The sequence below is a fragment of the Rhizobium lentis genome, from assembly GCF_014200175.1.
GTDB lineage: Bacteria > Pseudomonadota > Alphaproteobacteria > Rhizobiales > Rhizobiaceae > Rhizobium > Rhizobium mulingense.
Map to the genome: position 1 here is coordinate 1 of NZ_JACHBD010000014.1, position 57178 is coordinate 57178.

Annotated in this window: 55 protein-coding genes (1 of these 55 cut by a window edge); 38 read left to right on the forward strand and 17 right to left on the reverse strand. The window is 58.7% G+C overall.

What is annotated here, in order from left to right:
* The first annotated feature begins 103 nt into the window (after positions 1-103).
* Positions 104-1534, forward strand: coding sequence for an aldehyde dehydrogenase family protein (locus GGI60_RS26630; RefSeq protein WP_040139971.1), 1431 nt, complete (start codon positions 104-106; stop codon positions 1532-1534).
* A 147-nt stretch (positions 1535-1681) separates the two neighbouring features.
* Here GGI60_RS26630 and GGI60_RS26635 read toward each other — a convergent pair whose 3' ends face one another.
* The 13 genes from GGI60_RS26635 to GGI60_RS26695 all read right to left on the reverse strand — a co-directional run bounded on the left by GGI60_RS26635 (position 1682) and on the right by GGI60_RS26695 (position 14996).
* Positions 1682-2959 (reverse strand): DUF3422 domain-containing protein, encoded by a 1278-nt coding sequence (locus GGI60_RS26635; protein WP_183934864.1) that lies wholly within the window; start codon positions 2957-2959, stop codon positions 1682-1684.
* 379 nt (positions 2960-3338) lie between these two features.
* Positions 3339-3956, reverse strand: a complete 618-nt coding sequence (locus GGI60_RS26640) for an NAD(P)-dependent oxidoreductase (protein ID WP_183934865.1) — start codon at positions 3954-3956, stop codon at positions 3339-3341.
* Positions 3957-4055: 99 nt separating this feature from the next.
* The gene (gene otnC, locus GGI60_RS26645; protein WP_183934910.1) at positions 4056-4703 is read right to left on the reverse strand and encodes a 3-oxo-tetronate 4-phosphate decarboxylase; all 648 of its coding nucleotides are present in this window, start codon (positions 4701-4703) and stop codon (positions 4056-4058) included.
* Entirely contained in the window at positions 4700-5974 is a 1275-nt protein-coding gene (otnK, locus tag GGI60_RS26650) for a 3-oxo-tetronate kinase (protein ID WP_183934866.1), read from the reverse strand. Before otnK ends, otnC begins: the two co-directional genes overlap by 4 nt.
* A gap of 3 nt (positions 5975-5977) precedes the next feature.
* Positions 5978-7456, reverse strand: a complete 1479-nt coding sequence (locus GGI60_RS26655; protein WP_183934867.1) for an aldehyde dehydrogenase — start codon at positions 7454-7456, stop codon at positions 5978-5980.
* A gap of 14 nt (positions 7457-7470) precedes the next feature.
* Positions 7471-8181, reverse strand: a complete 711-nt coding sequence (locus GGI60_RS26660) for a haloacid dehalogenase type II (RefSeq protein WP_183934868.1) — start codon at positions 8179-8181, stop codon at positions 7471-7473.
* Positions 8178-8507, reverse strand: coding sequence for a putative quinol monooxygenase (locus GGI60_RS26665; protein WP_028753516.1), 330 nt, complete (start codon positions 8505-8507; stop codon positions 8178-8180). The genes GGI60_RS26660 and GGI60_RS26665 overlap by 4 nt, the downstream gene beginning before the upstream one ends.
* On the reverse strand, positions 8504-9619 hold the full coding sequence (locus tag GGI60_RS26670; RefSeq protein WP_183934869.1) for an isocitrate/isopropylmalate dehydrogenase family protein: 1116 nt from the start codon (positions 9617-9619) through the stop codon (positions 8504-8506). The genes GGI60_RS26665 and GGI60_RS26670 overlap by 4 nt, the downstream gene beginning before the upstream one ends.
* 12 nt (positions 9620-9631) lie before the next feature.
* Positions 9632-10342 (reverse strand): GntR family transcriptional regulator, encoded by a 711-nt coding sequence (locus GGI60_RS26675; RefSeq protein WP_004129802.1) that lies wholly within the window; start codon positions 10340-10342, stop codon positions 9632-9634.
* Between the two features lie 28 nt (positions 10343-10370).
* Positions 10371-11231, reverse strand: coding sequence for an NAD-dependent epimerase/dehydratase family protein (locus GGI60_RS26680; protein WP_004129798.1), 861 nt, complete (start codon positions 11229-11231; stop codon positions 10371-10373).
* 29 nt (positions 11232-11260) lie between these two features.
* Positions 11261-12238: an ABC transporter permease gene (locus GGI60_RS26685; protein ID WP_004129795.1), complete on the reverse strand. Its 978-nt coding sequence runs from the start codon at positions 12236-12238 to the stop codon at positions 11261-11263.
* The gene (locus GGI60_RS26690; RefSeq protein ID WP_183934870.1) at positions 12228-13811 is read right to left on the reverse strand and encodes a sugar ABC transporter ATP-binding protein; all 1584 of its coding nucleotides are present in this window, start codon (positions 13809-13811) and stop codon (positions 12228-12230) included. Before GGI60_RS26690 ends, GGI60_RS26685 begins: the two co-directional genes overlap by 11 nt.
* Positions 13812-13865: 54 nt before the next feature.
* Positions 13866-14996, reverse strand: a complete 1131-nt coding sequence (locus GGI60_RS26695; protein WP_004129791.1) for a substrate-binding domain-containing protein — start codon at positions 14994-14996, stop codon at positions 13866-13868.
* A gap of 437 nt (positions 14997-15433) precedes the next feature.
* On the opposite strand from GGI60_RS26695, the gene tkt reads away from it, so the two are divergent.
* From tkt to GGI60_RS26720, 5 genes are read left to right on the forward strand one after another with little or no spacing between them, the layout of a single operon-like run.
* Complete coding sequence (gene tkt / locus GGI60_RS26700) at positions 15434-17455, forward strand: transketolase (protein WP_246720492.1); 2022 nt, start codon at positions 15434-15436, stop codon at positions 17453-17455.
* A complete protein-coding gene (locus GGI60_RS26705) occupies positions 17452-18474 on the forward strand; it encodes a class 1 fructose-bisphosphatase (RefSeq protein WP_183934871.1) in 1023 nt (340 codons plus the stop codon). Before tkt ends, GGI60_RS26705 begins: the two co-directional genes overlap by 4 nt.
* Positions 18475-18480: 6 nt before the next feature.
* Complete coding sequence (fba, locus tag GGI60_RS26710) at positions 18481-19530, forward strand: class II fructose-bisphosphate aldolase (protein ID WP_183934872.1); 1050 nt, start codon at positions 18481-18483, stop codon at positions 19528-19530.
* 43 nt (positions 19531-19573) lie between these two features.
* Positions 19574-20344: a triose-phosphate isomerase gene (locus GGI60_RS26715; RefSeq protein ID WP_183934873.1), complete on the forward strand. Its 771-nt coding sequence runs from the start codon at positions 19574-19576 to the stop codon at positions 20342-20344.
* A 12-nt stretch (positions 20345-20356) separates the two neighbouring features.
* Positions 20357-20812 (forward strand): RpiB/LacA/LacB family sugar-phosphate isomerase, encoded by a 456-nt coding sequence (locus GGI60_RS26720; protein ID WP_183934874.1) that lies wholly within the window; start codon positions 20357-20359, stop codon positions 20810-20812.
* A gap of 217 nt (positions 20813-21029) precedes the next feature.
* Here GGI60_RS26720 and GGI60_RS26725 read toward each other — a convergent pair whose 3' ends face one another.
* Positions 21030-21731 (reverse strand): FadR/GntR family transcriptional regulator, encoded by a 702-nt coding sequence (locus GGI60_RS26725; RefSeq protein ID WP_004129783.1) that lies wholly within the window; start codon positions 21729-21731, stop codon positions 21030-21032.
* 100 nt (positions 21732-21831) lie between these two features.
* Positions 21832-22626 (reverse strand): SDR family NAD(P)-dependent oxidoreductase, encoded by a 795-nt coding sequence (locus GGI60_RS26730; RefSeq protein WP_004129782.1) that lies wholly within the window; start codon positions 22624-22626, stop codon positions 21832-21834.
* A 151-nt stretch (positions 22627-22777) separates the two neighbouring features.
* On the opposite strand from GGI60_RS26730, the gene GGI60_RS26735 reads away from it, so the two are divergent.
* The 13 genes from GGI60_RS26735 (at position 22778) to GGI60_RS26795 (ending at position 37061) form a co-directional block, all read left to right on the forward strand.
* The gene (locus GGI60_RS26735) at positions 22778-24130 is read left to right on the forward strand and encodes a four-carbon acid sugar kinase family protein (RefSeq protein ID WP_183934875.1); all 1353 of its coding nucleotides are present in this window, start codon (positions 22778-22780) and stop codon (positions 24128-24130) included.
* Between the two features lie 10 nt (positions 24131-24140).
* Positions 24141-25028 carry a 3-keto-5-aminohexanoate cleavage protein gene (locus tag GGI60_RS26740; protein WP_028753509.1) on the forward strand — a complete coding sequence of 296 codons (888 nt, stop codon included), beginning with the start codon at positions 24141-24143 and terminating at the stop codon, positions 25026-25028.
* Between the two features lie 69 nt (positions 25029-25097).
* Positions 25098-26630, forward strand: coding sequence for a sugar ABC transporter ATP-binding protein (locus GGI60_RS26745; protein WP_040140011.1), 1533 nt, complete (start codon positions 25098-25100; stop codon positions 26628-26630).
* 38 nt (positions 26631-26668) lie between these two features.
* Entirely contained in the window at positions 26669-27631 is a 963-nt protein-coding gene (locus GGI60_RS26750) for an ABC transporter permease (protein WP_183934876.1), read from the forward strand.
* Positions 27632-27726: 95 nt separating this feature from the next.
* Positions 27727-28725 carry a substrate-binding domain-containing protein gene (locus GGI60_RS26755; RefSeq protein WP_004129775.1) on the forward strand — a complete coding sequence of 333 codons (999 nt, stop codon included), beginning with the start codon at positions 27727-27729 and terminating at the stop codon, positions 28723-28725.
* Between the two features lie 64 nt (positions 28726-28789).
* The gene (locus GGI60_RS26760; RefSeq protein WP_013984674.1) at positions 28790-29824 is read left to right on the forward strand and encodes an aldo/keto reductase; all 1035 of its coding nucleotides are present in this window, start codon (positions 28790-28792) and stop codon (positions 29822-29824) included.
* 5 nt (positions 29825-29829) lie between these two features.
* Entirely contained in the window at positions 29830-31113 is a 1284-nt protein-coding gene (gene oiaX, locus GGI60_RS26765; RefSeq protein WP_183934877.1) for a 3-oxo-isoapionate-4-phosphate decarboxylase OiaX, read from the forward strand.
* Positions 31114-31116: 3 nt separating this feature from the next.
* Complete coding sequence (locus GGI60_RS26770; protein WP_064843712.1) at positions 31117-32097, forward strand: aldo/keto reductase; 981 nt, start codon at positions 31117-31119, stop codon at positions 32095-32097.
* Between the two features lie 123 nt (positions 32098-32220).
* Positions 32221-33177 (forward strand): L-threonylcarbamoyladenylate synthase, encoded by a 957-nt coding sequence (locus tag GGI60_RS26775; RefSeq protein ID WP_040140020.1) that lies wholly within the window; start codon positions 32221-32223, stop codon positions 33175-33177.
* Positions 33178-33433: 256 nt separating this feature from the next.
* Positions 33434-34477 carry an aldo/keto reductase gene (locus GGI60_RS26780; RefSeq protein ID WP_040140022.1) on the forward strand — a complete coding sequence of 348 codons (1044 nt, stop codon included), beginning with the start codon at positions 33434-33436 and terminating at the stop codon, positions 34475-34477.
* Positions 34478-34638: 161 nt separating this feature from the next.
* On the forward strand, positions 34639-34977 hold the full coding sequence (locus tag GGI60_RS26785) for a hypothetical protein (RefSeq protein WP_245308068.1): 339 nt from the start codon (positions 34639-34641) through the stop codon (positions 34975-34977).
* Positions 34949-35815, forward strand: a complete 867-nt coding sequence (locus GGI60_RS26790; protein WP_040140026.1) for an N-acyl homoserine lactonase family protein — start codon at positions 34949-34951, stop codon at positions 35813-35815. Before GGI60_RS26785 ends, GGI60_RS26790 begins: the two co-directional genes overlap by 29 nt.
* 472 nt (positions 35816-36287) lie before the next feature.
* The gene (locus GGI60_RS26795) at positions 36288-37061 is read left to right on the forward strand and encodes a DeoR/GlpR family DNA-binding transcription regulator (protein ID WP_040140030.1); all 774 of its coding nucleotides are present in this window, start codon (positions 36288-36290) and stop codon (positions 37059-37061) included.
* Between the two features lie 114 nt (positions 37062-37175).
* Here the strand turns inward: GGI60_RS26795 and GGI60_RS26800 are convergent, their stop codons facing one another.
* On the reverse strand, positions 37176-37877 hold the full coding sequence (locus tag GGI60_RS26800; RefSeq protein ID WP_183934878.1) for a RibD family protein: 702 nt from the start codon (positions 37875-37877) through the stop codon (positions 37176-37178).
* Between the two features lie 29 nt (positions 37878-37906).
* On the reverse strand, positions 37907-38758 hold the full coding sequence (locus GGI60_RS26805; RefSeq protein ID WP_183934879.1) for an SDR family NAD(P)-dependent oxidoreductase: 852 nt from the start codon (positions 38756-38758) through the stop codon (positions 37907-37909).
* Between the two features lie 447 nt (positions 38759-39205).
* Here GGI60_RS26805 and GGI60_RS26810 point away from each other — a divergent pair, with 447 nt between their 5' ends.
* From GGI60_RS26810 to GGI60_RS26900, 19 genes are all read left to right on the forward strand, one after another.
* Positions 39206-39988, forward strand: a complete 783-nt coding sequence (locus GGI60_RS26810; protein WP_028753504.1) for an SDR family NAD(P)-dependent oxidoreductase — start codon at positions 39206-39208, stop codon at positions 39986-39988.
* 11 nt (positions 39989-39999) lie between these two features.
* Entirely contained in the window at positions 40000-40743 is a 744-nt protein-coding gene (locus tag GGI60_RS26815) for an SDR family oxidoreductase (RefSeq protein WP_064843717.1), read from the forward strand.
* A 349-nt stretch (positions 40744-41092) separates the two neighbouring features.
* Entirely contained in the window at positions 41093-41998 is a 906-nt protein-coding gene (locus tag GGI60_RS26820; protein WP_004129742.1) for a LysR family transcriptional regulator, read from the forward strand.
* A 315-nt stretch (positions 41999-42313) separates the two neighbouring features.
* Entirely contained in the window at positions 42314-43816 is a 1503-nt protein-coding gene (locus GGI60_RS26825) for an aminoacyl-histidine dipeptidase (protein WP_183934880.1), read from the forward strand.
* A gap of 9 nt (positions 43817-43825) precedes the next feature.
* Positions 43826-44293, forward strand: coding sequence for a cupin domain-containing protein (locus GGI60_RS26830; protein ID WP_183934881.1), 468 nt, complete (start codon positions 43826-43828; stop codon positions 44291-44293).
* Complete coding sequence (locus tag GGI60_RS26835) at positions 44293-44697, forward strand: cupin domain-containing protein (protein WP_004129732.1); 405 nt, start codon at positions 44293-44295, stop codon at positions 44695-44697. Before GGI60_RS26830 ends, GGI60_RS26835 begins: the two co-directional genes overlap by 1 nt.
* Before the next feature lie 212 nt (positions 44698-44909).
* Positions 44910-45860 carry a sugar ABC transporter substrate-binding protein gene (locus GGI60_RS26840; RefSeq protein ID WP_234705230.1) on the forward strand — a complete coding sequence of 317 codons (951 nt, stop codon included), beginning with the start codon at positions 44910-44912 and terminating at the stop codon, positions 45858-45860.
* Between the two features lie 59 nt (positions 45861-45919).
* Positions 45920-47455, forward strand: coding sequence for a sugar ABC transporter ATP-binding protein (locus GGI60_RS26845; RefSeq protein WP_040140042.1), 1536 nt, complete (start codon positions 45920-45922; stop codon positions 47453-47455).
* Positions 47448-48422: an ABC transporter permease gene (locus tag GGI60_RS26850; RefSeq protein WP_040140044.1), complete on the forward strand. Its 975-nt coding sequence runs from the start codon at positions 47448-47450 to the stop codon at positions 48420-48422. The genes GGI60_RS26845 and GGI60_RS26850 overlap by 8 nt, the downstream gene beginning before the upstream one ends.
* A 10-nt stretch (positions 48423-48432) precedes the next feature.
* A complete protein-coding gene (gene araD / locus GGI60_RS26855; protein ID WP_040140207.1) occupies positions 48433-49137 on the forward strand; it encodes an L-ribulose-5-phosphate 4-epimerase AraD in 705 nt (234 codons plus the stop codon).
* A gap of 7 nt (positions 49138-49144) precedes the next feature.
* Positions 49145-50761, forward strand: a complete 1617-nt coding sequence (locus tag GGI60_RS26860; RefSeq protein ID WP_040140046.1) for a ribulokinase — start codon at positions 49145-49147, stop codon at positions 50759-50761.
* Between the two features lie 65 nt (positions 50762-50826).
* On the forward strand, positions 50827-51720 hold the full coding sequence (locus GGI60_RS26865) for a LysR substrate-binding domain-containing protein (protein ID WP_312863471.1): 894 nt from the start codon (positions 50827-50829) through the stop codon (positions 51718-51720).
* Between the two features lie 423 nt (positions 51721-52143).
* Complete coding sequence (locus GGI60_RS26870; protein ID WP_040140051.1) at positions 52144-52827, forward strand: GntR family transcriptional regulator; 684 nt, start codon at positions 52144-52146, stop codon at positions 52825-52827.
* Positions 52828-52915: 88 nt separating this feature from the next.
* The gene (locus tag GGI60_RS26875; RefSeq protein ID WP_064843728.1) at positions 52916-53803 is read left to right on the forward strand and encodes an NAD(P)-dependent oxidoreductase; all 888 of its coding nucleotides are present in this window, start codon (positions 52916-52918) and stop codon (positions 53801-53803) included.
* A 91-nt stretch (positions 53804-53894) separates the two neighbouring features.
* On the forward strand, positions 53895-54323 hold the full coding sequence (locus tag GGI60_RS26880; RefSeq protein WP_176439447.1) for a carboxymuconolactone decarboxylase family protein: 429 nt from the start codon (positions 53895-53897) through the stop codon (positions 54321-54323).
* Between the two features lie 79 nt (positions 54324-54402).
* Positions 54403-54786 (forward strand): hypothetical protein, encoded by a 384-nt coding sequence (locus tag GGI60_RS26885; protein WP_064843732.1) that lies wholly within the window; start codon positions 54403-54405, stop codon positions 54784-54786.
* Positions 54783-55679 carry an alpha/beta fold hydrolase gene (locus tag GGI60_RS26890; RefSeq protein ID WP_064843734.1) on the forward strand — a complete coding sequence of 299 codons (897 nt, stop codon included), beginning with the start codon at positions 54783-54785 and terminating at the stop codon, positions 55677-55679. Before GGI60_RS26885 ends, GGI60_RS26890 begins: the two co-directional genes overlap by 4 nt.
* Before the next feature lie 25 nt (positions 55680-55704).
* The gene (locus GGI60_RS26895) at positions 55705-56871 is read left to right on the forward strand and encodes an ABC transporter substrate-binding protein (RefSeq protein ID WP_183934882.1); all 1167 of its coding nucleotides are present in this window, start codon (positions 55705-55707) and stop codon (positions 56869-56871) included.
* Between the two features lie 90 nt (positions 56872-56961).
* Positions 56962-57178: the 5' end (the start) of a sugar ABC transporter ATP-binding protein gene (locus GGI60_RS26900; RefSeq protein ID WP_183934883.1), read on the forward strand. 1337 nt of this gene lie beyond the right edge of the window; the window shows 217 of its 1554 coding nt (coding positions 1-217); the start codon lies at positions 56962-56964; its stop codon lies off the right edge, out of view.

Consider the following 57178-nt stretch of genomic DNA (forward strand, 5'->3'; position numbering starts at 1 on the left):
TAAACCCTGTAATCGTCATATGTCGAAGCCTCGTTCGGCAACAACATCAACAATCACGCGCTGATCCGGAAGGTGGGGTCAAAACACCGCTTACGCGAAGCCTATGAATTTTGACAGTGATTATACAATGACGATCGGCGGCGTGGCCGTTTCCGCCAACAAGACCGCAGCTGTGCTCAACCCTGCGACCGAGGAAATCATCGCCCAGGTACCCTCTGCAGGTCGCGAAGAACTCGACGCGGCAGTCGTAGCGGCCCGCGCGGCATTTCCCGGATGGAGCAACAGGCCGCCAGCCGAACGCCAAGCGCTTGTGGCGGAGATTGGCGAGAAGTTGGAACAGCACAAGGAGGAGCTTATGCGCCTTCTAACTCGCGAACAAGGCAAACCTCGTTCGGGAGCCGAATGGGAATTAACTGGCGCAATTATCTGGTGCCGCGAGATTGCTAAGCAAGAATTGCCTGTTCACCTCGTCGAGGATTCGGCGGAGCGCACCGTCGAAACGCGGCACGTTCCAATCGGGGTGGTTGGCGCGATCACACCATGGAACTACCCAATTCTTTTGGCCATTTGGAAGGTACTACCCGCAATTCTTGCAGGTAATACCATCATCGTAAAACCATCACCATACACACCACTCGCCACGCTCAAGATCGGTGAGATGATGCGTGATGTCTTGCCTCCAGGAGTTCTCAACGTCGTATCCGGCGGAAATGAACTCGGGCAATTAATGACTAATCATCCTGACATCGGCAAAATCTCCTTCACAGGCTCCACTCAAACCGGCAAGCGCATCATGGAAAGCGCAGCCGGAACGTTGAAACGCATCACCTTGGAACTGGGCGGCAACGATGCAGCGATTGTTTTGCCGGATGTCGATCCTAAGGTGGTTGCCAAGGAAATATTCTGGGCGGCTTTTCAAAATAGCGCACAGCTTTGCGTTGCGGCGAAAAGACTATTTGTTCACGCCGACATTTATGACGCGTTGAGTCACGAACTGGTTGAGTATGCCAAGACGGTGAAGCTTGGAGATGGATCAGAGCAGGGCGTGGATCTCGGGCCGATTCAAAACAAGATGCAATTCGAGAAGGTAAAAGATCTTCTTGCCGATGCTCGCGATAAGGGACTCAAGTTTCTGCTCGGAGGCGATGTACCGGAAGGCAAGGGTTATTTCGTGCCCGTTGCAATAGTCGACAATCCCCCCGATGATGCGCGGGTGGTCGTAGAGGAGGCATTTGGCCCCGTATTGCCATTGCTCAAGTTCTCGGACCTGGACGATGTGGTTGTGCGTGCTAACGACACAATCTACGGGCTCGGAGGGTCGGTTTGGTCGGCTGACCCCTCCGCTGCTCGCAAGATTGCCGAGCGGTTAGAATGTGGAACCATCTGGATCAACGAGATCCATGCCTTTTCACCCCACGCTACTTTCTCAGGGCACAAGCAGTCCGGTATTGGTGTGGAAAATGCGATCCAAGGGCTCTTGGAATTCACCAACGCACAGACGATCGTTACAAAAAAGCTAGCGGCGGCTGCGTGAGGTTCGTCCACGCAGTGCATCTGTGTTAAACGCTTGGAATCAGCAAGATAGGATTTGATTTACACCGTTACGTGGGCCTACCGCCTGCGTGACGGCCAATTCCGTAGGGCGAATGATATGGCGGTCAACATTGCGACTAGGCCGAACTTAGCTCTCTGCTTTCAGCGCATGCTTGACGCGCAGAATGGTGATCACAACAGATCCCACAACGACCGGAACAGCGACAAGCATGATCATTGGATCGAAATGGAACCCAGCGTGATCTGCCGTTTCATACACGAACTTCAGCAAGCTCAACAAATAGTAGCTGATTGCAATGATCGAAAAGCCTTCGACCGCGCGCTGGATCTTGACCTGCGTCGCGGCGCGATCAGCCATGGCCTGGATCTGTGTCGCGTTCTGGAATTCGATCTCGACCTGAATTCGGGTTTGCAACAAGTCGAGCAAGTGCATCGCGGCCCTCGATAGTTGCTCAAGCCTCAAGGCGGTCGCTTCGCAGGTACGCACCGCTGGCTTGAACCGCCGCTCCACGAAGGTACCGAAGCGTTGAAAGCCGACGACGTGCGTTTCCCGTAAAAGCGCGATCCTCTCCTCAACGATCTTGGCGTAGGCTGCGGTTGCGCCGAACCTGTTTCTGGTCTCGGCGGTGGCCGAGATGACATGGGATGAGAGAGCGGTAATCTCCTCGAGCAATTGCTTGTGCTGATGTGCGGGCGTACGAAGATTGCGATTGGTCAGTTGAACCAACTCCGTGTCATATCCGCCGAGAAGCGGGGCGAGACGACGCGCTTCCGGCAATCCGAGAAGCGCCATGGATCTGTAGGTTTCGATCTCGAAGATGCGGCGTACCATGCGCCCCAGGCGGTGTGCGTTCAGGTCCTTGTTGAACAGGATAATTCTACTTGAATTGTCCCCTCGAACACGAAAATCGGAGCAAACCTGCGCCGCGCCCCCACCGATCAAAGAGGCGGCGGTATCACCGAAGCCGAAGGTTTCCAGCACCGGTCCCAGCTTGTCAGGAGGGTTCCCGAGGACAAGGATGCTGACGTGACAAACGAGCAGCGGTGAGTTCAATCCTGCGAGCTCGGCAAAGTCACTTTCAAGGAGGTCAGATTCCGGCCAGCTCCCTGGCTCCCTGTCAAGTTTCCGGACGCGCGTAACCGTCACGAATTCAGTGTGCCTTTCGACCCTAACCGAAATCGTGCCGTCAGCTTCGAGACTGTCGTGGAACTCCTTGATCACACCGTCTATGGGCATGAAAGCAACGTGCTCAACAATTGCCGGACCGTTGAAATAGATCGACGGTCGAGCGTGAAGCTCGGAGTTGAAGTCTGCCGTCTGCTGTTTGAAAGCAGTTGGACGAGAGATCTGTACACAAGGAGACGTCGTTGCCGACGCTGCTTCTTCCGCACCCTTCGAAATCACGTCTATGTTCCCCATTTTCAGAAGTGCAAACACCGGCGAACCTTATGAAGCGAATGCAAGCAACTTGGAAGCCCGCCCGGATATGATAAATTTGCTGATCCGCGCTCGACCTTCTTTTGAAAGGTCACAGCAGCTTAAGAAGCTAGGAGACCCCCGCTGGTATATCGCGCCAGCTGTACTTCGGGCGATATCCTAGAACTTCTCGGGCCATTTGGCTTGAGACAAGACTGCCATGTTCACCAAGTTGTCCTTGGACCGGTACATTGGGATAATAAGCAGCGATAAGGGCACGTGTGGGCCGCGCCTACACGGTATCGTCTGCTGCGATCACGAAGTGATGAAAACCATTAAGGCTTGCGTTGAGCGCAAGCGCAATGGCCTAGGCACAGTCCGGGCTTTCAACATAGGACCACAGGTTCCATTTCTGAACGCCGGGATAATCTTCGCAAGCTCTCATTTCATCATATTGGTGGGGCTCTTTTACCCAAGAAAACCGCAGGCCGATCATCTTGAGCGCGGGATCCCAGCGGCAGAACTCGGCTGCGACGGATTCGTCTACAAGTTTGGAAAGCGCGTAACTACTCTCAGGCTTCGAGGTCAGCTTGTCATCGACTGGAAAATAGGCAGGTGGATCGTCAAACGGGACGCCCAGCAAGGTCTCACTGCTCGCAAAAACAATGTTCTTTATGCCTGCGATCCTTGCCGCTTGGAAAACATTGTAGCTGATGGCGGTATTGGTGTGAAATATGTGCGTGCTCGCAGCGACTTTCGCGCCTACGATCGCAGCAAGATGGACGATGCCATCAATCCCGGATTCGATATCGGCGACCGCACCAAGGACCTGGCCATAGTCCCGCATATCGACGCGAGCGAACGGGCATCTCATGTCGGATGACGGCACCTCGTCGATTCCGATGACCTCGTGCCCCTCTTCGAGAAGGCGTTCAATCGCCGCGCGCCCGATTCGTCCGCTGCTTCCAGTGACCAGAAGTTTCATAGCATTTCTCCTTTCACGGGCCGCTCAATGGCACGAACGAGAGTGCAGGTTACGGCATCCAGACCCGCTGGGTTCCTCCTGGTTCGTAACGCACTCTTGTCACCTCGCGAGATTGATCAAGGTGGCCCTTTCCTCGGCGGTGAGCGGCCGGACCTCGTGGTTCTGCAAGAGCAAGAAGAGCTTCGCCGTTTCCTCCAACTCCTCTGTCGCGTACTGGGCGTCCTTTAGGGACTTGCCCGCGACGACAGGTCCATGGTTTGCCATCAACACCGCATGATGGTTCGCGGCGGCGGCTCCCACCGCCGCCGCCAGCGCTTCGTCGCCGGGAGGAAAATACGGCACGAGCGGCAGGAAACCAATACGCATGACATAGTAGGCGGTCAGGGGCGGCAGAACGTCGCGCTCGTTGACCTGCTTCAACAAGCTGACGGCAACCGAATAGGTTGAATGCAGGTGGACGACGGCTCGGCGATTGTCCTTACCGCAATACATGCACTTGTGGAGGAACGCCTCCTTGGTGGGCTTGTCACCTCCGACATGCACGCCTTCCGCCGAAAAGCAGGACAGCCGTGCTGGATCGAGCACGCCCAGCGAAGCGTTGGTGGGCGTCATCAAAATTCGACCGTCCGACAGACGGACGCTGATGTTGCCGGTCGATCCTGCGGTCAGCCCGCGGTCGAAGAGCGAGCGACCGACCTCGACTATCTCGTCGCGGACCTTCGTCTCTTCAGATATGGAGCCTATCATCGTAGCCGGTTCCAAGCGTTCATGAAGAAGTCCCGTTCGCCGAAGTTGCCGGACTTCAACGCGAGCGACAGAGATCGCCCCTGGCTCTTTGCGTGTACCCACGGCACTCCGGGGGCGATTTCGTTGCCAATCGAGAGCTGGTCGACGCCGAGCGACTTCACCACCGCTCCCGACGTCTCGCCGCCGGCGACGATGAGATCGCTCACACCCTTCTCGACGAGCCTTCGCGCGATTGAGGAGAGGGCGGCCTCGACCATCTCGCCGGACTGCGCGGCGCCCAACTTGCGTTGGTTTTCCTTCACCTCGTCGGGCAGAGCCGTCGCATAGATGAGAACAGGCTTTTGGCCCAGACGGGACGAGGCCCACTCGACGGCCTCGCCGACGACATCGCCGCCGTCCGCCAGCTTCGAGAGGTCGACGCGGAAACCCTCGTGGTCTGCGAGCATCGCCTTTACCTGTCCGTTGGTTGCGACCGAGCAGCTACCGGAGACGACAGCTCTGTAGCCTTCTTCCAAGTCAGTCGTAACGGCAGCGTCGCGGCTGTTCCCGCCGGCAAGAAGAACACGAGCCAGCCCATATGCCAGGCCCGACGCACCGGTGAACAGCACGAGATCCTTGAATGCCTGGGCAATCTCGACAAGGTCCTCGTCAGCCAGGGCGTCGATGACGACAATACGCGTGCCGTCGCCGTGAATGGGGGCGGCCCATTCGGCGATGGCGGACGCCCCTTGCTTCACCGTCTCGTAATAGCATCCGGTGATTTCGGCCCGCGACTGCGCCCCGAGCACCCGCAGCAGGTTCGCGTCTGTCATCGGCGTCAACGGATGATTGCGCATGCCGGACTCGTCCAGCGGCACGTCGCCGACGAACAGGTTGCCCTTGTAAACCGTCCGGCCGTTGGCAGGGAAGGCGGGGCAGGCGATCGTTATGGATTGGCCAAGCTCCGCAAGCATCGCGTCGGCGACCGGGCCGATGTTGCCCTTCGCCGTGGAATCGAACGTCGAGCAGTACTTGAAGTAGTACTTCTGCGCGCCACGGCCACGCAGCCATCGCAGTGCGGCCAAGGACTCCTCGACCGCCATTTGCGGAGGTGCCGTTCGAGTCTTGAGGGCGACAACGATTACGTCGGCGTCAATGTCTCTGTCGTCTTCAGGAACGCCGATCAGCACCGTCGTTTTGAGGCCGGCGCGCGCGAAGATGTTCGCGACGTCAGTCGCTCCCGTGAAATCGTCGGCCACGCAGCCGACCAGCAACTTTCCGGCGGCCACCATGGATCACCTCATGATGAAGGGGTTGGCGACGTCTTCAGCGGTCGAGATCATCACGCTCTTCGTCTGCATGTAGTTCTGGATCGAGGCGATGCCATTCTCGCGACCGATGCCGGAGTGCTTGTAGCCTCCAAGCGGCGACATATAGCTGATGACGCGGTAGGTATTGACCCAGATGGTGCCAGCCTGGATGGCGGCCGAAACCTTCAGGATACGACGCATGTCCTGGGTCCAGAAGCCCGCGGCCAGCCCGTAATTGGTGTCATTGGCAATATGCACGGCTTCCTCATCGCTGTCGAAGGGGATGACCGCCAGAACCGGGCCGAAGACCTCCTCCTGCGCGATGCGCATGTCGTTTCGGACCCCGGAGAAAATCGTAGGTTCGACGAACCAGCCCCTGGAGAGCTCGGCATTGTCCGGCCGCCCCCCACCGAGAACGCATTCGGCGCCTTCGCCTTTTGCGATGTTGATATAGCCGAGGATCTTCTCGAGTTGCGGCGGCGTCGTCACGGGGCCAACCTGCGTCGACGTCAAGAGCGGATCGCCCATTCTCGCCGTTTTTGCGAGGTTGACGATCTTCTCGAGAAACTGGTCGTGGATCTTTCGCTGCACGAGCAATCGTGAGCCCGCAATACATGTCTGTCCGGTGGCAGCGAAGATGCCGGAGATCACCCCGTTGACGGCATTGTCGATCTCCGCATCGTCGAAGACGATGTGCGGGCTCTTGCCGCCGAGTTCAAGCGTAACCTTCTTGAAGTTGCGCGCTGCAAGCTCGCCGATCTTGCGCCCGGTGCCTTCACTTCCCGTGAAAGCGATCTTGGCGACGTACCTGTGGGTCGTCAGCGTCTCGCCGACATCTGCGCCGAACCCTGTGACGACGTTGAAGACGCCCGCGGGAAAGCCAGCCTGCTCGACGAGCTTTGCGAACTCAAGGGTCGAAGCAGACGTGAACTCCGAGGGCTTTGCCACGAATGTGTTCCCTGCGGCGAGTGCCGGTGCCAGCTTGTAGGCGAGCAGCAGGAGAGGGGAGTTCCACGGCGTAATCCCGACGCAGACGCCGAGCGGCTCATTACGAGTGAAGTTGAGGGTGTCCGCCTTATCGATCGGGATGACCGCTCCTTCGATCTTGTCCGCCAGCCCGCCGAAGTAGTAGTACCACTGCGGGATGTATTTGAGCTGAAACAGCATCTCGTTGATGAGCTTGCCGTTGTCCGTAACCTCGATCGTCGCGAGATGCTCCGCATTCTCGGCGATCAGGTCGCCAAGACGCCGAAGAAGGTGTCCGCGGGCGCTCGCGGTGAGCTTCGGCCACGGACCGCTCGTGAAGGCGCGGTGCGCAGCCTCGACTGCTCGTTCCGCATCTTCCCTGCCGCCCTTCGGAATAGCGGCCCAGGTCTGCCCGTTGAAAGGGTTCTTCGTCTCGAACGTATCTCCGTTGGCAGCGTCTTCCCACTTGCCGTCGATGAACATCTTGTATGTCTGCATTGTCTTTCTCTCTTCTAGCATCCGAGTTGTCGGGCGAGGTCTTCGAGATCGTCGGCGACGTAATCCCAGCGCTGCTCGGCTGTGAGGTCGGTCGTCTGACCCTCGCCGTATTCGGTGGGTCGTGCGATGAATGCGGTTTTAAGGCCAAGGCTTCGCGCGGCGGCAAGATCGTAGTTGTGGGCAGCGCACATCATGACGGCCCCGGGCTCCAGATAAAGGAGTTTGCAGACCCCGAGGTAGGTCTCCGGATCGGGCTTGTAGTGCTGGAAAAGCTCGCAGGAGAACACGTTGTCCCACGGCAAGTCGGCATGCTTTGCCATGTTGACGAGAATCGCGACATTGGCGTTGGACAGCGGGCCGATGACAAACTTCGACTTCAGCCGGTGTAGCCCGCGCGATGCGTCGGGCCAGCCGTCCAGGCGATGCCAGACCTTGTTGACGTGCATCATCCGGTCGTGGTCTAGTTCGGCCAGCCCCATCTCTGCGAACACTGCCTTCAAGGCATCTAAGTGAAGTTCGTCCAGGTTCGTCCACGGCAACTCGCCGCTGCGCACCCGCGCTTTCTGGGGATTGTAATGGTCTCGCCAGCGGTCGACGAGACCGGCCCAGTCGATCTGCAGGCCCTCCGCCGCGCCCCAGGCGGTGAGATCGCGGATGATTGAACCCCGCCAGTCGACGACAGTGCCGAACGTGTCGAAGACAATCGCCTTGACGCTGCTGGTCATCTCGCGCCCTCCTTCTTGTGGGACGAAATGCGCTCGAACGTTTCCACTCGCTTTTCGGCCACCCAATCTCGAACCATCGCATCAAAGCTCGTGAAGTGCGGCGTCTTCAGGTGGAAGTCGAAATCGGCTCTTGAGCCATAGACTTCATAGAGGTAGATTCGCTCGGGCCGCTCAGGATCGCGGCAGACATCGAACACTTCGCAGTTCGGTTCGTCGCGCAGCGACGTCGCCGCATTCTCGATTATCGCCGCATCGAAATTATCGGCGAACTGGTTTCGAACGACGAACTCTACGACCACGACAAAGCCTGTGGATGCCGAACTCATGCGACCTCCTTGCGGACGGCACCCAGAGCGCCGATCACGCTGCGCGTCATCTCCGCGCAATTGGCGCTTCCGCCATACTCCATTGGGACCGCGATCTTGGTCGACAAGCTGTGCTCGACCGCGGCCTCGATCAGCCCGGCGGCGTCAGCAAGCCGCTGATCCGCGTGCTTCACCGCCAGCCAGTCGAGCATCATCGCTCCCGACAGGAACATTGCGCCCGGATTGGCGACGCCCTTGCCCGCGATATCGGGAGCGGTCCCGTGTGCCGGCTGGAAGAGGCCGTGCGTATCGCCGATGTCCGCCGAAGGGGCCATACCCATGCCGCCGATCAGACCGGCCGCAAGGTCGGAAAGGATGTCGCCAAACATGTTCTCGGTCACCAGCACGTCAAGCGTCCAAGGCTTCTTCACCATGTTGAGCGCCAGCGCGTCGACATAGGCATAGTCCTTCTGCAACTCGGGGTGCTTGGCGGCGATCTCATCGAAAACCTTCCGGAAGAAAGCCATCGAACTGAAGACATTCGCCTTGTCGACGCAGGTCACCGTGCCGGCCTTGCCGCGACGTTTGCGCTGGGCGGCCAGCTGGAAAGCGAATTCGGTAACGCGCTCGGTGCCGGCCCGCGTGATCTGCATCGTGTCGTAGGCCTCTTGGTCGTTTAGCACTTCGCCACGGCCACGCGCATAAAACAGTCCTTCTGTCTGCTCGCGGACCAACACGAAGTCGATTCCTTCGGCGCGAGGATCGGACAGCACTTTCGGAAGGCCGGGAAACCACCGGATCGGACGGACACCTGCAAACAGGCCGAACTCCATGCGCAGGTCGAGCTGCGGAATGATTTCCGTCCCGTCCGGGAAGCGGATGTCGGGCCAGCCCATCGCGCCGAAGAGGATTGCGTCGGATGTCCGGCAGGCCTCGAGCGCGGCGGCGGGCAGGGCCTCGCCGGTCTCCGCGTAGTGCTGGGCACCGGCCTGATGCGTCTCGAACACGAGCGGTGGCGCGCCCGCCTGGCTGACGGCGGCGTCGATCAATTCCAGGCAGGCAGGCATGACTTCCCTGCCGATCCCGTCGCCGGGAAGGACTGCGATCTTGAGAGTGTTGTACAACGATGACATTTGAAACCTGTCCTAGAGGTGGTTGAGGCCGAGGCGCTCGAGAAGGTCGAGCAGTTCCTTGCCTGCCCGCTCGCGGTGCGCCTTGTGAATGTTTCTTGCTTTTTCGCGGTCGCCTTCGCGGATTGCTTGCACGAGTTCTGCATGTTCGCGGGTTGAGTTAACCGGCTTGGGACGCATCTTCAGCGTCACCATCCTGACGCGATGTGCGCGGTCGATGAAATTGAGGACGACCGACTTGAGCATCTGGTTGCCGCCAAGGTCGAGCAGTTGCTCATGAAATCTTGCGTCCGCCTGCGCCCAGCGCTCCAAATTATCTTGTGAAAGCGCATGGTCCATGTCGGCCGTCGCCTTTTCGAGACCCCGGAGTTGATCCTCGGAAAGCTGGCGGCTGGCGGCAAGCTCTGCAGCCGTACTTTCCAGCGACGTCAGGATTTCGTAAATTTCCTTCATGTCAGAAATAGAAATCGGCAGAACCCGCATTCCGTGCCTCGGGATCACCGAGACAAGTCCGTCCTGCTGGAGGCGCATGAGCGCCTCCCTTACGGGCGTCCGGCTCATCCCCAACTGGGACGCGACTTCCTGTTCGGTCGCCTGGTAACCGGGCGCCCACTTGTTATCCAGGATGAGCTGGCGCAACCGAAGGTGCGCTGTCGCGGTCATTGTTTTCGCGAAGGCGTCCTCTTTGATCTCTGAGACCGGTGCTGTCTGTTTCCTGGTCGGCATTTTCTTTCCCTTCAAGCTGGCTGATTTCTCAGGAGCCTACGTATTTTCGCCAGCTATGTTCAGGCTGGTATCCGAGAACGCTCTTTGCTTTGTCGATCGACAGCAAGGTTTCGTTGTTCCCGATCTGCTTCTTGAACGGGACCCCCGGATACCACCTCCTGACGAGTTCCTCGTTGGAGGTGGTCATGACCCCATCGTCGTTTGCGATGATGAACACCTCGGCACCTTTGCCGCTCCACTCGAGCGAGCGACGGATCGCCTGTGCCCCGTCGCGGGCGTCGATATAGGTCCAAAGGTTGAAGCGTCTGCTGCCCGGGTTCTGCTCGAAGGCCGGGAAGTCCGCATACTCGCTCTCGTCCATAACGTTGGAGAAGCGTAGGCAAACGATCTTGAGCTCGCTGTCCCAGCGGCAATACTGCTTTGCCATCTCCTCGCCGAGATGCTTCGAGAGGGAATAGGAGGTTTCCGGGCGCGACTGATAATTCTCGTCCGCCGGCAGATAGTCAGGCTTGATCTCGTAAGGAATGCCGAGCAGGGTCTCGCTCGACGCCCACACGATGTTCTTGATGCCGAGCAAGCGGCATGACTCGAAAACATTGAACGTCGAAATGGTGTTGACCCGGAAAACATCCGCAGGAGCAACGCGCCCCGGCATCGGCACAGCGGCCAGATGGACGACGGCTTCAGTGTTGCGATTGTGGTCCCAATCAAAGCCACTGATCGCCTCGATCGTGGCGCGCATATCCTCGAAATCGACCCTGACGAAGGGGCAGAGGTTTTCTGGCGGAGCGATCGTATCCGCGTTGATGACGTCGTGGCCGCTCTCAACCAGATGCTTGATCGTGGCTCTACCCAGTTTGCCGCTGCCGCCTGTGACTAAAACTCTCATATCGTAATACCTCCGTAGAACCTTCCAGGTTAGCGGCTTCGGCCGACCGCCACAGCCAGGATGATGAGCATTCCGCGCGCGATGAGCTGCTGGCTGTAGTCGAGGCCGCCAAGAATAAGACCGTTGTTGATGACACCGATGAGCAGGGCACCGACGATGGAACCGATCACGGTGCCGCGTCCGCCGAATAGGCTGGTACCGCCGAGAACCACGGCTGCAATGACAGACAGCTCATCGCCTTCGCCAAGCTGGAAGCGTCCAGACTGCAGGCGTCCAGCATAGAGCATGCCAGCGATCGCAGCGGCCATCCCCGTCAGTAGCAGCACCTGGAACTTGATTTTCCGGACATCGACGCCGCTGTAGCGAGCTGCGACCGAGTTTCCGCCTGCCGACATGACCTTGCGGCCGAACGGTGTCTTTCGAAGCGCGATATGGGCGATCGTGCCCAGAACGGCGACCCAGACAACGAGGACAGGAACAGGGCCGATGTTACCGGAACCAAAGACGAAAATGAACGTATCGTTGATAATTGGAACAGGCGAAGTGCCGCTTACCCACATTCCGACCCCTCGCGCGATCCCCATCATGCCGAGTGTCACCAAGAACGACGGGATGTTGAGATAGGCAGTCAGGCCGCCGTTTACGGCGCCTACCAGCAGCCCGAGGGTCAAGCCCGCGAGAATGCCGGGGAATAGACCGTACTTGCTCAGCACCAGGCCAGCGACCACCGACGACAGTCCGGCTATGGCTCCGACCGAGAGGTCGATCTCGCCCGCCGAGAGTACGAACGACATTGCCATGGAAACGATGGCGACGATCGCAGTCTGCCGCAGGATGTTGAGCAGGTTGTTTGAAGATAGGAATCCGCGATCCTGCAGCAGGATCGCGAAGACGATGAAGATGACGACGAAGCCGATGTAGACGACGTAGTCGCGCCAGTTGCTGTGCCACGGCCGCATGTGGGTTGCATCCGTCTCTGTGTTCAATGTCTTGGCTTCAGTGGACATTTTGGGTTGCCTTCTGAATCGCGACCTGCAGACCGAGTTCGGTGCGGATCAACGGAGATTGAGTTTCGTCGCCGGCAATCGTGGCCCAGCTTTCGATTTCGTCGCGCTCGATTTCGCGCGCGAGACGTCCGTTGTTCATGACCAGGATGCGGTCGCTTGTTGCCAGAAGCTCGGCTGGTTCCGACGAGATGACGATGACGGACTTTCCGGAGGAGGCGACGCTCCGAATGAGTTCTACGATCTCGGCCTTTGAACCGATGTCTACGCCTGCTGTTGGTTCGTCGAGAATGACAACCGAAGGATCAATCGCTAGCCATTTGGCAATAACGATCTTCTGCTGGTTGCCGCCGGAAAGGTTCCTGACCTTGTTGTCAGCGGACGGCGTCTTGATCCTCAGTTGCTTGATGAGATCGGAGGTCAGTGTTCCCTCGCGTCGACGGTCGATGAAGGGACCGCGGACGAGCTGACCGATCTGCGGCAGTCCAAGATTGTCGCCGACGCTGTGCTCGACAACCAGACCTTCCTCGTGGCGGCTCTCCGGAACAAGCACAATGCCAGCCTTGATCGCATCCGAAGGTGACTTGAACTCAACGGCAGTGTCGCCGAGTTCTACGGTTCCCGCAGTTTTCTTATCAACGCCGAAAAGAAGGCGGGCAAGCTCGCTCCGGCCAGCGCCCATGAGGCCTGCTATTCCCACAATCTCGCCCCTGTGAACGTCGAAGCTGACATCGCTGGGTTTTCCCGAAGGGCCCGAAAGGCCACGTACGCTCAGCGCGGGTTTGCCGCTGCGATCAATGGCGCGCGCCTGGTATTGGAAACCGGTGACACGCTTGCCGACCATGTGCTGCACGATCATGTCGAGCGTGAATTCGGATGTCTTCCCGGAGGTCACGTTCTGACCGTCACGCAGAATTGTAATCTCGTCGGCGATCGTCATGATCTCGGTCATGCGATGGGAAACGTAGATCACGGCTGTTCCCGCCGCAGTGAGCTTCTTCAACATGCCGAACAGAGTGTCGGCTTCCTGTGCGCTCAGCGACGAGGTTGGTTCGTCAAGGATAAGGATCCTGGCGTCCTGGTGGATGGCCTTGGCGATCTCGGTCAGCTGGGCCTGGCCGGGGCTGAGTTCAAAAACAGGCGTCCTCGGATCAACCCTGAGGTTGAGTTGGCCGATGATCTCGGCTGCCTGTGCGATTTCCCTGCGCTCGTCGACCAAGATCGACAGGCGGCGGGGCTCCCGGTTGAGGAAAATGTTCTGGGCGACCGTGAGGGTGGGGATCAGGCTGAGGTCCTGGAAGATCATCTCAATGCCGAGCCTGCGGGAATTCTCCGGGGAGCTTGACGACATGTGTTCGCCAAAAACCTCGATGGATCCCTCCGTGGGTGTGACCACGCCCTGCAGGATCTTCAACAGCGTAGACTTGCCGGCGCCATTTTCGCCGACCAGCGCATGGATTGTCCCGGGTTGGATCGTCAGGCTGACACCGCGCAATGCGTGCACGCCGCCAAACGATTTCCTGACGTCGCGCATCCTGACGGCGGCGAGGGTTTCGGTGACTGCTTGAGTGTTCATGGTCGTTGTCCGCCGCTGGGGACGGGGAGCGGCCGGAGCCGCTCCCGCGCACCGTTAGTTCATTGCGTCGGTGAGAATCTTCGGTGCCTGGTCGCCGTTCGACTGCGGCCACGCCTCGATCAGGTTATCGCGGGTCACCGCAAGGGCCGGGAGCACCACGTAGGGAGGTGCGTCCTTTCCGAGTAGGGCGTATCCGGCAAGGATGCCCTCGGCATAACCAGCGCCGTACGGACGCTGGGATCCGGTTCCCTTGACGTAACCCTTCTTAGCCATGTCGATCGAGATGTTGACGCCAAGGTCGCAAGTGGTGATGACGAGGCTCTTGGACGCGCCCGCTGCGCGCGCCGCTGACAGGACGCCTTCTGTTGGAACGTCCCACACGGCCCAGATGCCATTGAGGTTGGGGTGGGCCGTCAGCATTGCGGAGGCGACGCGCTCGGATTCGCTTGAGAAATCAGGGCCTCCGACACCGGTCTCCTGGACGATCTTGATATCCGGATAATCCTTGATCGCTTCCTTGAAGCCGACCACGCGTTCTTTGGTGGCAAAAAGGTCGGACGCATGCGGGATGAGACCGATTTCGCCCTTGCCGTCGAGCGCCTTGGCCATGAGCAGTGCGGCGACCTTTCCCATCCCGCGGTTGTCGGAAGAGACGAGGCTCACATAGTCTTTGCCAGCCTTCATCCCGGCGCCGGTCTGGTCAAGGAAGATGATCTTAATGCCAGCGGCAGCAGCTTTCTTGTATGCTGCGGCCGTGGCTGACTGCTCGGCGGGAACGGTGATCATGACGTCAGGTTTGAGCGCCATGACGCTTTCGATGTCTGAAACTTGCTGCTCCGCGCGATATCCAGCATCAGTCGTCGCAACGATTTCGACGCCGAGCTCTTCCAGGGCCTTCTTTTGCCCGGCCATCTGGGCCTTGGCCCAGTCAGACGCCGTGTAGTGCATCACAATGGCCGCTTTGGCATGCTTCGCCTTGATCTTTTCGATCTCTTCGGCGGATAGCTTCAGGTCGCTCGCGAGGGTCGCTTTTTCGCCGTTGGGCCCGCTTGCCGGGTGACTTTCAATATCCTTGATCTGTTTATCGACATCGATCGCGAAGGCGCTCGGCGCATAGGCAGCGCTGCCGCCGAGGGCAGTGGCAAGGGCGATCATCTGTAGGGACTTGCGCATCGTCATAGGCATTTCGGTTCCTCCCTTTAAGGCCTATTGAGTTCCTCGAATTCAATAACGTATACGTTAATGCATTTGTAAAAGCTGTCAACTGAAGAAATGTCGGGAAACATCGGCGAGCCGAATTGAGCATCCCGCCTTTGGGATGGTTTCAACCACCGTGAGTGCCCAACGCGGTAGTCATCACGGTGGTCGTCTTGTCCGTTTGCCACCAAACGGGTCGAGGCAGACCGCCCCCGTGAAAGCGACCCGGGACGATCCTTCCGGCTCCCGATCGACGCGGTAGCCAAATAAAAGCTATTGCGCAAATACAGAGGTATAAGGTATGAGGTATGATGTCGATGGGCAGACTTTTCGCAGTCGCAGCGGAATGTGATATTGTTATGTTTATCGTGTGTATTGCGTTATTTTGTGTTCTGATATTGTGATGTCCAGAAAAATGCGCCACATTGGTCGCGGTTTATGGGGAGGAAGAATTGACAGCAGCAGTTTCGATCCGCGATCTCGCGAACGCTATCCGTGTCCTGTCCATCGACGCGGTTGAGGCCGCAAAGTCCGGGCACCCCGGAATGCCCATGGGCATGGCTGATGCGGCGGCGGTGCTGTTCGGCCGGCACCTCAAGTTCGATTCAAGCGAACCTGGCTGGCCGGACCGCGATCGTTTCGTCCTGTCGAACGGCCATGGCTCGATGCTGCTCTACAGCCTTCTGCACCTCACCGGGTACGAAGACATGACGATTGAGCAGGTTCGCAACTTCCGCCAATGGGGCTCCAAAACGCCAGGTCATCCCGAATATGGGCACACCGCTGGCGTCGAGACGACCACCGGGCCGCTCGGACAGGGGATCGCGTCGGCTGTCGGAATGGCTATTGCGGAGCGGCGCCTATCAACCGAATTTGGCGCAGCGCTTGTCGATCACCGGACGTACGTTTTCTGTGGAGATGGGTGTCTCATGGAAGGTGTTGGTCAGGAAGCTGCTTCGCTGGCCGGCCACCTGCAGCTCGGCAAGTTGATCGTCCTTTACGACGACAACTCCATCACCATCGACGGCTCGACCGCAATCGCGTTTTCAGAAAATGTGCTCGCGAGGTTCGACGCGTACGGATGGCACACGCAGCGCGTTGACGGTCATGATCCGGATGCGATCGACGCGGCGATCTCGCAGGCGAAGGCGGAAGCATCCAGACCATCCCTCATAGCCCTGAAAACCATCATTGGATACGGCTCTCCGTCAAGGGCAGGAACAAGCTCCGTACATGGTGCACCGCTCGGCGCCAGCGAAGCCGCCGCGACGAAGGCAGTCTATGGCTGGACGGCGGACACTTTCGAGATTCCTGCTCCAATCCTCAAAACTTGGCGCGAAGTCGGCGCGAAGGGCGCCAAGGCGCGCAAGGACTGGCAAGCGCGGCTCGAAGCAGCGGGCGCAGATGCCAGAAGTGAGTTTGAACGCCGCACCGCCGGCTCATTGCCAGCGCGATATGAGGAAGCGGTCAACGCCGCCAAGGCAAAGCTGCTCGAAAAGCCGCAATCAGTGGCAACGCGTAAGGCAAGCCAGATCGCACTGGAAGCGCTGACGGAGCTGCTTCCGGAAATGATCGGCGGGTCCGCTGACCTCACCCACTCAAACTTGACCCGGGTTCCGGCCGTCGACAGCGATTTCACCGCCGCTGCAAGCGGGCGGTATGTCAGCTATGGCGTTAGAGAGTTTGCCATGGCCGCCGCGATGAACGGTATGGCGGCTCACGGCGGCGTCATACCCTATGGTGGCACGTTCCTCGTCTTCTCGGATTATTGCCGCAATGCCATTCGTGTGGCGGCTCTGATGGGCGTCCGCTCTATCTTCGTGATGACGCATGACTCGATCGGTCTCGGCGAAGACGGTCCGACGCACCAGCCCGTCGAGCATCTTGCCAGCCTCAGGGCAATGCCGAACTTGCATGTATTCCGGCCCGCCGACACCATCGAGACGTTGGAATGCTGGGATCTTGCAATAACCAGCAAGAACACACCGTCGGTTTTGGCGCTCTCGCGGCAGAATGTCCCGCAACTGCACGCCCAGCGTGACGGCATCAATCGCTGCGCACGGGGAGCCTATGTGCTGCGGGAAGCGAGCAGCGAACGTGCCGTCACAATCATCGCCACCGGAACGGAAGTCGCGCTTGCGATCCAGGCTGCCGACGAGCTTGAGGCGAGAAACATTCCCGCCGCTGTCGTCTCGATGCCGAGCTGGGATTTCTTCGAACAGCAGCCCAAGGACTACCGCAGCTCGGTCCTCGGCAACGCGCCGCGCATTGCCGTGGAAGCGCTCTCGAAGTTCGGCTGGACTAGGTATGTCGACAGCGAAGACGACGTGATCGGGATGTCCGGCTTCGGAGCGTCTGCGCCGGCCGAGACGCTGTACGAGCAATTTGGGATCACGCGTGACGCAATCGTCACGCGCGCCCTAGCAAGGATAAGGGGCAAGCAATGAGCGCGCCGGCGACACCCGGAAATGACGAAGCGGGCGTCCAGTATGGTTCTGTCGATGAGTACCTCTCGAGCTGGGCTGGTGAAGATTTGTCCCGTCAGGGGGTGGCGGCTCTAATCAACGGTGTGTTGGATGCCGCCTGTCTTTTATCCGCACGCATCGCAGCCGGTTCCCTGGAGGGCGATCTGGCCCACCTTGTGGGATCGAATACCGACGGTGATGCGCAAAAGGCAATCGACATCGCGTCGCACGAGTTGTTCATCGAAATACTCGCACGCGCAGGCGCTGCCAGGGTCCTGTCCGAGGAGGCCGACGCGCCAGTTATGCTCAATGGCCAGCATTTTGCGGTCGCAATCGATCCGATCGACGGTTCAGGCAATGTCGGGCTGGGCACGCCCGTCGGCACGATCTTCTCGATCATGCCTTTCTGCGAAGCTGAAGATCCCTTTTTAACCCCTGGAAAGCGCCAGGCCGCGGCCGGTTATGTCTCATTCGGCAACACCGTCGATTTGGGCTTTTCGGTCGGTGAGGGTGTGCTGCTGGCGACGATGCATCCCCAAACCGGCGAGTTCCTGATCGTCAAAAGGCAGGTTCAGATACCTTGCGACACGTCCGAGCTTGCATATAACGCTTCCAACCACCGTCACCTTCACCCTGCCATGAGCCTGTATCTTCAGGATTGTCTGACCGGCAAGGAGGGAACGCGCGGCCGCGATTTCAACATGCGTTGGCTCGGATCGGCAGTCGGAGAGCTCCACCGGATCCTGATCAGGGGCGGTGTGTTCTTCTACGCCGGCGACAAGCGACCCGGCTTTGAAAATGGGCGCCTTCGACTGGTGTATGAAGCGAATCCGATCGCGTTCCTGATGGAGCAGGCCGGGGGGCGGGCCACCGACGGCACGACCGCCATCCTGGACAAGATCCCGACCTCTCACCATTGCCGCACGCCGCTGGTTTTCGGTTCGGCGACGGAGGTCGACGTGATCGCAAGCTATCTCAATTCCAATCCAACCAGCGAGTAACACGTCATGGCCAGGATTACTCTCCGCCAGCTGCTGGATGATGCCGCCGAACACGGCTACGGCGTCCCGGCGTTCAACATTAACAACATGGAACAGGCGCTTGCCATCATGGAAGCGGCCGACGAGACGGATTCGCCTGTCATCCTCCAGGCGAGCCGTGGGGCGCGAGCCTATGTCAACGACATCATGCTCAAGCACATGATGGAGGCGGTGACGGAAATCTATCCGCATATCCCCGTTTGCGTCCATCTTGACCACGGAAACGAACCGAGCACCTGCGTCACCGCGATCCAGCATGGTTTTACGTCCGTAATGATGGACGGATCGATCCTTGCTGACGGGAAAACCGCGGCGGATTGGGACTACAACGTTAAGGTCACGAGAAGCGTCAGCGACACGGCCCATTGGGCAGGGGTTTCGGTGGAAGGGGAGCTTGGCGTTCTGGGCTCGCTTGAGACCGGTGCGGGCGAGGCGGAAGACGGTCACGGCGTCGAAGGCAAGCTCGATCCGCATCAGCTTCTGACCGATCCGGAGGAGGCGGCGAAATTTGTCGCGGAGACCAAGGTGGATGCGCTTGCCGTCGCAATGGGCACCAGCCATGGCGCCTACAAGTTCTCACGCCGGCCGGACGGTGACGTGCTGGCAATGGATGTTATCGAGGCGATCCACCGGAAACTTCCGAATACCCATCTCGTCATGCACGGTTCGTCAAGCGTGCCGGAGGAGTTGCAGGAAATTTTCAATCGCTTCGGCGGGCGGATGAAGCCCACCTGGGGCGTGCCGCTCGAGGAAATCCTGCGCGGCATTCGGCATGGTGTGCGAAAGGTCAACATCGACACGGATTGCCGCATGGCAATGACCGGGCAGGTGCGCCGAGTGCTGTCCGAAGATCCGACAGAATTCGACCCTCGCAAATATTTGAAGCCTGCAATGACGGCGCTTTCAAAGCTGTGCCGCGAGAGATTCGAAGCTTTCGGAACGGCAGGGCGCGCAAGCTCCATTCACGTTGTGCCGCTCGCGGAAATGGCGAAGCGGTATCGAGCCGGCTCGCTCTAGGTCGGCCAACATCCATTTGAACGCAAACGTGGTGAAGCGGGACATGACCGAGAAGAAAACCCTCTGGATTGGCACCAGCTGGAAGATGAACAAGACGCTTGCCGATGCCGCGCAGTTTGCGCACGGTCTCAGGGCCGCAGACATCACGTCCCATCCGCGCATCCAGCGCTTTGTCATCCCTCCTTTCACTGTTGTCCGGGAAGTGAAGACCACGTTGGCGGGCACGTCGGTGAAGGTAGGCGCGCAGAACATGCACTGGGACGAGGAGGGCGCCTGGACGGGCGAGATTTCACCCTTGATGCTCAAGGACTGCAACCTCGACATCGTTGAGCTTGGTCACTCCGAGAGGCGTGAACATTTCGGTGAGACGGACGTGACGGTAGGACTGAAAGTCGAGGCGGCGGTTCGCCACGGCTTGATCCCGCTCATCTGCATAGGGGAGACACTTTCCGAACGCGAGGCCGGGCGAGCCCGCGACGTCCTCGAGCGCCAGGTTCGCGGCGCGTTGGGAAGCCTTTCTACCGACCAGAAGCACAAACCGATACTGCTTGCCTACGAGCCTGTTTGGGCCATTGGCGTCGATGGAATCCCCGCGACAGCGGACTACGCCGACGCCCGCCAGGCCGAGATCATCGCGTTCGCGGAAGCCGTGCTCGGCCGGCGCATTCCCTGCCTCTACGGCGGTTCGGTCAACGCGGACAACTGCGAAGAGCTCATATCCTGCCCCCATGTCGATGGGCTGTTCATCGGCCGCTCGGCCTGGAAGATCGAGGGCTACCTCGACATCCTCGAAAAGTGCGCCGCCAAAATCTGAGGAGTGATGAAGATGAAAATTGCAGTAGCAGGCGACAGCGCGGGCGAAGGCCTCGCCAAGGTCCTCGCCGATTATCTCAAGGACCGTTTCGAGGTGTTCGAGGTCTCCCGGACGGACGCCGGTCTCGACGATTTCTATGCGAACCTCTCCGACAGGGTCGCCAACGGGGTGCTCGACGGCACCTATGACAAGGCCATCCTGGTGTGCGGCACCGGGATCGGCGTCTGCATTTCGGCAAACAAGGTGCCGGGTATTAGGGCAGCCCTCACACACGATACTTATTCCGCCGAGCGGGCGGCCTTATCGAACAACGCCCAGATCATTACCATGGGCGCCCGTGTCATTGGATCGGAACTTGCGAAGACGATCGTCGACTCGTTCCTCGCCCAGAAGTTCGACGAGAACGGTCGCTCGGCGAGTAATGTTGCCGCCATCGACGAAGTCGACACGAAATACCACGCTCGCTAGCGCAGAAGACGTGCAAACAACTGCGCGCGGTCGACGCGCCAGGCGCAATCAGCCTGGCGCATTATCGTTTTCTGGCAATTTTCAGAACCCGGCGAATAGGCCGGGCGGCATACGGTATCCGGGCTTCGCGTCCGCCTTCAGATGCCGCCGGTGATGATCGCAGTGCGACCTGCGGGAAATGCAAGATGCGCCACGCCTTGACGTGATGCCCTGGCTGTCATTTCAGCAGGGATGTGCGGAAGTGTTCCATGTTTTCCTCGACGCTCTCGCGGCTGAGGTCACCGGTCTTTCTGTCCCGGATCATCTGAAACATGTGTTCGTGGAGATCGACTGCGCGCCATTTGCCACTGACCTCTAGCGATTTTTGCACCCAAGGCGCGACCATCGTCAGCACGAAGTCGGCGATCACGACGATCAACGGGTTTCCGGCAGCTTTGTATATTGCTCGGTGGAAATCGAGATCGGCCTTGAGGAGATCTTCGATCGCGGAGTTCGCATCCTCCGACAGCCTTTTTAGTCGGTCGATGCACTCTCTCATCGTGGCGAGGTCTTCGTCCGTGCGCCGCAGCGACGCGAGTTCTGAACAGTTGCGGTCGAAAATGTATCGCAGTTCCATCAGCATCTCAGGCGTCGAGCTCTGAAGATAGAGCTGAAACATCGCGAGCGGCATCGCCGGAAGGCCTTCGTCCTTACGGATGTAATTTCCAAAGCCATGACGCGTCTCGACAAGACCCGAGACCGCGAGCGTTTTGATCGCCTCTCTGATTGGAGTGCGACTGATCCCGAGAAGCTGGGCCAGCTCTTTTTCATTGGGAAGTTTGTCACCAGGCCCGAGGTTGCCTTTGGCAATTTCGCCCGTAATGTAGTCGAGCGCTATGTCCAGCCGGCTTGGGATTTTCTTTGGGTCAACAGACAGCATTCCTGGTCACGCTCCAATCAGAAATCGAAAAGGTACGAGGTCATACCGCGTTTTACCGCTTGCGACAAATGCCGAACGTCGAACTGGCCACTTCTCCAGGTTATTCGCTGATTTGTCCCAGCCGCTTCGAGGCTTTTGGATCGAATGGGAACATGAGGCCAGCGGCCAGGAAGCCGCCGTCGACGTTCAGGGTGTGCCCCGTGATATAGGCAGCATCGTCGCTCGCCAGGAACACCGCGGCATCAGCGATTTCCGATGGTTCGCCATAACGGCGTTGCGGAACTAGCCGATGATAGGCGTCACGCGTTTCGACCGTGTGCATGACTTTCGAGACCTCGGTCAATATCGGGCCCGGTGCGATGTTATTCACGTTGATTCCCGATTCCGCGAGTTCGACCGCCATAACCTTCGTGAGGAGTTCGACGCCGGCCTTTGAGGCTCCATAGGCCGAACGTCCTACACCGCCCTTCTGACCGGACAGCGAAGCGATATTGATGATCCGCCCATAGCCTTTGGCGGCCATGATCCGAGCAAAGGCTTGCGCCACGAGGAATGTTCCGGTCAGATTGATCCGGACGACGCGTTCGAATTCCTCCCTTGAGCTTTCGAGAAACAGAGTGGTTGCGCCCACGCCCGCGTTGTTCACGAGTATGTCGACCGTGCCGAACCGGCCAATCGTTTCCTTAACGATCGTCTCAACGTCTTCGTTGACGGAAATATCGGCGCGGACGGCCAAAGCCCGCTCCCCAAGCCGCTCGGCGGCTTCGTTCGCCACTTCCAGATCGCGGTCGACGATAACGACATTCGCGCCTTCGCGAACATAGGCTTCAGCGATTGCCAGTCCGATGCCCCGGCCAGCGCCCGTCACAACGGCAGTGCGTCCAGAAAGTCTCATCTCGTCGTCCTCCAATTTTCTCGATACGAGGTATAAGGTATAAGGTATGACCTTGACAGAGTTATGAGCGGCTTCTATGAGTATTGTCAAGAGTGAAGCCCGGCTGATGTATGGAGGAAGATATCCTCGGCCGGGATATTGGGAGGATCCGATGACATCAGCTGGCAAGCTCAAGGCCGTGTTTTACGGCGACGACTTCACGGGTTCTTCCGAAAACCTGGCGCAGTTCCATCGCAGTGGTGTGAAGGGAAAACTCTATCTCGCACGCCCTTCAGCACAGACGGCGTCAACAGATGCTCTGTCTTATGATGTGCTTGGCTTCGCCGGTACCGCAAGGGCGTTGTCCGGCGTCGAGCTCGACGAGGAGCTTGACAGCGCGTTTTCGATCATGCGCACCCTCAACAGTCCGCTTATCCAATACAAGATCTGTTCGACGTTCGACTCGTCGCCCACCGTTGGAAGCTATGGTGCTGTTCTGGCGCGCGCTGCGGCTCACTTCGGCAAGAGGGACGTTCCAGTCCTCGCCGCGACCCCGGACTTCGGGCGCTACACCTGTTTCGGAAATCATTTCGCGCGCTTTGCCGACAGGATTGAGCGGCTCGACCGGCACCCGAGCATGTCGCGCCACCCCAGGACGCCGATTCACGAGGCGGATCTGCGCATGCATCTGGCTGGGCAGACAGATAAGGAATTCGTCAACGTCACGCTTCCCGCAATCCGGAACCGTTCGGCAATGGAGGAGCGTGTCTTCAAGGCCTTCCAAGAGGGGGCAGGGGTCATTTTCGATGGGCTCGAAAATGCGGATCTTGCGGCTGTCGCCGATCTGCTCTGGGCGCGGTATCCGACACGTCCGATGTTCGCGCTAGCAGCTCAAGGCTTGGCGCAACAACTCGGCGCTCTTTGGGCCCGCTTGGGCCTGCTATCGTCGGCGGAGCCCGTCAAGACGGAGATTGCCGGCGTCGAAAATCTACTCGTCTTATCAGGTAGTTGCGCCCTGCAAACCGGGCGCCAGATTGCGGTGGCCGAAGCTTCCGGGTGGAACCTTGTCCACTTGGATGTCTCGACAGTCCGGTCCGATGATGATGCTGAGGCAGTTGCGCGGGAGGCTGCTTTGAAGGCGATCGAGAGCCTTGTGCGCGGTCGATCTACAATCATCTACACGGCTCGCGGGGAAACCGGCCGTCTGGCCGGCGGCGATGTTCCCGCGGAACGCTTGGGCGCCATCTACTGTGACGTTGCGCGTGCCGTGCGCCGCGCGGTTTCCTTGCCGCGGATCGTGTTTTCGGGCGGTGACAGTTCGAGCTATGCGGTGCGGACAATCGGCGCCGAAGCGCTCGAGATCGCCGTTTTTGACGAAGTTCAAAATTGCCATGTCTGCCGCCTGGATGCGCCGGGCGACGCCGAAGTCGATGGCCTCGAAGTCATGCTGAAGGGCGGGCAGATTGGTGCCGATGACTTCTTCCTGCGGGCAAAGGCGGGCACCTCGGGTTATCTGGTGGCGTAAGGAGCAAAAGATGCAAAAGAAAATCATCCTCGAAGCCAGGGTCAACGAGTACGCGCCGCGCACATCCAACCCTAATATCCCATACACCGCCGACGAGATCGTTGAGGCCGCCGTTGCAGCCCGCAAGGCGGGAGCGGCGATTCTCCACTATCATGCCAGGACAGCCGACGGCGGTGCGACAAACACCGTTGAGGCAAACGCCGAAATCATCCGCGAAGTCAGGCAGGCGACCGATCTACTCATCCTTCCCACGCTCGGCTTTATCTCGAATGATGCCGACGCCATGAAGCGCATCGACACGGTCGCAACCCTGGCATTGGACCCTGCTACGAAGCCCGATATTGCGCCCATCGATACCGGCTCGGCCAATCTCGAGCTTTGGGATGCCGAGACGCGCAGGTTCGAAAATCCAGAACGTTTGTATCTCAACACGACCGAAAGTCTCGCGCACTACGCGCGTACCTTGGCCGAAAAGGGCGTAAAGCCGAAGCTGGTTTCCTGGTCTGTTGGGTTCACGCGCCGCGCGATCGCTCTGATGGACGCGGGCCTTGTGAGGGGGCCGGCCTACTTTCTCCTCCACCTGACGGGAGGGCGATACATTACCGGGCATCCGCCGACCGAGGCGGGTCTCATGGCGCATCTTGCATTTCTGCCCGACGACCGGCCGATCGAATGGACGGTCAATTGCCTTGGCGGCAATCTGTTGAACATTGCTCCTGCGATCTGCCGTCTGGGCGGCCACATGGCTATTGGAATAGGCGACTATCCCTATCGCGAGTTCGGCACACCCACGAACGCGGAAGTCATATCGCGCGCTGTTGAGATTGCCCAAAAGGTCGGACGAGAGCCGGCTACACCTCAGGAGGCACGCGCGATCCTCGAACTGGACGCCGCGTAGAACCAATACGGCATGCGATCCGCACACACGCGGCATAGATTTCGATTTTACGAGGTATGACGTCATATCATGGTCAACGCAACTGAGAAGATAACAGTTCAGGGAACCGCGCAGTCGTCTTCGGCACGCGTGCTTCTGCGGGCCGAGGGCGTGGAAAAGTCGTTCAACGGCGTCCCAGCGCTCGTTGATGGCCGACTAACTCTAAAGGCCGGGACCGTCCATGCCTTGTGCGGCGGTAACGGCGCCGGCAAGTCGACATTCCTCAACATCACGATGGGACTGCTCCGCCGCGATGGAGGGATAGTGGAGATCGATGGCGAGCAGGTCGACTTCAAAAGCGCCGCTGACGCCTTGCGTCACGGCATCGCGATCATCACGCAGGAGCTTTCCCCCGTCCCCGAGATGACCGTCGCCGAGAACCTCTACCTTGGCCGCGAGCCGAAGCGACTTGGCGTGCTCGTCGATTTTAGCCAGATGCGCAGGGACGCCCAGGCATTCCTCGATGAACTCGGCTTTGAAGTCGACGCTGCCAAGAAGATGGGGGAGCTGAGCCTCGCCCAGATTCAGCTCGTCGAAATTGCGAAGGCTCTCAGCTATCGGGCACATATCGTCATCATGGACGAGCCGACATCTGCTATCGGCGAACACGAAGTCCATGTCTTGTTCAACGCGCTCCGCAAGATCACCGCGCGCGGTTCCGCAATTATCTACGTGTCTCACAAACTCACCGAAATCTTCGAGATCGCGGATGAGTACACAGTCTTCCGCGACGGCCGTTTCATCGAGACTGGAAACATCAAAGACATCGACCGCCGTCATCTTGTGACACAGATCGTCGGCCGTGAAGTCAAGCTGGTCGAGAAGGGCAAGCCTCTCGAAGACGCGCCAATCCTGCTTTCGGTCTCGAACTTGGCGCGCGGGCCTCATTTCCGAGACATCTCGCTAGACGTGGCGTCCGGCGAAGTGGTCGGAATCTACGGGCTGCTTGGGTCCGGACGAACCGAGTTCCTCGAGACAATATTCGGGCTGCACTCACCAACGGGAGGCGAAGTTGTCTTCAACGGCGGTAAGGTCAAGCCAGGCAGTCCTAAGGACGCAATTCAACGTGGAATGGCGATGGTGACCGAGGATCGCAAGGACAGTGGTCTCGTGCTCTCGGCATCGATCGCCCACAACATCACGCTTTCATCGCTGGCCTTGATGGCCATCAGCGGTTTCATCCGCGGGGACAAAGAGCGCAGCGCAGTTCAAGACATGATCGTCTCACAGAGGATCAAGTCGGCGTCGCCAGATGTTGCCGTCGAAACTCTGTCAGGGGGCAACCAACAAAAAGTCGTGCTGGCCCGGTGCCTTCTGACAAATCCAAAGCTTCTCATTTGCGACGAACCGACGCGTGGCATCGACGAAGGTTCCAAGCAGGAGATCTACGCGTTCCTGCGAGACTTCGCGGCAAAGGGCAACGGCGTCCTCGTGGTCTCCTCGGAGGCACCGGAGATCATGCAGCTCAGCGACAGGATCGCGATTTTCAAACAGGGGCAGCTCCTCAGCATCATCGACGGTGCCGAAGCAACGCAACAGACGCTTATGGACATGGCGAGCTGATGAGCGGTCATAGCCCCATTCACGGGAGGACTTGAGTAATGAATACCATCGCTGCGGCGAAGCCCGGAAACTTCCGCGCCGGGGAAATGATCAGGCAGTTCAGCATCGTTCTCGTGTTTTTCCTGATCGTCGCGTTCTTCGCGTTCGCGAACCAGTACTTCATGACATGGTTGAATTGGCTGAATCTCGTTCGCCAGTCGTCGATCAACGGCATTCTGGCGATCGGAGTGACCTTCGTCATCCTTACTAAGGGCATCGACCTCTCGGTCGGCTCCGTAATGGCGCTCGCGGGCATGATCGCCGCCAGCCTCGTAACGGAGACCAACGAGAAGTTCGTGCTTTTCGGTATCTTTGCGGGCCTCGCGGCGGGAGCCGGCCTTGGCTTGGTGAACGGCGTGCTTGTTGCCGCGGTCAAGGTCCCGCCGTTCGTAGTGACGCTTGGCATGTTGAGCGTGGCCCGCGGTCTCACCTTGATCTTTTCGGAAGGACGCCCCATCCCGAATCTGTCGGATCCCTTCAAGTGGATCGGCTCCGGGCAGATCATGTATATCCCGGTACCGATCGTCATCCTGTTCGTCGTCTTCCTGATTGGATGGACCGTTTTAAACTATACGACTTTCGGCCGTTATGTGTACGCAGTTGGCGGCAACGAGAAGGCGGCTCGCACGAGCGGCATTTCCACCAAGGTGATCGTCGGTGCGACCTATGTGATCTCGGGCCTCCTGGCTGGTCTTGCGGGGCTTGTCCTGACGGCTCGCACCACCGCTGCGCTGCCGCAAGCGGGCATCGGTTATGAGCTTGACGCGATCGCCGCCGTCGTGATCGGCGGGACGAGCCTTGCGGGCGGCCGCGGATCGCTGCTCGGCACACTGATCGGCGCGCTCATCATCGGCACGATCAACAACGGCATGGACCTCATGGGCGTGTCTTCATACTACCAGCAGGTCCTCAAGGGCACGATCATCGTGGTCGCGGTCATCGCCGACCAAATCCGCAAATAAGACCAATACCGAAATTGCCGCCGGGGAAGGCCGGCGACAATGTCCGGCCCAGCGTGTCGCGTCCGGACGTATCTTAAACCAGAGGAGAATATGAAATGCAGATGTCTAGGAGGAACCTGCTCAATGCGGGTGTGGGTATGGCAATCGCCGTAGCGACGTTGGCTGGCGGGAACTTCGCCTTCGCGCAGGACAAAATTCGGATCGCGGCTCTCTCGTTCGGTGAGTCCGGCGAGTACATGAAGGCTTGGTCGACGGAAATCCAGAACCATCCCGCCGTCAAATCGGGCGAGGTCGAGATCACCGTTTTCGACGGCAAGTATGATCCACTGACACAGGCGAACCAGATCGACACAGCGATCACCCAACAATTCAACGCGATCATCATGTCACCGTTCGACCTCGAGGCCTCGGCGCCGCCGATCGAAAAGGCCGCCGAAGCGAAAATCCCGCTTATCGTGTCGGCGCTCAAGACCAAGTCCACGAAATACACCGCGTCCATCATCGTTAACGATACCGAAGGCGGCCGGATCATCGCTGAGGAACTCGCCAAGCGCCTTCCGAACGGCGGCAACGTCGTCCTCATGGAGGGTCCGATCGGCCAGTCGGCCCAGATCGAGCGCCGCGCAGGCATCGACGCTGGTCTCGCCAAGTTCCCGAACCTCAAGCTCATCGAAGACAAGACAGGCAACTGGAGCCGCGCCGAGGGTCAGGCGCTCATGGAGAACTGGTTGCTCGCACACCCGGGTGAGATCAACGGCGTCCTTGCGGAAAACGACGAGATGGCGCTTGGCGCGATCGAAGCCATGAAGAGCGCCGGCATCGATCTCAAGACCGTTCCCGTTCTTGCGATCGACGGCATTCCGGACGCAAAGCGCGCCGTGAAGAAGGGCGAGATGGCGGTCAGCCTCTACAAGTACGCCCGCGCCGAAGGCCAGGGCGCGGTCGACCTCGCACTGCGGGCGATCAAGGGCGAGAGCTACAAGCCGCAGTCCGAAATCTGGGGCTCGCTGATGGAATGGAAGGGCGGCACCGAGAAGGACTACGTCGTGCCGTGGCTCGTGCTCGATTCCACCAATGTCGAGAAGTACATGTAATCGGACAACGGCGGACGGCCCGTACGGCCGTCCGCCTTACACCAGGGAAATAGGATCGACCATCATGTTGAAGAGAAAAGTTGGAAAGACCGATGTGACGCTGACCTCGCTAGGGCTGGGTACCTCGCCGCTCGGTGGGTGCAATGTCGATGTGAGCTTCCAGACTTTCGAGGCGGTCGTCCTCAAGGCATACGACTTGGGTGTCCGCTATTTCGACACCGCGCCCCTTTACGGCCTTGGAAAGTCCGAGCATTCCCTCGGCCATGTCCTTCGCAACAACGATCTCATCGGCAAGGTCGTGGTCAGCACCAAGGCGGGGCGGATACTCAAGCCGGAAAGCCGCGCAAAGCGCGCCGAGAGCCTTTACGGCATCGACTGGGTGAAGGCGCTGCCATTCGTCGATGACTACGACTATTCCTATGACGGCATCATGCGCGCTTTCGAAGATAGCCAGCAGCGCCTGGGTATGGACCACATTGACATCCTCTATCTCCACGACGTGAGCGGCGAATGGCACCGCGAGGCGTATAGCACCCACCTTTCGGCGCTGAGATCGAGCGGTTACAAGGCGTGTGACGAGCTGCGCAGCACAGGCTCCGTGAAGGCCATCGGCCTCGGCGTCAATGAAACCGCGTCGGTCCTGCAGGTGGCAGAGGAATTTGATCTCGACTGCTCCATGGTCGCCGGGCGCTACACCCTGCTCAACCACGGCGCTCTCGACCATTTCTATCCAGAAATGCAGCGTCGCGGCATCGGTATCATTGCGGCTGGCATCTACAACTCCGGCATCCTCGCCGAGGGTAGCAAGTCGATGACAACCACCCGCACCTACGATTGCCAGCCTGCGCCTGAAGCGATCGTCCGCAAGGTCGAGGCGCTCGAAGCCGTCTGCGAGCGCCATGGCGTCTCGCTTGCGACTGCAGCGACACAATTTGTCTACGCACATCCTGCAGTGACCGCGGTGGTACAGGGAGCGCTGGCGCCCGAACACGTCGCCGCAAACGTCGCCGCGATCTCGACGCCGGTTCCGGCTGCGTTCTGGGCCGACCTGAAGTCGTCGGGCCTCATCCCTGAAGCCGCGCCAGTTCCGGAGGCATGATAGCGATGGATCTGGCTCAGCGCAGGCCCTCGGACATTCTGGTCACCTATCGGATTGAGACCGCCGGGAGCGCTGAGGCCTTGGCGGTCAAGATCGGAAGCGATCAGTCGACGGGTACATTTGTTGACCTGCCGGGAGAGACGCCGCAACTGAAGGCGCGCGCGGCCGCGCGCGTGGTCGCTTTCGAGAAACTGGACTCTGTCGAGGTTCCCTCGCTCCCTGCAGCGGGCGAAGTCTTCAACCGAGCGGAGACAACAATCGCCTATCCCCTGGAGGCCGTCGGAACTGACCTTGCGGCAGTCACCACGGTTGCATTGGGCGGGGTCTGGTCGATCAAGGAATTCACCGGGCTGAGGGTCGTCGGCCTGCAGCTGCCTCCGGAGTTTGAAGGCGTCTACCCGGGGCCTCAATTTGGGATCGAAGGCTCCCGGCGTCTGACCGGCGTCTACAATAGGCCAATCATCGGCACGATCATCAAGCCCGCGCTCGGCCTCACCCCGGACGAAACGGCGCAGGTGGTTGCTGAACTCGTCGCGTCCGGTGTCGACTTCATCAAGGACGACGAGAAACTGATGTCGCCACCGTACTCCTCGTTGGAGGCGCGGGTGAAAGCGATCATGCCGATCGTCCGGGATCAGGAGCAGCGCACCGGCAAGAAGGTGATGTATGCCTTCGGCATTTCCGACGTCGATCCCGACGAGATGGTTCGCAAGCACGACCTGGTCGTGCGCGAGGGTGGAAACGCCGCCGTCATCAACATCAATTCGATCGGCATGGGCGCCTTTCTGTTCCTGCGTCGGCGGTCGTCCCTTGTCTTGCACGCCCATCGCAACGGCTGGGATCTTCTCACCCGACATCCTGGTCTTGGGTTCGATTTCTCGGTCTACCAACAGCTTTGGCGACTTCTCGGCGTCGACCAATTCCAGATCAACGGCATTGCCGCCAAATACTGGGAGCCGGACGCGTCTTTCGTTCAGTCGTTCCATGATCTCCAGAAACCGATCTTCAGTATTGCCGACCGCCCGTTACCGGTCGTTTGTTCGGGTCAATGGGGTGGACAGGCGCCTGAGACCTATCGAAGGACGGAGCAGACGCTTGACCACCTTTACCTTTGTGGTGGTGGCGTCGTCAGCCATCCCGGCGGGCCGTCGGCGGGTGTCAGAGCGGTTCGTGCGGCCTGGGATGCCGCGGTCGCCGGAATCGATCTCCATGAATATGCCAAATCTCATCCAGAGCTGGCGCAGTCGCTCGCCAAGTTCGGCTCTAAAACCGTATCAGAAGGAAGATGACAGATGGAATATCGTCAGCTTGGCCGGTCAGGTCTGAAAATTTCGCAACTGGTTCTTGGTTGCATGAGTTTCGGCGTCGCCGATCGCGGCAACCATGCTTGGACCTTGTCCGAAGACGACAGTAGGCCATTTATCAAAGAGGCACTCGAACAGGGCATAAACTGCTTCGACACGGCCAATGCCTACTCGGACGGCACCAGCGAGGAGATCATCGGCAAGCTGCTCAGGGAGATGGTGCAGCGTGATGAGGTTGTCATTGCCACCAAGGTCTACGGCAAGATGCGCAACGGAGCGAATGCGGTCGGACTTTCCCGCAAGGCAATCATCGCGGAGGCTGAGGCCAGCCTCAAGCGGCTGGCGACCGACTACATCGACCTCTACCAAATTCATTTCTGGGACAATTCGACCCCGATCGAAGAGACGCTGGAAGCGCTGACCGATCTCGTTCGAAGCGGCAAGGTTCGCTACATCGGAGCCAGCAATTGTTACGCATGGCAATTTGCGCGCGCGCTCTACAAGTCGGACGCTGCCGGATGGTCGCGTTTCGTTTCGATGCAAGCTCAGATGAACCTCCTTTATCGCGAGGAAGAGCGGGAGATGTTGCCGCTCTGTAAAGCTGAAGGGGTGGGGATCATCGCGTTCAGTCCGCTGGCTCGCGGGCGCCTCAGCCGGCCTTGGGAGGAAAGCAGTTTGAGGTCCGAGACGGACAATGTCACCGCTCGGTTCTACGGTCACGCGGACGAGGCGGATCGCCGCGTCGTAGACGTCGTCGCAAAGATTGCAGACGACAAGAACGTCCCGCGATCCCTCGTTGCGATGGCGTGGCTTAACACAAAGGCGGGCGTGACGGCTCCTATAATCGGCGCAACGAAGCTACAGCATCTGAAGGATGCCGTCGCTTCCTTGGCCGTCAAGCTAAGCGACGACGAGGTCCGGGAACTCGAGGAGCCATACGTGCCGCATAGCGTAGTCGGCTTGAACTGAGTTTGGCTCAGCGGGGACGACGTTGAGGCTGTCAGGAGGCACGCCGAACCGGGCCTCCTGAGCCAATGGCTTTGGTCGTATCGATCTCTGCTCCCTTCCCCAGAACCAGCGCGAGGAAAAAAGATGACCACCACCCGTCATTTTGACGTCAGCGACAGCGCGATTGAAGCTGCCGCCCGGCTCATGCGAAATGGCGAAGTTGTCGCGTTTCCGACGGAGACGGTTTACGGGCTCGGCGCGGACGCCAGCAGCCCCGCCGGAATCGAGCGCATCTATGAAGCCAAAGGACGCCCGCGGCATAATCCCCTGATTATCCACGTTTCGGACGTGGAAATGGCGCGCAGGATGGCACATTTCAATCCGGAGGCAGAGTTGGCTGCTGCCAGCTTTTGGCCGGGACCTCTGACATTGCTCCTGCCAAAGCGGGAAGACGCGGGGCTCGCAACCGCAGTTACCGCGGGCATGAAAAATGTCGCAATCCGATTTCCCTCGTCGAGTGTCGCCCAACGGCTGATCCGGGCCGTCGGATTTCCGGTGGCAGCGCCTTCAGCCAATCGTTCCGGGAAGGTCACCTCGACCCGCTTCGTGGAAGTTGTCCGCCAGTTGGACGGACGGATTTCGGGAATCGTGGAAGAAGACATATGTGATCACGGCCTGGAATCGACTATTCTGTCTTTGGTCGGATCTCCGATCATTCTACGCCACGGGTCAGTTCCGCGGGAGGCACTGGAAGCTTTACTCGGCCCGATTGACGAGGACACTGGGCCCCAAAAAGTCTCGGCACCAGGCCAGCTAAAGAGCCATTATGCTCCGGAAGCCGCCGTTCAGATGAATGTCGACCGTCCTGCCGCCAATATGGTCTGGGTCGGTTTCGGACCGGAGTGCGAGGGCTGTCAATTGACGCTGTCTTCTTCCGGTGACCTTCAGGAAGCTGCCCGCAACCTCTACACCGCCATGAGTGAAGCCGACGCCTTGGCCGGCGCGAGTGACGTGATTGCATTCGCCCCTGTGCCTCTGATTGGCCTTGGCAGGGCAATCAACGATCGGCTGAGACGAGCTGCCGCGCCCCGTTGCGCGTAGACAGCATTTTTAAGCAATTCGCAAAATGCGGATGGCGGCATGCAAAAAACGCTTGCCTCTATAGGTATGACCTTATACCTTACACCTTGCTGATAGAGGAGTCAGGCCACGGAGGTCCATCAAGCATTCTGGTGAGATTGGCGGCAGACGCCGGCGCGACCTGGCACGCATTGGGGCAGGGCTTTAATCAAACAATGACGGCATGGCGGAAGCTACATCGCTTCGACGCCTCCTACCGACATCTAGGGATGATCACATGACCGAACTTGAAACTAGACCGCTCGGAAAAAGCAAAGTGCGGGTAACTTCGCTGGGGCTAGGCACGGTGCCGCTCTCTGGCTTCAACGCCGATGTCTCCTACGGCGACTTCGAAGCGACGATCCTCGCTGGCTACGCGGCCGGAATCCGCTACTTCGATTGCGCGCCAATGTATGGCTTTGGGAAATCGGAGCATTATCTTGGCCATGCCCTCAGGGCGAACAAGCTGCGCGAAAACGTGGTGGTGAGCACCAAGGTTGGTCGTGTATTGAAGCCCGCCAGCAGGACAAAGAAGCTTGAAACCGTCTACGGCATCGAGTGGATCGACCCGCTTCCGTTTCTCGATACCTACGATTACACCTATGATGGCGTGATGCGCGCATTCGAAGACAGCCAGCAGCGCCTCGGATTGGACTATATCGACGTTCTTCTCGTGCATGACGTTGGTCGGGCATGGCACGGCGACCAAAGCGAGTTCTATTGGAATCAGCTGCGGGCCTCGGGTTATAAGGCACTGGACGAGCTTCGCTCCAGCGGAGCCGTCTCAGCCATCGGCTTGGGGGTCAACGAAACCGACTCCGTGGTCGGTGTCGCTCGTGAATTTCCGATCGACTGCTCGTTGATCGCCGGCCGCTACACCCTTTTGAATCATGCCCCGCTTGAGGCCGCGTTCGACGAGTTGCTCCAGCGGAACGTCTCCGTGATCGCTGGCGGGATCTTCAATTCCGGAATTCTGGCGACAGGCGTCGGCGGTCCCGCGGCCACTTACGATTACGGCAAGGTTCCTGCGGCCGTCGTCGAAAAGGTCAAGGCCATCGAGAGCATTTGCTCGAGATTTGCGGTGAGCTTGCCTGCAGCGGCGATGCAATTCGTCTATGCGCATCCGGCAGTGGCCACGCTGGTCATGGGTGCAAAGAGCGCATTGGAAGTCGAGCAGAACGTCAAGGCGATCAACGAGACAATACCCCCTGCATTTTGGGACGCTTTGATTGAAGCGAGCCTTCTTCCGTCAAACGCTCCGCTGCCGACGGCTATACGATGATGGCCCGCGGAGGCACCGTTTTCGGCGGCTTCCGCTGCGAAGCGCTCGTGGGTTCGGTTCCATCGCCGGAGGCGCGCGCATGCCTCGAGGCGCTCGTCAGGACTTATGGCGAGCTTCTCGCGATCTACTCCTTCATGCATATGGCATTGAGGGAGAAGAGCATGCGCCTCTTGATTGGAGAACTCGCCGATCGCGCCACAGAGATAAAGCGATCCGTCCGTTCCTCGCTTGCGGGCTCGCGCTTTCTCGCAGGACAGGGCCACGCACTCTACCATCTTGGACGGGCAGATGGCCTGCTTGTCGAGGCGGAGGAGCACCTGCAGCGCGGTGTCCTGGTTTCAGATGCATCCCTGCTGGGGCTGCTTTCAAATGCGGCGATCCAGCTGAAACGATCGGCCGCCATCTTAGGCACGTCGACCTTCGACACGACAGCATGCTGTGGAGGGTCCCTTGGACATGGGGAGGAAGACCATGGGAACGCATTCGATCTGGGTGCTTGAATACTCTCGAAGCCCGGTCCACCCGGTCAGCGGGGTTTTTTACGGCGCCCATAATCAGGGCACGATGAACCTGCCGTTCGCATACATTCTCATCAAGACAGGAGATGCAGTCGTTCTGGTTGATGCCGGTCACGACGCCGCCGATTTCGGAGGCCAGATCGCCAATTCGATTGGCGTTACCGGTTGGACGCCTCCGGAAATCGTTCTCGGGGAATGCGGGATCAGGCCCCAGGACGTCACCCATGTCATCCTCACGCACGCGCACTTCGATCACATTGGCGGCCTAAAGTTCTTCCCAAATGCTAAGATTTTCATTCAGAAGAAAGAATTGGAATCCTGGATGTGGATTCTGGCAAAGGGTCGGCGCTTCCGTTCATTGCAGGCCGGACTGAATCCGGCGGATATCCTCTATCTGACCCAGGCAAATATCGAAGGCCGCCTGGAACTGGTGGAGGGAGAGCGGGAAAACCTGGTGCCAGGCGTTCATGTCTATCCGGCATTCGACACCCATACCGCAGGATCGCAATATGTGGTGGTGGAGACCGGCGGTGGAGACGGCAAGTTTATCCTGTCCGGCGACGTCATCTACACCTACAGCAACCTCACGGGTGAGGACGCCACCGATCCCTGCTTTGTGCCGCCGGGCCTTGCCAATGGCAGCCAGACACGTCTGATCGAGTCCGCCGAGGAGATGCTCAAAATCGTTGGTATGGACGAACGACGAATTGTTCCCATGCACGAGGAGCAGCTGTCAAAAATCTATCCCTCGCGTCTGACGGCTCGCCAGCTCATGCTCGTCGAGATTTGTGTGGCCGACGGAGACGTATCAAGAGTTTGATCGATTTGAAGCAGCGCGAACGCCAAGCTGCATCGTTCACAATCGTCCTCCCAAGGCGATAAGCAGAGAAAAGGCCGGGTGTCAGTTCACAGTGACTCCGGCCTTTTCCAAACACCTTGCCCGCTGCGGTGATCTGCCCGGTGAAGAAGCCCTATATTCGCGCCCGCTTTGATGACGGCCCGGTAGTCCGCGATGTTTGCCATGGAGGACAAGGCCTCCATCTCCATGGCGATGACATTTGCGCTTGAACCTCCAAACCATCCTTGTTTCGTTAGAAAATGAGCGCCTTCGGCCATGCATGGAGCGGTGCAATCGCACCATCATGCGTCTTCACATGTCCCATCATACCAGCAGCGTCAGGGGCGTTGTCGAATAGAGCAACACAAACTAACGACAAATGATGTTTGCATGTGATTTGTAGCGTCGGATCTTGATGTTAAAGGATCGGATTAGTGCGCCGGAGGATTAGAATATGAAGAGAGATGATCGGAGGCAGGCCATTATGGACCTGTTGGTCGCGCAGAGGGTGGTGGATCTGGACGACCTATCCGATCGGTTCGCTGTATCCAAGATGACCATCCACCGGGATCTGGATGATCTTGAGCAGGCAGGGATGCTTCGCAAGGTCCGCGGCGGGGCAACGATCGAGGCAGGAGGCCATTTCGAAAGCGATTTCCGGTTTCGCCAGCAGCAGGAGGGCGAGGCCAAGCGCCGGATGGCAGAGGCCGCCCTTGAACTCGTCGAGCCCGGCATGACGGTGATGGTCAACGACGGATCTATGGCGTCGGTGCTCGGGGAATTGCTGCCACAGAGGAGGCCGCTGACGGTGATCACCAACAATGCGGCGGTCATCGATCGGCTCAAGACGGAATCAGGGATCAACCTGATTGCGGTCGGTGGACGCTATTCGATGAAGTTCAATGGTTTTTTCGGCGTCGTCGCCGAACAGGCATTGTCGCGTCTCAGCGCCGACATCGCCTTTATCTCAACGCCGGCAGTTTCTGGATTGCGCGTCTACCATATGGATGATGACGTTGTCCGCTCGAAGCGAGCGATGATTGCAAGCGCCGCGCGTCGCTGCTTGCTCTTAAACCATAAGCGCTTCAATCATACTGCTCTTCATGTCCTGGCCACCATTGACGAGTTCGAAGTTATCATCACCGACCAGGAACCGACAATCGACGTCCGCGCGGCTTTGGAAGGATCCAATGTGCAGCTTAGAGTGGCATCGCAGGAGAGGAAGTGAATATCGCCAACGATCCTTCGGGTAGATGCCGCGCAAGGCGGCACCCGTCCCCGAATCTCAAGTTCGGCCCTTGATGGGGGGAGCCCTTCCACAATCTTCTCCTGTGGGCTTGTCCTATGGACGTTCAACGCGATATCTCAGATGGACGGAGCCGAGGCCAGCGGCTTCGGCGCTCATAAACGTGAGCCTCGCCCCGCCGGCAAGCCCATCCTCGCCGCCCTCAAATATGGCCGGTGTATTCGACTTGCCTCCGATCGCAGGGAAGATGACTAGGCTGACCTCGTCAACAAGACCCTCATTCAAGAAATGGCCATTGGTTTGCGCCCCGCCTTCCAGCATCAAGCGCTTCACACCGAATTCGGTGCCGAGAACATCGAGCGCGTTTTTCAGATCGACGCCATCTTTCTCGGATACGATATAGGAAACGCCAGCCTGGGCGAGGCCCGCCAGGTAAGCATCATCCACGTCAGATCCTGTCAGGACGATAAGTTGAGCATCCTCAATGTCGTTCTTGTCCCAGCGTAGCCGACCGTCCTTATCAACGATAACAGCGAACTCGTTGGCATCCGGGTTGGCGTTATGGATCGGCCGCGGTGCTGTGCCGGTTGTTTCATAGGGACGGTCGACGGCGTCTGCGAATTCCTCGCCTGTCGCTCTTCCCGAAAGCCAGGCGTCGGCACCAATCTTCTCATGCAGGTCGTCATAGACCTTCACGAGTTCCTCCACCGAATGGCCGGTCGCCTCAGCCCAATCATTGACGATCAATCGACCGTCCAGTGGCGACATCATGTGACAGATTACATGGGGTCTGGGCATTGGATTACTCCTCTACAAACATTCCACCGTCAGTGGTCTGCCTTCAACCAGGCTGCGAATTTATCCATCCAGTCGGGGTGCCAACGTGAAAGCGCCGGCCGGTTCAGGATCATGTCGTCGGCCGCCCAGCGGATCCGTCTGGCATCTATCTCCGACGTAACCGCATTATCGGGACAAATGATGTAAAAGTCCTCCTCGAGCAGACGGGCCAGGAAGTATTCCACCAACTGCTCAGCGGTCCATGCCTCATCGGGCTTGGCAGCGCCATGCGGCTTGAGTGCGATGTTCATGGGCGTCCACGTGTAGCCAGGGACGAGGAGATGAGCCGATACACGACCTCCCGTCTCCTTCAAAAGCGCGTGCGACAGCTGTTCGGTCAGTACCTTGACAGCTGCCTTTGCCACCGAATAGGCGGCATTGCCCGGAGGAGTTGTAATTCCTTCCTTGGAGCCGAGGTTGACGACCGCCGATGGTCGGGCTGCCTTGATCAGGTAGGGCACGAAGACGTGTTGTGCGGCTAGAACACCTCCGAAGTTTACATCGATCTGGCGTCGCCACTTTACAGGATCATCCCAGGGGCCGGCTCCTTGCGTAATGCCCGCGTTGTTTACAAGGATGGCCACGTCGCCAAACCGAGAGAGCGTTTCGTCCTGCAACCTCGTCAGTGTCGATGGATCCGAGACGTCGCCGCTCACAACCAGAGTGTCCGTATCGAGTGCCGAGGCAACATCCTCAAGTGCGTCGGCGTCGAGATCCAGCAATGCGAGCTTCATGCCGCGGGCCGCGAGAGCCCTCGCGATCGCCAAGCCGATGCCCTTCGCAGCTCCCGTGATGACCGCAACGCGGCCAGGAGCAACGATGCTGTTCATTCTCTCGCTCATCATTGTCTTCCCGTCATTGGCCGTCCCCGCTGGAAGGTGGGCCGGACACGCCGTCGCGTGGATTTTCTCGGCCGACGGCACCATCGCAAGAAGTGCGTCAGCGCTACGCGGGCGCTTGTGTGCTCGGACCATATCTGCTGGCTGCGAACGACAGCTCAACCTCCTAACAACATAGGGCACTCCGCCGACCACTTGAAGTGAGCTGGATCGCACGCACCGATGAGCCGTGTTCACTCTTGGGTGCCTTCGTGACGTCGGGAATGCCTCGTCAATTTGGCTGCGGACGCGACCAAAAGGTCCCTCACTTCTGGTGTCTGCCAGATCGGTGGTTGATTTTTGCTCACCGCCCCGATCGATTTTGCTCATGTAACCAACCGGCTCCACGGGCATTAGGTCACCAGCGCCTCGAGGCGATCGTGGTGCTGATAAAACCAAAGGAGTGAAATCATGACTGGTAATAAACCACTCGCAATGGTCACGGGCGGCTCATCTGGAATAGGCTTCGAGCTTGCCAAACAATTCGCCAAGAATGGATTTGACGTCGCTATTTCAGGCTCAAGCGACAAGGTAAACGAGGCCGCCGATGCGCTACGAAGCCTTGACGCCGAAGCGTATCCGTTCAAAGCGGATGCCTCGACATACGATGGCGTTGAGGGGTTCTGGACCTTCACGCAGGGGCTGGGGCGCCCACTGGAAGCCGCGGCTCTGAACGTGGGTATCGGTATCGGCGGCGCCTTCGTCGATAACGATCTCGAGGATGAGTTTCGCCTGCTTGCAATCAATGTCACTGGGACCGTCCATATGGCCAAACGCGTCGTCCAACATATGGTCAAGAACGGCCGCGGCAGGATCCTCATCACCTCCTCGGTTTCGGCGACCCTGCCCACGCCATACGAAACAGTCTACGGCCCGTCGAAGGCATTCGGTTACATGTTCGCGGAATCTCTGCGCGAGGAGCTGCGCTCGACCGGGGTCACGGTGACGGCACTCCTTCCGGGCGCCACCAACAGCGACTTCCACGCGAACGCTGGGATGGGCGATACTAAGCTCGGTGGCCAGCAGAAAAACGACAAGACTCTCGTCGCCAAGCAGGGCTTCGAGGCCCTCATGAACGACATCGACCATGTCGTCGGCGGAGACCAGAAAACCAAGCGGCAGGTGTTGGAAAACCGGACAACCCCGGAGCCTGTTAAAGCCGCCCGGCAAGCCGAACTGACCCAACCGCAGTGAAGGAGCACATCATGGCACATCTGAAAGACAAGGTCGCAATCGTCACGGGAGCTTCCTCGGGCATTGGAGCAGCGACCGCCAAAGGATTGGCGGAAAAAGGTGCGCGCGTCGTCCTTGCCGGCCGCAATGAGGAACGCCTCAGTCAGATTGTCGAAGACATCGCCGGTTCCGGAGGTATTGCCAGCTACAAGGTTGCCGATGCCACGGATTTTGAGAGTACCAAGGCCCTCGTCCCGTTCGCCACGACGACGTACGGCCCGGTCGATATATTGGTCAACAATGCGGGCCTCATGCTCTTTTCCTATTGGAAGGATGCCGCGGTCGGCGATTGGAACAAGATGATCGATACCAACCTGCGTGGCTATCTACATGCGATTGCCGCCGTGCTGCCGTCGATGTTGGAGCGCCGGTCCGGCCGCATCCTGAATATGAGCTCTATCGCCGGCGTTCATGTCGGCGAGGCGGCAGGCGTTTATGGAGCCACGAAGTTCTTCATACGCGGTATCACCGAAAGCCTCAGAAAGGAGGTGGGCGTGGGAAGTGGGATCCAGGTGTCTATGATCAGCCCTGGCGTGATCGATACCGGCTGGGCCGACAAGGTTCATGACGAGACGGGCAGAAAGATCGCCGGAGAGCTCAACAAGCAAGGTATTCCGCCGTCGTCGGTGGCTGAAGCCGTGGTCTATGCCCTAGATCAGCCCCCGGAGATCACGATCAACGACATTGTCGTCCATCCAACCCGGCAGGACTGGTAGCCGGCGTTTTCGAAAGCTCAGAACTTGAACCTCCGGGACTGTCAGGCCGCGCGCGCGGAGGTGGTATCCGTTCCAACCGGTGCCGTCTCTCGTGGCTGTGGACAAGATGATCTTCATTGCATGACGATTAATCCCGGAGGTGCTATTATTCAGCGACCCGGCCCATCTCCCGTCGTAGCTCCCCGGATCCGACATGGATCAACTAATGTCAAATTTTTGACTGCTTCCGTGGTCATCACATACCAAAGCCAGGTTAGTTGAATAAGGATTGAAGATACCAGCCGTCTGAAGCAAGGTCGGCGTCGGCCAGGACGATCTTATTCAGTCGAAGTGGGAGTATCCATAACTCATGGTATCCACGCGGGCCGATCTGGCCGACCTTGAAACTTTCGTCGCGATCGCGAGGGCGGGGGGGTTCCGAAAAGCGGCCGCGCTTCGCGGCGTTTCCGGCTCCGCTCTCAGCCACTCGATCAGGGGTTTGGAGGCCCGTCTCGGCGTCCGTCTGTTTCATCGGACAAGCAGGAGCATCAGTCTCACCGCCGCCGGCGAAGTACTGCTTGCCGAACTAGAGCCCCGTTTCCTCGGCATCCAGGCTGCGATGGATCTCCTGGACAGTTTCAGGAGCGGTCCTACGGGCAGGGTGAGAGTGACCACGCTGCGTGACGCCGCCGAGCTGTTGATCGCTCCTCGACTGCACAGTTTTCGCAGCAACTACCCAGATGTCGAGATCGAAGTCAGCGTCGAGGATCGCTTTATCGATATGGTCGCCGAGGGTTTCGACGCGGGCATCCGCTATGGAGGAACAGTTCCCGAGGGGATGATCGCGTCGCGTCTGACTGCCGAACTTGAATGGATCGTCGTCGGCTCTCCAACCTATCTCAACGAACGAGGGCGGCCGGAGCGGCCGGAAGATCTCTTGACGCACGAGTGCATCCGGATCCGAACCGGTACAGACCACGTCTGCAAATGGGAACTTGGCGACGGAGACCGCATGGTTACCCTAGACGTCCCTGGACTGCTCACGCTCGGGGATTCAGAACTGTCCATCCGCATGGCGCAGGAGGGGGGCGGTCTCTTTTACTGCCTGCGCGCACGCGTCGAGGACAAACTGGCGGCTGGTCTGCTCGAAGTGGTGCTGCCGGACTGGTCGTCTACTGGGCCGGGTTTTCATGCATACTACGTTTCGCACCGACAGGTGCCGTCCGCGCTCCGGACGTTTCTCGACCACCTTAAGGCGCCGCTTCCGGACGATTGAAGGGACCTCGCGAGCCAGCTCCAAATTACGCAGATGCCTACATGGTATCCGAAACTCGTAGAGGTCTCGGCCTGCGCTTCAATGGATGCGTTAGCTTATACTATAACGAATTCAGATGAGAAAAGCTCATCTATTTTATGAAATATTGCGTTTGAAATAGGAGCTGAAAGCAGAGATGGTTCGATGCGTGGAGGGCATCTGAACCTGGATCGCCTTAGCGCGTAAGATGAGATGCAATACGGTTTACGAGGTCGCCGGACTATGTTCGGCGAGGGAAGAAGTATTGCGCAGATGCCTTATTAGGAGGAGGGCCGAATGAGTTTCCCCGCTGGAAAAACTGTAGATAAACGCGACAATTCTATTCTTGCTGGTCTCGAACCGGCGATCTTCTTTGGCTTTTTCGAAGAGCTGAGTGCGATCCCGCGCGGTTCTTACAACGAGAAGCAGGTCAGCGATCACATCGCCGATTTTGCCCGGGCACGCGGCTTCGAGGTTTACCAGGACGAGATCTACAATCTCCTCATCAAGAAGCCGGGCACACCCGGCTACGAAAACTCGCCGACCGTCATTCTTCATGGGCATACCGACATCGTCTGCGAGAGCGACGAGGGTGTTGACCACGACTTTGAGAACGAAGGCATCAAACTTCAGGTTATCGGCGATTTCATCCATGGGACGGGGACAACCCTTGGGGCGGACAACACCGTTGGTGTGGCTTTCGCAATGTCGTTGCTGGCATCCGACGATATCCCGCATCCGCCGCTTGAAGTCGTCCTGACGGTTCAAGAAGAAGTCGGCAAGGGCGGCGCACAACACTTCGACGGCACAAAGCTTAGCGGTAAGCGCCTTCTCGACATGAACTGGCACGATCCCAAGTCGCTTTTCGCAGGCTGCGCTGGCGATATTTCAGTGCGCTTCAAGATTCCGGTTCAGTGCGAACCGCGCGTTTCGGGGCAGGCCGCCCTTTCGCTGCGGATCTCCGGCCTGAGCAGCGGTCATTCCGAATTCGACATCCATCTTGAACGCGCTAACGCCATCGTCCAGCTCGGACGGCTGCTCCGGATTGCCATCCGGGATGCTGGGGCCGGCGTAGCCGAAGTCAAGGGTGGCGTGAACCGTTACGTTATCCCGGGTGAGGCGGAGGCGATCATTTCGATCGATGCCCCGCGGATTGTCGATCTCAGACAGAGAATTGAAGCGGAAGCGGCTTCGATTGCGCTTGAGTACAAAGCAAGCGATCCCAACCTCAAGGTCACAGTCAGCGAGTCAGGGAGGCAGATTACTGAAGTCTTCTCGGCTCAGTCCGCCCGGGCGCTGGTCGATGCCCTGAACCTGCTTCCCAACGGCGTCCAGAGCAAAAGCCTTCAAGTCGAGGGCCTCGTCGAGAGCTCCAACACCGTGGCGTTGCTTTCAAGCGATAAAGAGGCCATCGAAATCGTCAATACGGTCCCAAGCGCCGTCAGCTCCCGTCGCTACAACATCGTCGACAAAATCCGGCAGCTGTCAGAACTCATCGGCAACGGCGCGAGCGTGGAGACATTCGCGGATTGCCCGGAATGGCCATACAATCCTCATTCGCGAATGCTCAACGCCGCCAAAGCCGCTTACGAGCGCGAGTTCGGCGAGCAGCCACATGTGGAAGTCTCTCACTCCAGTCTCGAGCTCGGCCTTTTTCGAAAGAAGGTTCCTGACATTGACATGCTGTCGATCGGACCGGAAGCGTTCGACGTCCACACCACGCGCGAGCGCCTCAACCACACGACAGTCGATCCGACCTGGCGGCTTCTCAAGTCGCTGCTCCGCGAACTCCGGACCTAAGGTACTAAAATGCCAAAACTGCCAAGCTACTTCGGCAATTTCCCACATCCGCCCAGCGAAAAGAAGCCGGTCCATCTGACGCGCGATAGCTACAAGATGTTCATCTATACGGGGACGAAGCCGTACTCGAGCGACCTCAACTACCTGCTCGCCAGCACGGACCAGCAGACCACTGGCATCTATCAGCTCGCGCCGGGAAGCAACTTCGACCCGGCCGACATTCACGCGGGTGACGAGGTGTACTATGTCCTCGAAGGTGTTGTGCATCTCCTAAACCCCGAAACCGGGCAGACAGAGGAACTCGGACCCGGTGACGCGGTGCTTATCCCCACGGGCGCTCCGCATCGCGGCTATAACTTCAGCGACAAGGCTGCAGTTATCCTGTTTTGCATCGCACCGCGTATCTGGGACGAGAATGGCCCTCCGACCGGCTATGACGGGCCGACGCGCCTCTATAAGCACGAAGGGAGAGCGTGATGAGCCTTGAGAAACTCGGAGCCTATCCAGTAGACGGCGCTCAGGCGCGCAAGAGGGGCGACCTGGTGAAGGTCGCAAAAAGCGATCGTCTGAACATCGTCTCCGGCCGCGATCATCCCGTTCTCATCCAGTTCTGCGTCAGCAACGATTACATGCACGTCGGAGAGCTGACTATCCCTGTGGGTGGCGTTGGACCGCGCGCGAGCGAACCCGACAGCCATGGAGGGGACGCAGTCTTCTACGTTCTGCAAGGCCCCGCAACCTTCTATTTGGCGGATACCGACGAAACCTTTCACATCCGTGACGGCGAGTCTTTCTTCCTGCCCGGCGGCATCAGCTACCAGTGCCTAAACTACGGCTCCAACCCGATCCGGATGGTCTTCACGATCGCACCGGGACTGTAAGCCGAAGATTTGAATCTCAGATTGCCAAGCTTCGCCGCGGACCCGTTCCGCGGTTGGGAAAACTTTGTCTTGTCACCACCAGGGAGGATCATGTGACAATTTTCAGACGGACGTTAATCTTCGGTGCTGCTCTCGGGCTCACCGCTTCGCTTTCCTTCAGCCCAGCGCTTGCACAGCAGTTGGATTATTCGAAGGTGTTTCCTGGCATCTTGATGGACAAGGACATCAAGCCCACAGGCCAGGAAGTCAAACCCGCTAAGAAGGATAACCGCCCGCTCAAGGTCGGCTTCCTGCCGACGGCGATGGACACCTACTATCAGCGTGTTCTGGCTGGCGTGAAAGAAGAAATCGATAAGCGCGGTGGCGACGGCACTATCCAGCTTCTCGTGCAAGCTCCGAGCAGCCAGTCTGCCACGGACGACCAGATCAGGACCATGGAAGCCTGGATCAACGACGGTGTGGATGCGATCGCGGTTGCCTTATACAACGAAGGCGCGTTGCTGCCCTCCATCCGGCGCGCCACCGAGGCGGGCATTCCGATCTTCCTCTTCAATTCACCCGTCGCCGACAACCCATATTATGTCAGCGATATCGGCTACGACCAGAGTGACGGTGGTCGTGCGCAGGCGCAATGGCTGGTTGACACCTATGGCGACAAGGAAGTCAAGCTCGGGATCCTGGAGGGCCTGCCCGGTCCGCATACGAGCCAGCGCATGAAGGGTTTCAACGAGGTCATCTCGAAGCACCCCAACTTCAAAATCGTCGCTCAGCAGCCGGCTGGCTGGGTGCGTGCCCAAGGCCTGTCGGTGACTGAAAACATGTTCACCGCCAACCCCGATATCGAAGTCCTCGTCGCGCTCTACGACGAGATGGCCCTTGGCGGTCTGCAGGCTCTCAAGGCTAAGGGGCTGAACGGCAAGGTGGCAATCGTCGGCTACGAAAATATGAAGGAAGCCAACGACGCGATCCTCACCGGCGACTTTGCAGCAACGGTCGACACCGGGGCCAAGGAAGAAGGTCGCAACATCATTCGAGCGGTGGATGAGTTCGTGATGAAGGGCACCGCCCTGCCGAAGAAGATCTTCGTGGCGCCCAAAACCTACGATGCGAAGAACATCAAGACCTTCGATCAGAACGACTACGTCTACGTCCAGCAGAAGTAGATGTGACAGTACGCGGCCCCGCCTCGCGCGGGGCCGCCCACTCAAAAAGGGCGACCTGAATGACAAACGCTCCGCTGCTCGAGATGAAAGGCATTGCCAAACGCTTCGGCAACACGAAGGCGCTTGATGGCATCGAGCTCGTACTCAATCCCGGCGAGGTTCTCGGCCTGGTCGGTGAGAACGGCGCAGGCAAGTCGACGCTCATGAAAATCCTCTCTGGTGCATATGCACGCGACGAAGGCACCATTGCTGTCAGAGGTAAGGTGGTCGATCTGAACAATCCCAAAGACGGGTCCAGGGCCGGCATCGCGATCATCTACCAGGAGCTGAGCCTGTTTCCGGACTTTGACGCCGCCGAAAATATATTCGCGGGCAGGGAGCTGCGCCACGGGCGTGCAAGTGCATCACCGCTTGACCATTCGGCCATGCGGGCAGCCGCCTCGCGTATCCTGAAGGGCGAGTTAGGCGTCGACGTACCTCTCGACAGGCCAGTTCGAGAGCTTAGCCTCTCGCATCGGCAGATGATCGAGATTGCCAAAGCCATTAGCAGCAACGCCGACATCATCATCATGGACGAGCCGACCGAAGCGCTCGAGGAGGTCGAACGCAAACAGCTGTTCGCCATCATCAAGAAGCTTCAGCAGGCCGGTAAAGCTCTCATATATGTGTCTCACCGGATCCAGGAACTCCTCGGCATCGTCAGCCGCGTGATGGTCTTGCGCGATGGCAGCGCGGTCGCAGACCTGCCCGTATCGGAGCTCGACGTAGACAAGGTCGTCAGTGCGATGATCGGCGGCTCTCTCGCAAAACAGTTTCCTCCCCGCGTCCCGGCAAGGTCCGAACCATCGTTGGACGTTCGCGGTTTGACGAAAAGGGGTGTCTTCGAAGACATCACCTTCTCGGTAGCCCAGGGTGAAATCCTCGGCGTCACGGGTCTCGAAGGATCAGGCAAGAGCGCGCTCCTGCGGGCGATCTTTGGGCAGATCCCGCATGAGACCGGCTCGATTCTGATCGACGGAAAGCAAGCGGCAATTTGGGACCCGACGGACGCTATTCGTCAACACGTCGCCTTCTTGCCCGCCGAACGTAAAACCGAGGGGATTTTTCCACAACACAATGTCGGCTGGAACCTCTCTATCGCCAACCTTCGAACGCTCGGCAAAATCACGTTGATGCCGAAAAAGGAGCGCGAGATTGCCTCCGGCTACATCGCCAAGCTCGGCGTGAAATGCGACGGCCCCGGTGCCGACATCACATCGCTGAGCGGCGGTAACCAGCAAAAAGTCATGCTTGCTCGCTGGCTGCTCACCCAGCCAAAGGTGCTCATGCTTGAGGAGCCAACGCGTGGCGTCGACGTGCGTGCCAAGGCCGAGGTCTACACCCTCATCCAGGCTGCTGCGAAAGACGGCTGTGCTGTCATCGTGGTGTCCGCCGACAACGCGGAACTGCTTGGACTGTGTCACCGGGTCGCGGTCATGTTCGAAGGACGGATCTCGGCGGTCGTCGATGCGGCGACCTCCAAGGAAGAAACACTCGCTCTTCATTCGGTGAGGCCGCCGCAAGGCCATCATCTTCAGGGAGGTATCCATGGCTGATATTGCAGCTACACGCCCGCGCTCGCCCCTTACGCTCGCACGCAGCGGCGGCAATGCCGGCGTTTATCTGGCCTTCGTCGTTCTTCTGGTGGCGCTCGGCTTTGCCGCTCCGCGGTTTTTCACCTTCGGCAACTTGACTGACGTTCTTCGTCAGGCGGTCCCCATTGCCGTAATCGCGTTTGGAGCGACCTTTGTGATCGGGATGCGGGGCATCGACCTCTCCGTCGGTTCGACACTCGCGCTGAGCGGTCTTGTGACCGCAAACCTGATTGTGCTTGGCTATCCCGTTCCTCTGGCATGCGCAGGCGGGATTGCGGTCGGTGCGGTGATCGGACTGGTGAACGGCATCCTGATCACCAAGGTCGGGATCACGGACTTTATCGCCACAATGGCCATCATGGTCATCAGCCGCGGTATCGTGATGGTCTACACTCAGGGTATTCCGATCGTCGGAGCCTCCGACCCCGCCTTCCGAATGATCGGCCAGAGCTATGCCGGCGGTGTTCCTGTTCCGGTCATTCTGACCGCCATCGTCTTCGCGATCGCCTTCTACCTTCTCTATTACACGCGTTTCGGCCGTTTCGTTCTCTCGATCGGCAGCAATCCGGACGCTGCCCGGCTGGTCGGCATCCCCACGGACAAGGTCAAGATCGCCGTTTACGTGCTGGTCGGGGTCCTCTCGGCCTTCGCGGGCGTTCTGCTCACCTCGCGCCTTGAAGCCGCCATGCCTGAAGCCGGCCAGGGGTACGAGCTGGATGTCATAGCTGCCGTGGTTATCGGCGGAACGGGTTTGTCCGGCGGGCGCGCCACTCTTTTTGGAACCGCCGTAGGTGCCGTTTTGATGGCGGTCGTCCGCAACGCGCTCAACCTGCTCAACGTGAACACCTTCTGGCACCAGGTCGTCATCGGCACGATCATCCTGATCGCCGTGGCAGCCGATCGTTTCAGTCGCCGCCAAAAGGCCTGAGGAGACGATGATGAAATATTCCGAGCTCCGCAAGTCCGTTCTTGATGCAAATGCCGCGCTCTACGATAGCGGCCTTGTCATCTCGACGTTCGGTAACGTCAGCGCTATCGACCGCGAGAAGCGTGTTGTCGCCATCAAACCGAGTGGCTTTTCCTATAAGGCAATGCAGGTCGCAGATATCGTTGTAACCGACCTCGATGGCAATATCCTAGAGGGCACGCTGCGACCATCGTCTGATCTCGATACGCACCTGGAACTCTACAAAAGCTTCAAGTCTATCGGTGCCGTGGTCCACACGCACTCGTTCTTCGCGACGGTGTGGGCCCAATCTGGCCGGGGTATCCCTGCCATGGGAACGACCCATGCCGACTATTTCAACGGAACGATCCCCGTTACTCGCAAGCTGCGCGACGACGAAATCATAGACGGTTACGTCCGCAACACGGGCAAGGTCATCGTCGAGGCACTCGGAAATAATGCGCCGCTCTCCGTCCCCGCAGCCCTGGTTAACGATCACGGTCCCTTCTGCTGGGGCAAGGACGCAGCCGACGCCGTTCATAACGCGGAGATGCTCGAGGCTGTCGCCAAGATTGCCTTCCACGCCCGGCAACTGAACCAGGACGATCCAGAAATTTCCGACGCTTTGCTGGACCTCCACTATCAACGCAAGCACGGCCAGTCGGCGACCTACGGCCAGCCAGACAGTTCCAAGTAGGATTATCATGTCGATTGTAGCAGGAGTTGATTTCGGAACTTTGAGCGTGCGGGTAACGCTGGCTGATTCCAAGAAGGGTTCCCTTGGAACCTGCGTCGCGGAATATCCTCTCGAGCGGCGTCGTTCCGATCCCGACCTGGCAACGCAGTCCCACGTAGATCATATGGAAGCGCTTGTGCTGGCGATGCATCGAGTGATCGACGAATGCGGCGTAGATTCCAAGGAGATCCGTGCGATTGCGGTCGACACGACGGGGTCCTCGGTGTTGCCTGTCGACAAAAATATGCAGCCTTTGGGGGACTACTACCTCTGGTGTGATCACCGCGCCAAAGCGGAAGCCGAAGAGATAACGGCGATGGCGCACGACATGCACATTGAAGCAATTGAATGGTGCGGCGGAACCTATTCCCACGAGTGGGGCTTTGCCAAGCTTCTCCACTGGATGCGCCACAATCCCGACCAGCGCGAGCGCTTTGGGACCGCCGTGGAACATTGCGACATGGCGGCCGCGGTCCTCACCGGAGTGACCGACACGGCTCGCATGGTGCGCAGCGTCTGCGCCATGGGACACAAGTGGATGTGGAACCCGAAATGGGGTGGCTTGCCCTCGCAGGCCTTCTTGTCCCGCGTCGATCCGCTTTTCGACGGCGTGCGCGAGAAGATTGGCGGAACATATCAGACCTCTGCTTCGATCGCAGGTGGGCTCAGCACATACTGGGGCGAACGACTCGGCCTGACCCCCGGGATACCAGTTCCCACGGGTGCGTTTGATGCCCATTGGGATGCAATTGGCGCTGGCTGCCGTCTGGGGGACGTCGTCAATGTGATCGGTACGTCGACCTGTATCATTGCCGTTAGTGAACGTGTGAAGCTAATCCCCGGTGTTTGCGGCGTCGTCCCAGGGAGTGCACATCCAGACCTTGTGGGAGTTGAGGCAGGCCTGTCTGCGACAGGCGACCTGTTCGATGCAATAGCACGACGTGCCGGCACGACGGTGTCCAGGCTCGCTGAAGGCCTGGAAAGCATCGAAGGCGGAAAGACCGGTCTGATGCGTCTCCCCTGGGACAACGGGGACCGGACGGTTCTCGTCCGCTCCGACCTTGGTGGAATGACGCTTGGCTGGCATCTCGGCCATACAGCGCAGGACGAACTGTATGCCGCGATTGAAGGTACGGCTTTCCACACACGGGTTGTCCTGGAGCGGATGGAGCAGCACGGCGTTCCAGTGAACCGCGTCATTAATGGGGGAGGTATCCCGCAAAGGAACGACATCCTCAACCAGATCTACGCCAATGTTATAGGCAAGCCCATATTGGTCCCCGACGGTATTCCGACAGGTCTCGGTTCGGGAATATTCGCCGCTCTTGCATCCAAAGATCATGGATCAATCGAGAGCGCTCAGGCAGCCATGTGCGTGGGCTACAGAAAGTTTGAGCCTGATCCGAGCACGCGCGGACGTTATGAGACCCTCTATCAGCTGTTCAAGCAGGTCTATATGGGCTTTGGCACCTCGAGCCTCGCAGACTTCTCGCAAGTTCTCGGAGACATCAAGCGGATTGCTGCAGGTGAGAGTATTCGGTCCGAGTTTGGCCACCGTGCCGCGCGCAAGGTAGCATTGCTATGACCCGCTGTGCTCTTAGATCAGATGTCTATGGATCGAGAACGTGATGACGTCACTTCCATCCATTCGTGCAACAGTCGTTCGTCGCAGCCGGCAGAAAGGGTTCATTTCTCGAGGCTGCTGCCCAGCTGCAGCTTACTCCGTCGGCGATCAGCCACCAAATCAGGCTGATGGAAGACGACCTTGGGGAAAAACTCTTTCACCGCATTGGAAGGAACGTGTCGCTCACCGAGATTGGCGAGCGATACCACCGTGATCTTTCAGAAGCGCTTTCGATGATTGAGCAGGCGACCGATGAGGTGTGCCGGCGCAACAGCGTCGACGTCCTGAGCGTCGGCTGTGCTTCAAGTCTGGCTTCGCTATGGCTTATGCCAAGATTGCCTCGGTTCGAAGAATTGTATCCCTCGATCGAAATCAGGCTTCTGTCGACATCGGATCCTGCAAAATTGTCCGATGGCTCGGTCGATGTCGATATCTGCTACGGCAGCGCTCCTCGACTGGGCTCTATCGCGGCGGAGGAGTTCCCCCTTGAGACAATCGTCGTAGCCTGCTCTCCCGAGGTGGCGAATGGCGAGCGGCCCATACGCAAGCCATCGGATCTGGTGGGCCACACCTTAATCAAGTCGGAGCAGACGCTTTACAGCTGGCAACAATGGGCGAAGGACCACGGCTTGGCGATTGACGTCAATCGCGGCGCTCGATTTCGCGATGCGTTTATGGCGATCGCGACCGCTGTCGAAGGACGCGGCGTGTGCCTGGAGAGCTACCGGCTTCTTGAACGGGATGTGGAAAGAGGTAACCTCGTCCTTCCGTTCGGGATGACAGGCCCCAACCTTCGTTGCCACACGCTCACATATGTCCGCTCGCGGCTCAGATCAGAAAAGGTCAACGCGTTCAAGCAATGGCTGGAAAACGTATGGCTTGAAGACGCTGCCTCGGCTGAAATGCGGGCGCGAGGCTGATCGAACCTCTGACGGGCAGCAAGATCGTCCGGCGTTCTTTGAAACGCTGAGACAGCAATATGCGTGATGCCCAACCTTCTCTTAGCCATGCCTCGAGATTTTTTGAAGTTTTTGCGATTGCGAGGGGAGCGGCCACCGAGCGCGATATGCGCCGTCTTCTGTCCTTCTCACCAGTCTATGCGCTGACAACTTCAAGGCCATAGCTGTAGGACCGTGTCAGATCGCGCTCCGGGCGGCGCTATCCGCGACTTAAGAGCCCGCAAGTCTATGGCTGTCAGACACGACGAGCAGGCAAAGCTGTCGCGAAGAGATCAACTGAGACTGGCAGCTCTCAGACAATCTGGATTGATATTAAGAGCGAATGCCTCCATATGTAGAGAATGATTTAGCGCGGCGTGAGCCGATTACAGGTGTTGGCGGGCGATGCAGACAGACCTACAGATATCCAGACAAAGTGCGACGTTGCGCGTAAAAGTTGAGGAGACTCTACGTCAGGCGATAGCCAGTGGGCGATTTAAGCCCGGCCAGCGACTGGTAGAGCGAGAACTTTGCGAAATGCTGGGCGTCGGCAGGACCTCGGTTCGCGAGGCAATGCGACAGCTCGAAGCTGAAGGCATTATCACAAGCTATCCCCATAAGGGACCGGTCGTCAGTACGATCACCTACGAGGAAGCGCAGCAACTCTATACCGTTCGGGCTCTTCTTGAAGGATTCGCGGGCCAGCAGTTCGCTGAGCATGGCACTGCCGCCGACATAGCGACACTTCTAGCCGCGGTGGTCGAATTCGAAGCCGCTGCCGAAAGTGGCGTCGGTGCGCGCCTCATAGATGCGAAAAACGCATTTTACAACTGTTTGATGGACGGCAGCAAAAACGTGTTCGTAAGGCAAATGCTGACAGCTCTGCACAATCGGATCAATCTCCTTCGAATGACAACCATGACGCAACCGGGACGCCTTGCGCACAGCATTGCCGAAATCAAGGATATTGCGAACGCAATCCAGAATCGCAACGGGCCGTTGGCGGCGGCGGCCTGCAAATTCCATATCGACCAGGCTGCCAAGGTCGCACTTGAATACCTCCGGAAGAACGCAGCGCTAGAAACTTAAAATTTCGATTGACAGATTGTCTGATAATCTTTTTAATCCTCTCTGAAGGAAGGCGGGTTTCATTGCTCGCACGCGTCCGGAGGAAAAAATGTCATCGACACTCAACGCAACGCGCGTGGCCTTTATAGGGCTGGGCGCGATGGGCCAACCTATGGCTCAACATCTCATTTCGGCGGGCTTCGATGTCGTCGGTTTCGACCTCTCGAAAGACGCCAAGACAAAGCTCGCTGATGCGGGCGGGCGAGCCGCCGAAACGATTTCTGACGCCATGGTCGGGGCCAGTTTCGTGATCACCATGCTTCCGAACGGCAAGATCGTGCGCGAGGCGCTGCTGGGCGAAAACGCCTGTGGCGGCCTGAAGCAGAATGCCGTCGTCATAGACATGAGTTCGTCTGCTCCAAACGACACAAGGGAACTCGGTCTCGAACTTGCTTCTCGTGGCCTTCGGCTGGTTGACGCCCCGGTCTCCGGAGGCGTCAAGCGCGCCGTTTCTGGCACCTTGACAATCATGGCCGGTGGGGAGGATGCTGATATCGAGGAGGCCGAGCCGCTGCTGAAGGCAGTGGGACAACAGGTGTTCCGGACGGGGCCAGTTGGCTCGGGTCACGCGATGAAAGCGATTAACAACTTCGTATCCGGTGCAGGTGTGCTGGCGGCGATCGAGGGTGTCCTTCTTGGACGTGCCTTCGGCCTGGAGCCGGCGACGATCGTCGATATTCTCAACTCGTCGTCTGGAAAGAACAACGCCACCGAAGTGAAGATGAAGCAGTTCATCCTCTCTGAGACGTTCGGGTCGGGATTTGCCATTGGCCTGATGGCCAAGGATATCCGCATCGCCGCCGATCTCGCCAAGACGCTTGGTCTTCGCCTCGATGCTCTCGCCAGCACGGCAGACGCCTGGGATGCTGCACAGAAGGCGCTAGGCCCATCCGAGGACCACACCCGCATCATCCGATACGTCGAAGATCACAATTAGCCTCGGAAACTCGCGAATTCGGGCGAAACAGACAGATTGTCTGATAATCAGTTGATCTTGTCGTAGACAGTAAAGCTAGGAGCGTTGTCGAATGACCGCCACGAAAGAAACGAAAGTGAAAACACACGGCAAGGAGCGGCCTGTCCCTTCGGAACAGTTCGCTCAAGGGCTGGCGACGCGTCGTGAAGTCATGGGCGATGCCTATGTCGACGCAGCACTCGGTAAGGCGACCGACTTCACCTGGCCTATGCAGCAGCTCGTCACTGAGTATTGCTGGAACGAGATCTGGAATCGACCAGGCCTCGACAGGCGCGCGCGGTCCATTCTGAACCTTGGCATGATCTCTGTTCTCAATCGTCCGCATGAGCTCAAGGGCCACGTGCGCGGCGCGATCAACAACGGCCTTACCAAGGAGGAAATCCAGGAGATTTTCCTGCAGGTCGCGATCTACGCCGGCGTACCGGCGGGCATCGACAGCTTCCGAAACGCCCAGGAGGTCTTCAACGAAATGGGCATCTGAAGTCGCCGCCGCTGGGCGTGGCGGAAAATTTTGAAGGGCGTGGATCGGCCGCGCCGTTTTAACTAGGGAGGAGCCGAACTTGGCCATCGATCTCGAGAAGTTCAAAAAACTGGCGCTGGAGGACTTCGAGTTCAAGCGCGAAACCCGTTATCTCAACGGCATTATCAAATGCGATTTTCCGACCCGCAGCGTCGCACTCCACTTCGAAGACGGCAAGATGGTGAAGGTCGAAGAAGCCGCCTACGACGACGAGACGTGCAAGATCGTCATCCGGGGCACGGGTGAACAGTGGGATGCGCTTCTCCAGAAGAAGCCGCGGCCGTTTTATCAGTGCCTGCAGTCGTCAAACATCAAACACGGTCTGTACCTTAGCAACAATAACGAAACCTTCGCGTATCTCCCTGCGCTCAATCGCATGACGAACCTGATGCGCGAAGCCCGCCCGGAAGGAGTAGCAGCATGACTAGGCATGATCCAATCACGGGCCGTTACGTCTACCTGACGATCGAAGGCATCGAATATCGCGTCTATTACGAGGAAGCCGGAGAGGGCATTCCCTTGCTTGTCGGTCACACGGCGGGCTCCGACGGCCGCCAGTACCGGCACACGCTCTGCGACGAAGACGTGACCAAGAACTTCCGCGTCATCGCGTTCGACTTGCCCTATCACGGGAAGTCTCTTCCTCCCCACGGCGTTCGCTGGTGGGAGAAAGAGTACAACATGACCAAGAAGTTCATGATGGATTTCCAACTGGAACTCTCTAAGGCCCTTGGTCTGGACCGCCCCGTTTATATGGGTAGCTCGATGGGCGGACATCTTGCTATCGATCTGGCATCGAATTACCCCGACAACTTCCGCGCTACTATCTCCGTCGAAGGCGCACTGCGCTCGGCTGCCGAATATGTCGATGTCGGCATGGCAGGCATTCGGAAAGAATTCGACAACCCAAACGTGAACCGCACCTCCATCGGCGCGGCCATGATGCTCAATATCTCGCCCTACTCACCAGAAGCCAATGTCCGCGAAATCCAGTGGGAATATAGCTGCGGCGGTCCGGGCGTCTTCGCAGGTGACCTCTATTACTACTACTACGACCACAATGTCTCGCCCGAAGAGGCGAGCAAGATCGATACGTCGAAGTGCATGCTGTACTTCCTGACGGGCGAATACGATCCGAATACCTCCCCGGCCGACACCAAGATCGCCGCCGATCTCGTCAAGGGCAGCAAGTTCTGGACGATGGAGAAGCTCGGTCATTTCCCGGTCACTGAAGACTACACCGAGTTCAGAAAATACCTGCTGCCGATCCTCGAGGAAATCCAGCAGGCATCCGCAACCAGGGCGAAGGTCGCCTGAAACAATCTCTTGGGAGGAGCATCCAATGAGACGGAGTTTAACCGGAACCATGCGGGCGCTGATCGCGGTCAGCGCCCTGACGACCACTGCTTGGGCTGACGGCGTCGACCAGCTCCCCCCCAACGAGAAGAAGATCTACGAGGTCGTCGACCCGCAGGTTCCGCTCGGAGCGAGCGCCTATAAGGACTTCAAGCCAAAGAAAGGACCGCCGTGGAAGATCGGCTACGCCAGTAGCTATGCCGGCAACACGTGGCGCGCAGCCGCCCTCGATGCCGTCATGAATGACCTCTTGCCGCGCTCCAAGGAAGCGGGGCTTGTATCTGAAGTCGTGGTCACTCAGTCCGACCTCAAGGACGCCGTCCAGATTCAGCAGATGCGCCAGATGGTTGATGATGGGGTCGATGCCATCATCATCTGCTGCTCGAACGTCACCGCCCTCAACCAGACGATCGAGTACGCCTATAAGGCAGGCGTTCCTGTTTTCTCGTTTTCGGGATACGTGACGTCGCCTTACGCGATCAACGGCGCTGCCAATCACGCGCAGGGCGGCGGCGAGATGGCGACCTGGCTCGCAGACAAGATCGGCAAGAAAGGCAACGTGCTTCTCGTGTCGGGCATCCCTGGCTTCGCCTCATCCGACAGCTTCGACAAGGCCGCCAAAGACGCGCTGGCAAAGTATCCCGACATCAAGATTGTCGGCGAAGTGGCTGGCAAGTGGACCGACCAGGTAGCACAGGTCGAGGTGCAGAAATTTCTGGCGACGAACCCCATTCAGATTGACGGTATTCTGACACAGGGCGCGCAGGAGAACGGCGTGTTGAATGCCATGCTCCAGTCGGGCCGCGACATGGTGCCCATTACGCTGGGCGGCGAGGCTTCGGCGGCATGTTACTGGCGCCAGAATCCAGAATGGGTCGATGCCGGCTTCCATATCTGGCCGCCGCGCCGCGAGATGCAGCAGATGTGGGAGATCATGCTTCGCACGCTCGAAGGGCAGGGGCCGAAGGTACAGTCCTTCCTGCGCCCTGTCCTGCCGTTCACCATCGATGACGTTCGCGCTTCGATCCCCGAGGATTGCGATCTGAACTCGACGGATTTCGTCGAACCGAAGGCGGACGGATGGTTCCCAAGTGCGATTGCCGACCAGTACTTCGAGCGTCCTGCCGATCCCTGGAAGCCGGTAGCCAAGTAAGCCGGATCCGCCCGGTGGCTTAACTGCCGGGCCGACCATTGGAAGATCGTAAAAGCCGCCTTGGCGGACGTTGCGGGTGGGAGGTCTGCGATGGGCAGCGAGATAACAGTCAGAATGGTAGATGTCGCCAAGGCGTTCGGGGAGACGAGGGCACTCAAGCAGTGCGACTTCGAGGCCCGCGCCGGGGAGGTACACGCCATCGTTGGCGAAAACGGCAGCGGCAAGAGCACGATGGCCAAGATCATGTCGGGCGTTTTGCACCCGGACGCAGGCAAGGTCACGATCCTGGGTGAGAAGGTTGCCTCGC

What these genes read in the sequence shown, in the direction of transcription:
- GGI60_RS26870 (WP_040140051.1), top strand. Translation starts at nt 52,144, where the DNA reads ATGCAGACAGACCTACAGATATCCAGACAAAGTGCGACGTTGCGCGTA.
- GGI60_RS26790 (WP_040140026.1), top strand. Translation starts at nt 34,949, where the DNA reads ATGGGAACGCATTCGATCTGGGTGCTTGAATACTCTCGAAGCCCGGTC.
- GGI60_RS26640 (WP_183934865.1), bottom strand. Translation starts at nt 3,956, where the DNA reads ATGAAACTTCTGGTCACTGGAAGCAGCGGACGAATCGGGCGCGCGGCG.
- GGI60_RS26715 (WP_183934873.1), top strand. Translation starts at nt 19,574, where the DNA reads ATGACCGAGAAGAAAACCCTCTGGATTGGCACCAGCTGGAAGATGAAC.
- GGI60_RS26665 (WP_028753516.1), bottom strand. Translation starts at nt 8,507, where the DNA reads ATGAGTTCGGCATCCACAGGCTTTGTCGTGGTCGTAGAGTTCGTCGTT.
- GGI60_RS26720 (WP_183934874.1), top strand. Translation starts at nt 20,357, where the DNA reads ATGAAAATTGCAGTAGCAGGCGACAGCGCGGGCGAAGGCCTCGCCAAG.
- GGI60_RS26845 (WP_040140042.1), top strand. Translation starts at nt 45,920, where the DNA reads ATGACAAACGCTCCGCTGCTCGAGATGAAAGGCATTGCCAAACGCTTC.
- GGI60_RS26850 (WP_040140044.1), top strand. Translation starts at nt 47,448, where the DNA reads ATGGCTGATATTGCAGCTACACGCCCGCGCTCGCCCCTTACGCTCGCA.
- fba (WP_183934872.1), top strand. Translation starts at nt 18,481, where the DNA reads ATGGCCAGGATTACTCTCCGCCAGCTGCTGGATGATGCCGCCGAACAC.
- GGI60_RS26775 (WP_040140020.1), top strand. Translation starts at nt 32,221, where the DNA reads ATGACCACCACCCGTCATTTTGACGTCAGCGACAGCGCGATTGAAGCT.
- GGI60_RS26675 (WP_004129802.1), bottom strand. Translation starts at nt 10,342, where the DNA reads ATGCCGACCAGGAAACAGACAGCACCGGTCTCAGAGATCAAAGAGGAC.
- GGI60_RS26685 (WP_004129795.1), bottom strand. Translation starts at nt 12,238, where the DNA reads ATGTCCACTGAAGCCAAGACATTGAACACAGAGACGGATGCAACCCAC.
- otnC (WP_183934910.1), bottom strand. Translation starts at nt 4,703, where the DNA reads ATGATAGGCTCCATATCTGAAGAGACGAAGGTCCGCGACGAGATAGTC.
- GGI60_RS26750 (WP_183934876.1), top strand. Translation starts at nt 26,669, where the DNA reads ATGAATACCATCGCTGCGGCGAAGCCCGGAAACTTCCGCGCCGGGGAA.
- GGI60_RS26820 (WP_004129742.1), top strand. Translation starts at nt 41,093, where the DNA reads ATGGTATCCACGCGGGCCGATCTGGCCGACCTTGAAACTTTCGTCGCG.
- GGI60_RS26890 (WP_064843734.1), top strand. Translation starts at nt 54,783, where the DNA reads ATGACTAGGCATGATCCAATCACGGGCCGTTACGTCTACCTGACGATC.
- GGI60_RS26815 (WP_064843717.1), top strand. Translation starts at nt 40,000, where the DNA reads ATGGCACATCTGAAAGACAAGGTCGCAATCGTCACGGGAGCTTCCTCG.
- GGI60_RS26880 (WP_176439447.1), top strand. Translation starts at nt 53,895, where the DNA reads ATGACCGCCACGAAAGAAACGAAAGTGAAAACACACGGCAAGGAGCGG.
- GGI60_RS26805 (WP_183934879.1), bottom strand. Translation starts at nt 38,758, where the DNA reads ATGAGCGAGAGAATGAACAGCATCGTTGCTCCTGGCCGCGTTGCGGTC.
- GGI60_RS26745 (WP_040140011.1), top strand. Translation starts at nt 25,098, where the DNA reads ATGGTCAACGCAACTGAGAAGATAACAGTTCAGGGAACCGCGCAGTCG.
- oiaX (WP_183934877.1), top strand. Translation starts at nt 29,830, where the DNA reads ATGGATCTGGCTCAGCGCAGGCCCTCGGACATTCTGGTCACCTATCGG.
- otnK (WP_183934866.1), bottom strand. Translation starts at nt 5,974, where the DNA reads ATGGTGGCCGCCGGAAAGTTGCTGGTCGGCTGCGTGGCCGACGATTTC.
- GGI60_RS26695 (WP_004129791.1), bottom strand. Translation starts at nt 14,996, where the DNA reads ATGCCTATGACGATGCGCAAGTCCCTACAGATGATCGCCCTTGCCACT.
- GGI60_RS26835 (WP_004129732.1), top strand. Translation starts at nt 44,293, where the DNA reads ATGAGCCTTGAGAAACTCGGAGCCTATCCAGTAGACGGCGCTCAGGCG.
- GGI60_RS26755 (WP_004129775.1), top strand. Translation starts at nt 27,727, where the DNA reads ATGCAGATGTCTAGGAGGAACCTGCTCAATGCGGGTGTGGGTATGGCA.
- GGI60_RS26795 (WP_040140030.1), top strand. Translation starts at nt 36,288, where the DNA reads ATGAAGAGAGATGATCGGAGGCAGGCCATTATGGACCTGTTGGTCGCG.
- GGI60_RS26800 (WP_183934878.1), bottom strand. Translation starts at nt 37,877, where the DNA reads ATGCCCAGACCCCATGTAATCTGTCACATGATGTCGCCACTGGACGGT.
- GGI60_RS26725 (WP_004129783.1), bottom strand. Translation starts at nt 21,731, where the DNA reads ATGCTGTCTGTTGACCCAAAGAAAATCCCAAGCCGGCTGGACATAGCG.
- GGI60_RS26690 (WP_183934870.1), bottom strand. Translation starts at nt 13,811, where the DNA reads ATGAACACTCAAGCAGTCACCGAAACCCTCGCCGCCGTCAGGATGCGC.
- GGI60_RS26760 (WP_013984674.1), top strand. Translation starts at nt 28,790, where the DNA reads ATGTTGAAGAGAAAAGTTGGAAAGACCGATGTGACGCTGACCTCGCTA.
- GGI60_RS26830 (WP_183934881.1), top strand. Translation starts at nt 43,826, where the DNA reads ATGCCAAAACTGCCAAGCTACTTCGGCAATTTCCCACATCCGCCCAGC.
- GGI60_RS26825 (WP_183934880.1), top strand. Translation starts at nt 42,314, where the DNA reads ATGAGTTTCCCCGCTGGAAAAACTGTAGATAAACGCGACAATTCTATT.
- araD (WP_040140207.1), top strand. Translation starts at nt 48,433, where the DNA reads ATGAAATATTCCGAGCTCCGCAAGTCCGTTCTTGATGCAAATGCCGCG.
- GGI60_RS26875 (WP_064843728.1), top strand. Translation starts at nt 52,916, where the DNA reads ATGTCATCGACACTCAACGCAACGCGCGTGGCCTTTATAGGGCTGGGC.
- GGI60_RS26895 (WP_183934882.1), top strand. Translation starts at nt 55,705, where the DNA reads ATGAGACGGAGTTTAACCGGAACCATGCGGGCGCTGATCGCGGTCAGC.
- GGI60_RS26735 (WP_183934875.1), top strand. Translation starts at nt 22,778, where the DNA reads ATGACATCAGCTGGCAAGCTCAAGGCCGTGTTTTACGGCGACGACTTC.
- GGI60_RS26840 (WP_234705230.1), top strand. Translation starts at nt 44,910, where the DNA reads ATGGACAAGGACATCAAGCCCACAGGCCAGGAAGTCAAACCCGCTAAG.
- GGI60_RS26660 (WP_183934868.1), bottom strand. Translation starts at nt 8,181, where the DNA reads ATGACCAGCAGCGTCAAGGCGATTGTCTTCGACACGTTCGGCACTGTC.
- GGI60_RS26630 (WP_040139971.1), top strand. Translation starts at nt 104, where the DNA reads ATGAATTTTGACAGTGATTATACAATGACGATCGGCGGCGTGGCCGTT.
- GGI60_RS26670 (WP_183934869.1), bottom strand. Translation starts at nt 9,619, where the DNA reads ATGTCATCGTTGTACAACACTCTCAAGATCGCAGTCCTTCCCGGCGAC.
- GGI60_RS26730 (WP_004129782.1), bottom strand. Translation starts at nt 22,626, where the DNA reads ATGAGACTTTCTGGACGCACTGCCGTTGTGACGGGCGCTGGCCGGGGC.
- GGI60_RS26770 (WP_064843712.1), top strand. Translation starts at nt 31,117, where the DNA reads ATGGAATATCGTCAGCTTGGCCGGTCAGGTCTGAAAATTTCGCAACTG.
- GGI60_RS26780 (WP_040140022.1), top strand. Translation starts at nt 33,434, where the DNA reads ATGACCGAACTTGAAACTAGACCGCTCGGAAAAAGCAAAGTGCGGGTA.
- GGI60_RS26705 (WP_183934871.1), top strand. Translation starts at nt 17,452, where the DNA reads ATGAGCGCGCCGGCGACACCCGGAAATGACGAAGCGGGCGTCCAGTAT.
- GGI60_RS26810 (WP_028753504.1), top strand. Translation starts at nt 39,206, where the DNA reads ATGACTGGTAATAAACCACTCGCAATGGTCACGGGCGGCTCATCTGGA.
- GGI60_RS26740 (WP_028753509.1), top strand. Translation starts at nt 24,141, where the DNA reads ATGCAAAAGAAAATCATCCTCGAAGCCAGGGTCAACGAGTACGCGCCG.
- GGI60_RS26680 (WP_004129798.1), bottom strand. Translation starts at nt 11,231, where the DNA reads ATGAGAGTTTTAGTCACAGGCGGCAGCGGCAAACTGGGTAGAGCCACG.
- GGI60_RS26655 (WP_183934867.1), bottom strand. Translation starts at nt 7,456, where the DNA reads ATGCAGACATACAAGATGTTCATCGACGGCAAGTGGGAAGACGCTGCC.
- GGI60_RS26785 (WP_245308068.1), top strand. Translation starts at nt 34,639, where the DNA reads ATGCGCCTCTTGATTGGAGAACTCGCCGATCGCGCCACAGAGATAAAG.
- GGI60_RS26860 (WP_040140046.1), top strand. Translation starts at nt 49,145, where the DNA reads ATGTCGATTGTAGCAGGAGTTGATTTCGGAACTTTGAGCGTGCGGGTA.